Genomic DNA, 57,060 nt, shown 5'->3' with positions numbered 1-57,060 from the left:
ACGTTGGCTACCACTACGGCCTTCCGGTCGATGCGGTCGAATCGGGCGACGTGGTCCGACTCGTCGTCGATTTCCCGCCGCAGGTCGCCCGCCACGATGGCTACGAGACGGCGTTCATGAACTTCGAGCGCCTGTCGTTCGAGGTCTGACGCCCGAGAGACAACAGAAACGTTCAGAACCACCCGACCGATACTTCGACCTAACACGGAATGAGCGACACCAGGAACGACGGCGACGGTCCCGACCGCCACGTCTGTGAGCGGTGCGGCGACGCCTACCCCTCGGCGCGACTGCTCACGCTCCATCGCGGTGCGAGACACCCCGACGACCTCACCGCCGACGAGGTCGAGGCGTACCGCGAGGCGTACTACGCCGAAGAGCGTGAACTGAAATCGTTCCGAATCCGGGCGCTGGGCGTTCTCGTCCTCATGTACTTCGGGTTCCTCATCCTGTTCATCCTCTTTGCCTCATGAACCGCACGACGACACTCCGACGATTCGGTGTCTCGCTTCTCTTCGCGAGTCTCGTGTCTCTCCTCGCGGCTCCGGTCGCCGCCAGCAACGGCGCTGTCGGCCTCGCCGGGGCGTCACAAGACAACCTCGCCGTCCCGCAGTGGCTCTATCTCGCGACGGGCGGGGCGACAGTCGGCGCGTCGGCCCTGCTCGCGAGCTTCGTGACCGATAGACGATTCATCGAACGGGTCCACTCGTGGCGAACGAGCGTCGCCCTCGACGACGTGGTCCGCCGGGGCCTCGGCATCGTCGGAAGCGTCCTCGGCCTCGCCCTGCTCGGGTTCATCGTGTACCTCGGATTCACCGGGCCGCAGGCACCGACGCTCAACTTCGCTATCATCGTCACTTTCGCCGGACTCCGCGCCGGCTACACGATGTTCACGTACCTCGTCGGCGACACGTGGCGAGCGGTCAATCCGTGGCGGACGGTGGCGACACTCCTCCCGAATGGCTTCGTCGAGTATCCACACAAACTCGGTCGATGGCCGGCTGTCGCGGGTATTCTCGCACTCGTGTGGGTCGAGACCGCTGCTGGCGTCACGCGCCAACCGAACCTGCTCGCGATGGCTGTCGCTGGCTATTCGGTCCTGACGCTCCTCGGCGCACTCCTCGTCGGGCCGGACGACTGGTTCGACTGCGCCGACCCGGTTTCGGTGTTCCTTCGATTCTACGGGCGTGTGGCACCGATTCGCTGGAACGACGAAGACGGGCTCTCGGTTCGGCTGCCGGGGATGCGACTCGTCACCGACGACGAGGTGACCGACCTCGCGGACATCGCGGTCGCGGTCGTCCTCGTCTGGGAACTCACCTTCAGTGGCTTCGTGACGACCGAACAGGGTGCGGCCGCTATCACGGCCGTTGTCGAGGCGGGTCTCCCTGCACTCGTCGTCTACGGCGTCCTCTATCTCGGCGGGTTCGCCGCATTCCTCGGGCTCTACGTGCTCGCCAGTCACCTTACCGTCCGGCGTATCGAGACGTTCGAGACGCCCCGGGCACTCGCGGTCCGATTCGCCCCGTCGCTTCTCGCTATCGCCGTCGGCTACCACCTCGCCCACTACTTCGCCTTTTCCGTCTCGCTGTCACCGATGCTGGTCGGAGCGCTCACCGCACCGCTCTCGCCACCTGCGAATCCTGTCGTCCTCACGCTTCCGGCGTGGTTCGGCGCGTTGAACGTCGTGTTCGTCCTCCTCGGACATCTCCTCGCGGTTTGGGTGGCGCACTCGCAAGCGTACGACACCTTCCCGAGTCGGATGCAGGCCATTCGGAGTCAGCTGCCGTTCGTCGTGGTGATGATATTCTACACTATCGTCAGTCTGTGGCTGGTCTCGCTGCCGACTGCGTCGCCGCCGTTCCTCTGAGACTATAATAACTCAGCGAAGACAATTTATTAATATCTCACACTGGTATGCCGTGCACTAACAGGTGAATTATTAACTGGTGGGTGACTACTGCCGACCATGAGCGAAAAAAACGGTCGCGTCCCGGGAGCCGATGCGGACGCGTCCGACGTCCCTCCAGACGATTGCGGATGTGGCGATTCCTGTGACGTCACTGCCGAGACAGAAACAGGGTCGCCGGGAGACACGCCGGCAAACTCGCCGGAAGACACGCCGGAAGACACGCCCGAAGACGCACCGGTAGACGACGCGGACACAGGTGGGACTGGCGCGTTCCAACGCGCCGAATTCGGCGTTCCGGACATGGACTGTCCCTCGTGCGCCGGAAAGGTCGAATCGAGCGTTCGCAGTCTCGATGGCGTCGGCGATATCGACCCTCGAATCACCACGGGGACTCTCGCCGTCGAGTACGACCCCAAACGGACCAGCGTCGATGACATTCGGACCAGTATCGAGCGCGCAGGCTACGAGGTCACCGACGAACCGACGACGCGGACGCTCACGCTCTCGGTTCCTGACATGGACTGTCCCTCGTGTGCTGGAAAGGTCGGAAACGCGCTGGACGACGCTTCAGGCGTGGTCGATTACGACACCCGACCCACCTCGGGGAAAGCCATCGTCACCCTCGCCGCCGACGCTGACCCCGCTTCGGTCGTCGCGGCCGTCGAGCGTGCGGGCTACGAAGTCACCGGCACCGACGCCGAGGAACTCGCTGGTTCGGCCGCTGACGGCGATACCGACACCACCGCCGAGAGTATCTGGCGAAGCACCCGTGCACTCAAGACGTGGGTCAGCGGTGGCTTCCTCGCGGCCGGTATCACCGCGGAGTTCTTCCTCGGGTTGGAACTCGTCGTCGCGTCGCTCTTTGGCGTCTCGTTCACGCTCGCCGAAGTGCTCTACACCGTCGGCGCTGGTACCGGTGGGCAGGCAATCCTCCGAAACGGCTACTACTCGGCGCGAAACCGCAGCCTCGACATCGACTTCCTCATGTCGACGGCGATTCTCAGCGCCGTCACCGCGAGTCTCATCTCGGCACCGACGAGCCTCTATTTCGAGGCCGCGACGCTCGCGTTCCTCTTTAGCGTCTCCGAACTCCTCGAACGCTTCTCGATGGGTCGCACCCGCGACTCGCTCCGCGAACTGATGGACCTCTCGCCCGACGAGGCGACGGTCAGACGCGACGGCGTCGAGACGGTCGTGCCGGTCGAGGACCTCCAACTCGACGACGTCGTCGTCGTCGCCCCCGGCGAGAAGATACCGGTCGATGGCACCGTCGTCACGGGCGAGAGCGCGGTTAACCAAGCGCCCATCACGGGTGAGTCGGTGCCGGTCGACAAGACGCCCGGTGACGAGGTGTACGCCGGGACGGTCAACGAGGCCGGGTCGCTGGACGTTCGCGTCGAGTCCGTCGCGGGCGACGACACACTCTCGCGCATCATCTCGATGGTCGAGGACGCACAGGCGAACAAGACCGAGCGCGAGCAGTTCGTCGAGCGATTTTCGTCCTACTACACGCCGCTTATGGTCGTCATCGCCGTCACCGTCGCGGCGGTCCCGCCCATCGCATTCGGTCTCGACTGGGTAACGTGGTTCGTCTACGGCATCACGTTGCTCGTCCTCGCGTGTCCGTGTGCGTTCGTCATCTCGACGCCCGTCTCGGTCGTCTCGGGTATCACCTCGGCGGCCCGAAATGGCGTCCTCATCAAGGGTGGGACGCACCTCGAAGCGATGGGGTCGGTCGAAGCGATTGCCCTGGACAAGACGGGCACCATGACGAAGGGCGAACTCGCCGTGACCGACGTCGTCCCGCTCAACGGGAACTCCGAAGACGACGTACTCCGGTGTGCTCGCGGCCTCGAACGCCGCAGCGAACACCCAATCGGTGAGGCCATCGTCTCGCACGCAGACGGCGCGAACGTCGCCGACCGCGACGTCACCGACTTCACGAGCATCACCGGAAAAGGGGTTCGTGCCAACCTTGACGGCATTACACACTTCGCCGGGAAGCCCGGCTTCTTCGAAGAACTCGGCTTCGACCTGAGACACGCTCACGTCGCCCACCGAGACGGCGAACTCACCGCTGAGATTCGCCAGCTATGCGACAGACAGGGCTGTCTCAACCTCGTCGAAGACACCATCCCGCGTCTCCAATCCGAGGGGAAGACCGTCGTCCTCGTCGGCACCGAAGACGAACTGGAAGGCATGGTCGCGGTCGCCGACGAGGTTCGTCCGGACGCTCGCGAGACGGTCGAGAAACTCCAGTCGTTCGGGCTCTCGGTCGTCATGCTCACCGGCGACAACGAGGGGACCGCTCGCGCCATCGCCGACGAAATCGGCGTCGACGACTTCCGCGCCGGACTGCTTCCCGAGGACAAAGTCGAGTCCGTCGAAGGGCTGCTCGACGAGTACGGGTCGGTTGCGATGGTCGGTGACGGCATCAACGATGCGCCCGCGCTCGCGACCGCAACTGTCGGCATCGCTATGGGTGCCGCCGGAACCGACACGGCACTGGAGACCGCCGATATCGCACTCATGGCCGACGACATCTCCAAGCTTCCGTACCTCTACGAACTCTCCAATCAGGCGAATTCGGTCATCAAGCAGAACATCTGGGCGTCGCTGGCTATCAAGGCCATCCTCGCCGTCGGCGTCCCGTTCGGGTACGTCAGCGTCGCGCTGGCCGTCCTCGCGGGCGACGCGGGGATGACACTCGGCGTGACCGGAAACGCGATGCGCCTCGCCCGAATTCGCCCCGACGAGGCTGACGACTCGCCGGTGTAACCTCGGGTACACCACTTACTGTCCGCTTTTGTGGGTGCCAGTTCGCAGCCCAAGATACATGCACAATCCATGCTACCTTATGGCATGGGTGAGACAGTCGAGACGAACTCGCTGGAGGTTCGATGGTTCGGAACCGGACCGCCGCCAACAGACCTCAGTACCTGGATTTCAGAACTTGGCCCGGTGGACACCGAGCCGAACGATGCCGCACGGCGTGTCGACCTGTACTTCCCGCCGTTCGACCCGACGTTTAACCTCAAACTGCGCGGTGGCGACGCCGATGCCGTCGAAGTCAAGTATCGACTTGGGTCGGGAACACGACACACTTTCGCCCCCGACGTGACGGGAACCGTCGAGCAATGGTACAAGTGGAGCTTTCCACTGGATTACACCCCGAACCTCTGGTCGACAGACCGAACCGGGCTGTGGCTCCCGGTGGAAAAGACGCGGCTTCTGTATCCCTTCGAGCAGTCGGTCCTTCGGTCGCTCGACTCCCGGCTCTCCGACACTGACGCGACGGCACACGTCGAGGTGACGGAGGTGACGGCGCTTTCGACCACGGGATGGACCTGCGGTGTGGAGGCCGCTGGAGAGCCAGCCGACCTCGAAGACGTTCTCGACGCTGTCGGAGACGTCCTGTTCGACGAGTCGTTCCCGGTCGAACTCGGGGGGGACCAGTCGCTCGGCTACGTCGAATGGTTACGCCGACTCTCGGAGGAAATATCTCCGAACGTGGGAGTCCGACTTCCGTCGAAGCGGTGAGTTGTGGCGGTCGGTGTCGCGACTCGCGGTATCAGTGAATTGTGTATCTACGGTCCGAAACAGTATCAAACGGGGTGCAATTCTTGAGCCACGAGAAACGGCCACCTCCACATAGTGGTCCCACTCCGAATTCGACATATGGTTGACAACCCTCGTACGCGACGCCGATTCGTATGGCTCACCGGCACGGCAGCGATGGCCGGACTCGCAGGCTGTAGCGGAAACGGTGGTGACGATGGGGGTTCAAACGGCGGTGGAGATGCTGGTGACACCGAAACGCAGGCACCTACGGCGACCGACTCCGGCGACGGTCTTCCGGAGGAGTACGTCACGGCAACGTCAATCGGCGGCAACGAGCGAAACCCGGAGCGTCTCTCCTCGAAAGAGGCCGTCTCGTATCAAGAAGAACCGAAGGAGGGCCAGCAGTGTTCGAACTGCCGGTTCTACATCGAAGACAAGAACGGCGATGGGCTCGGTGCGTGTTCGATTGTCAAAGGAACGATTGCACCCGAGGCCTACTGTGTCTCGTACGTCGAGCACGAAGCGTAGTTGAGCGCTAGCAGTGGCTATACGGCCCGAACCGAGCGAGTGGCTCCATCAGTCGTCTCTCGACACCGCACTCTGGATGCGGCAGTTCACTGCCTGTTCTTCACCGTCGCGCTCGACGGGAATCACCCACTGCTCGCCACAGCCGAGGACCGTCACCATCTCGTCTCCCTGCCGGTGTTTCACGGAGACGAACACCTCGTTGCGCTCGGGGTCGTGGTCGACGAGTTCTATCAGCACGTCTTCGCCCGCGATGAGCAGGTTCTTCGCCCCGTCCAACTCCATCGCGTACGATTCCGTGTTCCCATTGGGGTCGGTGACGAACAACTCGACTGCGGGGATGTCCTCGCCGTCTGGGTAGCTCGCGTCGACCGCGAGCGCACCGTCCTCGATTCGAATGTCGTGGATGTCCACCAGCGACGCCGCCACGCCGACCGAGTCTGCGACCTGCTGGCGGAGGTCACCCATCGGGATTCGAACCGACTTCCGAATCGTTCCCATACACCCTCGTATGAGGGGGGGATGTATGAGAGTGTCCGCTAGTTGGGCACAAAATCGGGGGCGTCAGCCACCTCGAATTACTCGGAGGTCGCCTCGAAGTCAGAGAGCGCACTCGCCAGTCGCGACCCGTCCGGGACGGCGGCGGCGAACTCGTCGGACCCGAACCCCACGTCGCCGTTCATCGAGAGAAAGCCGAGGTTGCCGTCGGCGGCCTCGTCGAGCTTCGTGAGAAACGCCACTTTTCGCGTGGCCGTGACGCCTTCGACGACTGCATCGGGGTCTACGGATTCGTAGAGCGCGCGATGCTCGTGGACGTGGCGAACGCACCGACTCGTCGGCGCGAACAGCAGGAGGACGTTGACTCCCGGGCCGTCACGGGCGAGTCGCGGACGAACGTGATGCTCGTCGTCTTTGTAGAAATAGCGCTCCATGCGGCGGTATTGGCGAAGCACCTCGTTCGCGCCAGTCGCGTGACGGACGGCCGCATCGGCTTTGAGTTCGATGAGGTAATCGACCGGCTCGGGCGTCCGAACGCGGACGTACACGTCGGCGACGCCGCGGTTCCCGTAGTGGTCGTACGGCTCTTCGAGGTGGATTTCCACGTCGTCGAAGGCCGCTCGAAAGTGCTCGACGATACGAGTCGCCAACTCGTCTTCACGCATCTGTCGGCCGAACAGACAGCGTCGGCGTGTTTAGGTCCCGCGATTACGGACCGACGACCTCTGAGTTTCGGCGGCGTCTGGGCGACACCTGTGTGCGTACTTCACTTACAGCTTCGTCGAACAGTTCAGCACAGTTCGAACAAAACGACTAATATCGATTGTATGGTAACGAATCGCTCACGTGCTAGATGAAACTCCAACTCACACGCGGAAGTCTCGATTCAGGACCGACCACGACCTGCGACTCTCTTCGGTGACGGGGCGGTTCTGGTGAACAGGCGCGTCGCAGTCGGGCTATTTGCCCTCCTTGGTGGCCTCTGGGGGAGTTCGTTCGTCGCTATCGAAATCGGCCTCGAATTCTTCCCGCCGCTTCACTTCGCGGCGTTTCGGTACTACCTCGCGGGCGTCATCGTCCTCGGGTACGCCCTCGTCTCGACTGACTACTGGCGACCCCGAAACCGGACCGACCTGCTGCTCGTCGCCATCGCTGGCGGGTTGATGATTGGTGGGCACCACGCGTTTCTCTATGTCGGCCAGCAGTACGTTCCGGGTGCCGTCGCTGCAATCGTCATCAGCCTCGGGCCGGTTCTGACTGCCCTCTTCGCGACTGGCATCCTCGGCGACCGACTCTCCCCACTCGGGGCTGCCGGGTTCGCCTTCGGTTTCCTCGGTGTCGGACTCGTCGCCCAGCCCGACCCGAACGCACTCCTCTCCAGCGACGTCGTCGGCGTGGGAATCGTCTTCGTCGCTGCCGTCTGTTTCGCACTCGGTGCTGTCTTGACTCGCCCGTACTCGTCTGACATCCCCGCGCGAACCCTGCAAGCGTGGGCGATGCTCTTCGGCGCGGCGCTTCTCCATGTCGGCGGCGTCGCCACCAACGAATCGGTCGCGGCTATCGAGTGGACGCCGACCGCTATCGGGTCGCTCGCATATCTCGCGACCATCAGCGGCGCTGCGGCGTTCCTCATCTACTTCGAACTCCTCTCGCGGTTCGGACCGACCCAGATAAACCTCATCGGCTATCTCGAACCCGTCTCGGCGACGCTCCTGAGTTGGGCGTTCCTCGGCCACCTCATCGACCCACTGACGGCAGTCGGGTTCGTCTCTATCTTCGTCGGCTTCGCGCTCATCAAGCGCCGGGCGCTCTCCGAATTGGTCGTCTCCGTCCGCCACCAGTCGAGTTCGTAGCTCCGAACCGGGTGGCCTGATGCGCCTTCTCCGATTCCCTGGTCACTCACCGAAGCAACGTACACAAGTACCCAGCCGAGCGAATACTCACCTAGTCAGATGCCCGCCGACGCCGTCCCTCCAGAACAGAAAGCCCAGATTGCTCACGCGGTTCGTCAGGCACTCGCCAAACACGGCTATGCACGGTTGACGACGAAGAAAGTCGCCGCCGAGAGCGACAAGAGCGAGGCTGGATTGTACTACTACTACGACTCGAAAGACGAGATGATTGTCGCGTTCCTCGAAACCTCGGTGGACTACCTCGCCCGCGAACTGGACGAGATTGCCGCCGACGGACCCGAAGAGCGCCTCCGAGCAGTCTGCGACTTGCTCTTGGTCGACGAAGGCGACGAGGCCGCCCGCGGCGTCAACATCGCTGTGATGGAACTCTTGTCGCACGCGCCGCACAACGAGACGCTTCGCGAACCCCTGCTGGAGATGGAGCGCCACACCCTCGACGTGATTGTGGATATCCTTCAGGACGGCATCGAGGAGGGCGTCTTCCGCGACGTCGACCCCGAGGGAACTGCTGCGTTCCTCCTCTCGGCTACCGACGGCTACACCGGATTCGCACTCGCACTCGGGATGGAGGGCGTCGGTGACGGCCTCAGGGACGCCATCTCGGCGTACATCGACTCGCTTCTGGTGGAATAGCTTCCTTCGCTGCGTTCTCCAGCGTTCTCCAGCGTTCTCCAGTGCTCTCCAACCCCGTTCTCGACGACATCGCTTCCTGAGGGGCTGACGAGTCCACGAGACACTGCTCTGGCGAACGACGGACCAATTTGACGAATTGTCGAAACACAAAGTAAGTACTTACTCAGTAGTTTTATGCCGTTGCTCGTACCACTTGGTGCTATGTTGACCACCACGAACCACACCCGACCAGTGTCCACCCCCTGCTGGCGGACGATTGCTTCGGCATCAGTCACTCGTTGCGGTGGTGACCGCCGATGACCCTCGTCGAAGACGCGACACTCGGAATACACATCCTCGCTGGGTTCACGGCGCTCTTCGCTGGACTCGGTGCTATCGCCACGAAGAAAGGCGGCCGTCGGCACCGTCGGGCGGGCCGAATTTACGTCCTCGGCATGGCTGTCGTCGCGGTCACGTCACTCGTGCTCTATGTCATCGAACCGGACCTCGGTCGGACGTTCCTCGCGCTCCTGGCCGTCTTCAGTTACTATTTCGTCTTCTCGGGCGACCGCGTGCTCTCGCGGAAACGACCCGCCGATAGTCCCGAAACCCTCGACTGGATTGCAGTCGGCCTGCTCACGCTCTCGGGTGTCGGTCTCCTCGGGTTGGGGTGGTACTTCCTGACTCACGGTAGTGAATTCGGCACGATAATGCTGGTCTTCGGTGCGCTCGGAGTCGGGGCCGGTGTCCAGGATATTCGGAAGTTCCGAAGCGACGAGTCGACGCCGCGGGAGTGGTTCTACGAACACATCTCTCGGATGGGAACTGCCTACATCGCGACCGTGACCGCCTTCTCGGCGGTCAATTTCGACTTCTTCCCGGTCGTCGCGGCGTGGCTGTGGCCGACGTTCCTCGGGACGCCACTCATCTACTTCACCATCAGGAGATACAAGCGGCAGACTCGGTCGAACGCGTCGCCGACGGCAGACTGACCTCCCTCTGCTACTGCTGTCTGGACGCGTGTTTTCCGACTGCGCCTCGCTCATTGTTTCTCGTTCACGAATTGGTCAGTGTTTCTCGCCAACCATGGCAGTCTCTAACCAATAACAATACACATAATTTGGATAATAGCACTTATTATCTCCAACTGGAATTCTATTAATATGAGACAGCAGACTCGCCGCGGTTTCGTTACGACGTGCGCTGGAACTGTCGCCGCTAGCCTCGCGGGATGTCTCGGCTCCGCGACTGGCGGAGACGAATCGGCAGACGGCACACGCGCAGCGGCTTCGTTCTTCGTTTTCGGCGACATCGCCCGGCACGTGGCAGGCGATGTGGCGACCGCCGAGACGCTCGTCCCGACGGGACAGCACGGACACGGCTGGGAGCCCGGACCGGACGTTCAGGGTCGCGTCCTGCAGTCGGACCTGTTCGTCCACGGCATGCCCGAGTTCCAACCGTGGGCCGACGACATCCGAACGTCGCTCGACGCAGACGGTGCAGACGTGATGAGCGTCGATATCACGGCCGACATCGACCTGCACGAACTCGGCCCAGATGGTGGTCACGCCCACGGAGACCACGAGGAAGACCACGACGAGCATGAATCGACTCACACCGAAGACCACGAGGAAGGTCACGACGACCACGAGAAGAATCACGACGACGACCACACCGAAACGCACGCACACAAGGAGTCTCCCGACGGACACGACGAGCACAACTCGTCGGAGACAGACCATCACGACACCACAGCGGAACACGACCACGGCGAGTCTGACGACCACGACGAGTCCGACAACCACGACTCCGAAGAAGAGCACAACCACGACCACGGCAACGTCGACCCGCACTTCTGGTTAGACCCGACCCGCGTCGCAACCGCGACGCAAACGCTCCGTGACGCGTTCCAATCTATCGACGATGCCAACGCAGACGCGTACGAAGCGAACGCCGCTGCCTACGAGGAGACGCTTTCGGACCTCGACGCGGCGTTCGAATCCGGCCTCGAATCCCGAACGCGAGACGTCGTTTTCGTCGCCGGACACAACGCCTACGGCTACTTGGAAGACCGATACGACCTCACCGTGGTCACGCTCTCGGGCCTGTCTCCCGACGACGACCCAACGCCGCGAGACATCGAACGTGCGCAGGCCACAATCGACGAACACGATATTCAGTACATTCTCGCCGACCCGCTCGAATCCGACCGCGCCGCAACCCAACTCGTCGCGGAAACAGACGCGACGGATACCCTCCCGTTCACGTCGATTCCGGGGATGACCACAGAGTGGACCGAACAGAACTGGGGCTACGTCGATATCATGCGCGAGGTGAACCTGCCGTCGCTCCGGACGGCACTCGGAGCGGAATGACGGTCGTCTCACTCAACGACGTCGCATTCTCCTACGGCGACGTTCCAGTCGTCGACGGCGTCTCGCTCGACATCGAACCCGGCGAATTCCTCGGACTCGTCGGCCCAAACGGCTCGGGAAAGAGCACGCTCCTCCGGTTGCTCCTCGGCCTCGAACGACCGGACCGTGGCGAGGCCCACCTCTTCGGTGAGCCAGCACACGAATTCGGAGACGGAGAGCGCATCGCCTACGTCGCACAGGATGTCACCGATGCAGCCCGTGACATGCCGATTACCGTCCGCGAAGTCGTCAGGATGGGTCGATACCCGCGCAACCTCTTCGGTCGGTTTTCGGACGCCGACCGCGCCGCAGTCGATGGCGCACTCGACAGAGTCGACATCGCCGACCTCGCAGACCGGCGCGTCGGTGCACTCTCTGGTGGGCAGCGCCAGCGCGTCTTCGTCGCCCGCGCGCTCGCCGCAGAATCCGACCTGCTCGCACTCGACGAACCGACTGTCGCGTTGGACGCAGAATCCCGTGATTCGTTTTACGACCTGCTCGCAGACCTCAACGACCGCGGGCTGACTATCGTCTTGGTCGAACACGACATCGGGGTCGTCACGGCGCGAGCCTCCCGTATCGCGTGTCTGAACAGGGAACTCTACTTCCACGGCGACTCGGAAGACTTCGCCGAGAGCGACGCTCTCGCCGCAGCTTACGGGGCCAACCAGCGGGTATTGGACCACTCGCACGACCACCACGATGCCGAAGCGCACGTGAATCCGGATTCGGAGGCAGAGTCGTGACGGCCGCGCTCGACTTCCTCACTCCACTTCTCGTCGTCAACACGCTCACCGGGCTTCTCGATTGGTTCCTCGTCGCTGTCGACGGCGGGTTCTCGTGGGTCGCGGAAACGACCGGTCTCCAGTTCCTCGGCTATCCGTACATGCAGCGAGCGTATCTGGCGGTCCTCTGTATCGGGGTCGTCGGTCCGCTCGTCGGCTCCTTCCTCGTCTACCGGAACCTCTCGATGGTCGGCGACACGCTCGCTCATACGGCGTTCGCCGGTGTCGCAGTCGCGCTCTTCCTCGACGCTACACTTTCGATTGCCGTCCCGCCACTTCTCGGTGCGCTCGTCGTCGCCGTCATCGCGGCGTTGCTGGTGCAGGCGCTCGTCGAGTACACCGACGCCCGGAGCGACGCCGCCCTCGCGATGGTGTTGACCGGTGGGTTCGCCCTCGGGAGTGTCCTCATCTCGCTCACCGGCGGTGGCATCTCGGTGGGTATCAATCAGTACCTCTTCGGGTCGCTGGCAACCGTCTCGCGCGCCGATATCGGTCTTCTCGTCTCGATGGCGCTCGTCGTCGCAGTCGCGGTCACGGTCGCGTACCGCCCGCTCGTGTTCGTGACGTTCGACGAGACGGCTGCTCGCGCGTCTCGCGTCCACGTCCGCGTGGTGAACACGCTGCTGTCGATTCTCACCGCCTTCGTCGTCGTCAGCGCGATGCGAATCATGGGGGTCATCCTCGTCGCGGCCCTCCTCGTCATCCCCGTCGTCACCGCGTCCCGACTCGGACGAAGTTTCAAACAGTCGATTTGGTACGGAATCGTCGCCGGTGAGTTCGCCGGAATTGCGGGTGTGACGCTCGCCTACCAGTTCGGACTGGCCGCAGGCGGCTCTATCGTCCTCGTCGCTATCGGCGGGTTTGTCGCCGTTGCCGTCGGTTTGCGGGTCGCTCAGTAGTAAACCAGGCAACACCCGAACTATTTCTCGGTAGGTGTCGACCAATTCGTCGTTTCGCTGCGACCTGTCCACCGAGTCGAGCCAAGCGATGACGATTCACCATATTTTAACATCCTCTACCACATAAACCACCCAATGCCAGATATTTCAGATTCTCTCCGACTCCTGTTCGAGACATCTATCGAGCGTCAGAATGGCCGGTACGTCGTCCCGATTCCGAAAGAACTCGTCGAGGGTGGGTCGCTCTCGACCGACGAACTCTACCGCATCGCACTGCTTTCCGCGCCGGATGCCGAGCTGACGCCGGAGCAGAACGAATCGTCGACTGAGTCGTCGACCGAGTCGACTCGGCAGACGTCCGAAGACACGACTCGCTCGCAATCGTCGACCGAACAGTACCAGTCGGACCAGTACACCCGCCGGTCGCGCACGCCGCCGGTCGAGGAGGGCGAAGTTCGCTCTGTCACTATCGACACGCTCGGCGACCAAGGCGACGGCATCGCCAAGGTCGAACGTGGCTTCATCATCATCATCCCCGGAACCCAACCGGGCGACGAAGTCGACGTGGAGATTACCGACGTGAAGAAGACGGTTGCGTTCGCAGAGCCGGTCAGCGAACCGACTGTTAGATAATTCAGTTTCGTTCTTTCGGATTTTTCGACGCACGGAGCCGACGAGCGGGTCGTGGATTCGATGTCTCTCTCACCGAACCAGTAGGATTTTAGACACTTGGTGACTCTATTGAGCTATGTCCCTCACTCCCTCGCTTGCGAAGCTCCTCCCGGACGAATTCGTCCCGCTCCGTCGAATCGTCCGATATGCGTGCTATTCCCTCATACTGGTTGCACTGGGGTTTCTCGGTGCAGATATCGTGTTTTTCGTTCTAGATTTGTTCACTGGTCTCGCCGAGGACATTCTTGGACACGTATTTGTTGTCGTATGGGACGACCTGTTGAACCTCGTGCGAGCTGTCGTCAAGGCGTTCGCGCTGCTCGTGGCGCTGGGCGTCTTCCTCTCGCAGTTCGAGACGGGAACAGCGTGATTCCTGTCTCGAAATCGTATTCACACTAGAATCGGTTTTCGCGTCACCGGGCGGTGGGCGAACTGCGTCGGTGTCGGACGGCGCACCCGTCACACACGACTGTCTGCTCAGCTATCGACCGCGCCTCCTCGTGTCGTCGCACTCGAATGTGGAGAGTGCGTCGTCTTCAGCCCAGCAGTCCGAGTTTCTGCACTTCGTCTCTGACCACTTTGATGGCTTCCTCGGCTTGTGCGACCTCCTTCGCGCCGGTGATGACGACCTTTCCGCTGCCGAACATCAGCACGACCACACTCGGCTCTTCGAGGCGGTAGACGAGGCCGGGGAACTGTTCGGGCTCGTACTCGACGTCTTCGAGGCCGAGACCGATTGCGAGCGCGTTCAGATTGAGGTTACTCCGCAGGTCCGCGCTCGACACGATGTTCTGGACCGTAATCTCGGGTTCGTCCGGAAGCGGGATGCCGAGGTCGCTGAGTTCCTCGAAGAGGATATCGAGCGCCGCGTGGACGCCCTCGACGCTGTCAGCACCGGTACAGACGATTTTCCCGGACCGGAAGACCAAACAGGCAGACTTCGGGTCGCTCGTTCGATACACCAATCCCGGGAAGTTGTCCGGGTTGTACTCCGTGCCCGCCATATCGAGTGACAGGCTCTTGAGGTCGAGTTCTTGCTCGATGCCGGTCGAGGCGACGACATTCTGTATCTCTATCGACTCGACGACGTCCGTCCCTGACATTTCGTGAACAAGATTGCACCGCGAGGTGTTTAAAGTGGGGGTCTCTCGACGCACCCACTCGCCGCCGTCGAATCGGGAGCGTGTTGTACGAATCTTTTATGGTCCGAGGTCGGCTGTGTTGGTCCATGTCGAACGGTCGGGAGTCGGACACTCCAGAGCAGGCGGCCGAATCGAGCGGCCGCCGACCGCCGACGCCGTTTGTCGAGCAGGCGAACGCGGCCGACGAGTCCATCTACGAGACGTTCGAAACGACGTGGCCCGACTGCTGGGAGACAGCAGCAGCGCGGCTCGCGTGGGACGAGTCCTACGATACTGTGCTGTCCGGCGATGGACCGCCATTCGAGTGGTTCGCGGGCGGGACGCTCAACGCGTCGTACAACTGCCTCGACCGCCACCTCGAAGCCGGTGGGAAGAACCGCGTCGCCATCAAGTGGGAGAGTCGAACCGGCGACACGCGCGTCTACACGTACCAAGACCTCTCCCGTGAGGTCAACGAGTTCGCGGCCGGACTCCGCGAACTCGGCGTCGACGAAGACGACGTGGTGACGCTCTACATGCCGAACATCCCCGAGTTACCCATCGCGATGTTGGCGTGCGCCCGCATCGGCGCACCTCACAACGTCGTGTTCGCTGGCCTCTCTGCCGACGCGCTCGCGACCCGACTCGAAAGCGCCGAATCCAACTATTTGGTCACGTGCGACGGCTACTATCGCCGAGGGAATCCAGTTCTCCTCAAGCGAAAGGCCGACGACGCGCGACTGAGCGTCGACCACGACATCCGGGAGACAGTGGTCGTCGACCGCCTCGACGGCGACACCCACCTCGGGGAGACCCAACACGACTACCACGAACTCGTCGAAGAGCACGCTGGCGCTGCGGTCGACCCAGTCGAACGCGAGGCCAACGACTGTCTGTTTCTCATCCACACTTCGGGGACGACCGGGGAACCGAAGAAGGTCAAACACACGACCGGCGGCTACCTCGCACACGTCGCGTGGACGACCGAGACAGTACTCGACCTCGGCCCCGCCGACACCTACCTGAGTACGGCCAACATCGGGTGGATTAGCGGCCACTCGTACGTCGTTTACGGCCCGCTCGCAGTGGGTTCCACCGTCGTAATGTACGAAGGCGCGCCAGACTACCCCGAGAAAGACCGCCTCTGGAACCTCGTCGAGTCGAACGCGGTAGACGTGTTCTACACCGCGCCGACGGTGATTCGCTCGTTCATGAAATGGGGGCCCGAGTACCCGGCCGCACACGACCTGTCGAGTCTTCGCCTCCTCGGCACGGTCGGCGAGCCAATTAACCCTCGCGCGTGGGAGTGGTATTACGAACACGTCGGCGGCGGCCGCTGTCCCATCGTGGACACGTGGTGGCAGACCGAGACCGGCGGCATGATGGTCACGACGCTTCCGGGAGTCGACGAAATGAAACCCGGTTCTGTCGGGCGGCCGCTTCCGGGCATCGACGCACAGGTCGTGGATGCGACCGGGTCTGTGTGTGACTCGAACGAACCCGGATATCTCGTCGTCCGGCGGCCGTGGCCGGGGATGCCGCACGCGCTCCTCGATGGGACCCGGTGGGCGGATGACCAGTCTGTGCCCGCCGATATCGACGGGTGGTTTTACTTCACGGGCGATGGCGCACGAAGAGACGACGATGGCTACATCACGGTTCTCGGACGGGTGGACGACGTTATCAACGTCTCCGGGCATCGCCTCGGAACCATGGAAGTCGAGTCGGCAATCGTCGACGTCGACCACGTCGTCGAGGCGGCAGTCGTGAGCATCGACGACCCGCAAGCCGAGGGAATCTACGCCTACGTCACCGTGGAGGCGGACGCCACCGGCGACGACGCTACCCGAAAACGAATCGAGGGCCGCGTCCGCGAGCGTATCGGTCCCATAGCGATACCAGAGGAAATCGTCTTCACCCCGGACCTGCCGAAGACCCGGTCTGGAAAGATAATGCGCCGATTCCTCGAAAACATCACCAACGGTGAGGACTTCGGCGATACGTCGACGCTCCGCAACCCTGAAGTTGTCGGAGAACTGGAATCTATCGTCAGAAACCAGACTGGTGTTTCGGAAGAATAGCGAAACCGAAACTATGCTATTCGACTTCTCAGATGTAATTCTGGAGCTAGACGAGTGTCACTCCAGAAAGACAGCTGTCACCGGAACAATTTAGTTCGAATTCTTCGATTATTACGAAAGATGGGTTGGCCAAGAGACACGTTCGGAACGGCCCAAGAGTGGGCGGTCGCGTACGACCGACTGCGCCGGGCGACCGAGACGTACCGCGAGGACCTCGTCGTCAGATTGGGCGCGGAAGTGGGCTTACAACCGACCGAGATGAGCCGTCTCACGCCTGCACACGTCGCAACCGGGCGGCCTCGTGGCACCGACCTCACCGCACTTTCGGTCCCTGATGACGACCGAACCGCGTATCTCCCGGCCGACGTCGAACACGACCTGCGGAAGTTCGTCGCCGCGAACGACGTGGGCGACTCCGACCGCGTCTTTCCGGTCACGGCGCGGCGACTCCAGATGCTCGTTTCGACGGTTGGCGAACGCGCTGCCGAGCGATTCGACCAGGACGAGTTGGCTGACGTCTCCTCGCGTGACCTTCGGAACTACTACGCGAAGCAACTGCTCGCCGAGGGCGTCCACCCGAGTGTGGTACTCCGAGTCGGGGGCTGGAACCGACTGGAGAGTCTCTCTCCGTTCGTCGACGCCCCCGCAGAGACGGCAGTTATCGAGGCGCTCTCGTCTGATACCGGCGGCTACGATTCGGGCGGTGGCGTCGCTCACACCAGTTCTGGCCGTCGCCCGGACGTCGAACGCTCGACGACTGGTGTCGGAACGGCCACCTCGTCGCGACTGTCGTCTGTCGTCGAACTCGTCCGCGAAACCAGCGCTGCACTCTCGGATGCGACGACCCGTGACGAGCTGGAACAGACGCTCTGTGAACGACTCGGTCGGTCGAACGCGTATCGCTTCGCGTGGATTTCCGCGGCTAATACTGCGTCTGGAGCCTCACAGACCGCAGTCGGCATCGACGAAGCTGGGTTGTCGGACGTCCGTCGCGTCGTTCCCGACAGTGGTGAACCGGCCGATTCGGATGGCAACGAAGCCCTCGTTCGAACGTCGAACGTGTCTGTTTCGAGCGAGAGTGGTGTGGTTGATAGCGACGGTGGACCGGTGGCTATCACCACTGTGTCGCTCGTGCACGGCGAGACGACGTTCGGGCGATTACACCTCGGCACATCGCCGGGAACTGTCTCGACGGGCGAACAGAGCGTGTTGGCGACGCTCGGACAGCAGGCCGGTGCTGCGCTCACAGCGGTCGAGCGGAAGAAACTCTTGCTCGCGGATACGGTTACTCGACTCCGATTCCAGTGTACCGACGACGGTTCGGTCCTCGTCCGAGTCTCCGATGCACTCGGGTGTACGGTTGCACTCCGTGGCGTCGCCCCTATCGCCGACCGGTCCTTGCTCTGTTTCCTCGCCGTGAGCGGTGTGAAAACCGACCGAGCGTTCGACGAACTGGACGCCGCACCCGAAATCTCGAACGTTCGTCTCGTTCGCGACCGCGGCGAGGAGTCGGTGCTCGAAATCGTGCTCTCCGGTGAGTCGCTTCTCTCGGCGGTCACAGCACGCGACGGGACCGTCTCGGAGTTCGTCGCCGAGGACGGCACTGCCAGTTTCGTCGTATCGCTTTCGAACGAAATCCCGCTCCGAACCGTCATCGCAGAGTTGACCGACGCCTACCCGGACACCGAACTCCGGTCGAAACGGGAGGTCGAGCGCGACCCACAGCACGCGACCGATTTCCGCGAGTCTGTCGAGGGGCGACTGACCGACAAGCAGCACTCTGCACTCCGCGCTGCATTCTTAGCTGGGTACTTCGAGTGGCCCCGTGAGAGCACTGCTGAGGACCTCGCAGACTCCCTCGACGTGTCGTCGCCGACGCTCCATCAACACCTTCGGACCGCCCAACAGAAGTTGCTCCACTCGTTCTTCGACGACCTCGACGCGTCGATGGACCACTAAATCGTTAGGTTCGGAAACGTGGTTTGGGTTCTCCCCGATTCTGTATGGTGAATTACTAAATATTCCAGACAGTTGGCTGAAGGACTGTAATCGGTTGAGGGGTCCTGTAACAGAGTATTTGAGAAAATATCTTATTGTTCGTGATAGTTAGATGGCTGACTTATACCCTTGTCTGTTCCTCGCTATCACAGAGCATGTCGGAAGAAGCCCAGGTAGAACTCGAAGCACGACTCGCAGAACAAGCAGAGTTCGAACCGTCGGCGGAGTTTGTCGAGCAGGCGAACGTATCGGACCCGGAGATATACGACGAGTTCGAGGAGAACTGGCCGGAGTGTTGGGAGCGAGCAGCCGACCTCATCGACTGGGACGACGACTACGAGGAGGTGCTGGACGATTCGAACCCACCGTTTTACGAGTGGTTCACAGGTGGGAAACTGAACGCCTCCTACAACTGTCTCGACCGACACGTCGAAAACGGCGACAAGAACCGGGTCGCCATCAAGNTTCACAGGTGGGAAACTGAACGCCTCCTACAACTGTCTCGACCGACACGTCGAAAACGGCGACAAGAACCGGGTCGCCATCAAGTGGGAGGGCGAGCACGGAACGACGCGCACGTACACGTACCAAGACCTCTACCGCGAGGTCAACGAATTCGCGGCTGCCCTTCGCGACCTCGGTGTCGAGGAAGACGACGTGGTGACGCTCTACATGCCGATGATTCCCGAGTTGCCCATCGCGATGCTGGCGTGTGCCCGCATCGGCGCACCCCATTCGGTGGTGTTCGCCGGATTCTCCGCGGAAGCACTCGCCACGCGGATGAACTCGGCGAACTCGGAGTTCCTCGTTACGTGTGACGGCTACTACCGCCGCGGCGACCCGCTGGATCACCTCGACAAAGCGAACGAAGGACTCGACGGCGTCGACCACGGTGTCGAAGCGACCGTCGTCGTGGACCGCCTCGGCGACGATGGCTTCGGCCACGACCTTCGCGGGAATCAGCACGACTGGGACGACCTGCTGGCCGACCACACGGGCGACCGGGTGGACCCAGTCCAGCGCGACGCCGAGGACATGCTCTTCCTGATGTACACCTCGGGAACCACGGGGCAGCCGAAAGGTGTCAAGCACACGACGGGTGGCTACCTCTCGTATGCAGCGTGGACTTCGCACGCGGTGCTGGACATCGAGAAAGAAGACACCTACTGGTGTTCGGCCGACATCGGCTGGATTACCGGTCACTCGTACATCGTCTACGGGCCGTTAGCGCTCGGCACGACCACGGTGATGTACGAAGGAACGCCGGACTTCCCGAGCCGCGACCGACTCTGGGAGATTATCGAGAAGTACTCGGTCGATATCTTCTACACCGCGCCGACGGCGATTCGGGCGTTCATGAAGTGGGGAAGTCGCTTCCCCGAACAGCACGACCTGTCGAGTCTTCGCCTCCTCGGCACGGTCGGCGAGCCAATCAATCCCCGCGCGTGGAAGTGGTACTACAAACACATCGGCAACGAGGACTGCCCCATCGTAGACACGTGGTGGCAGACCGAGACTGGCGGCATGATGGTGACGACGCTTCCTGGCGTCGGGAAGATGAAACCCGGCTCTGCGGGGCCGCCGCTGCCGGGCATCGACGCCCAAATCGTCGATACGGGCGGTGAAGAAGTCGAGGCCGGGCGCGCTGGCTATCTCACGGTCAACAAGCCGTGGCCGGGGATGCTCCGCACGCTCTACAAGAACGATGAGCGGTTCATCAACGAGTACTGGCGCGAGTACTCTGACCTCGACAGCGACGACTCCGACGACTGGGTCTACTTCCCCGAAGACGGTGCGAAGGTCGACGACGACGGCTACATCACCGTTCTGGGTCGCGTCGACGACGTCATCAACGTCTCTGGTCATCGCCTCGGAACGATGGAAATCGAGTCGGCAATCGTCGGCGTCGAAGGCGTCGCGGAAGCGGCCGTCGTCGGCGCGAATCACGACCTGAAAGGCGAGGCGGTCTACGCCTACGTCATCACCGAGGACGGCCACGATGGCGACGACGACCTTCGGGGCCGTATCATCGAGGGCGTCGAGGACGCTATCGGCCCGATTGCTCGCCCCGAGGAGGTCGTGTTCACGCCCGAACTGCCGAAGACGCGCTCGGGCAAAATCATGCGTCGCCTGCTGGAAGACGTCGCGAACGGCGACGAACTCGGGAACACCTCGACGCTTCGGAATCCCGACGTCGTCGAGGACATCCAGCAGAAGGTCCAACAGCAGCAGCGGGCCTGACTGGCCGACGAACACGGCAGCGCGACTGGCTAGCAGGCACACTCCCCGTCGGACGGATTCCTGGCTGGGCTGTCCAACGGGGTGACACGGGATTCGGACGACATTCGATACACAACGATGACATCTGACATGAGTGGGTCCACTGACCCGCACGAATCGCAGACGAAAGCCGCACAGCACGAACAGATAGACTACCTCGACCGGGAGGTGAACCTCCTGAAGCCGAGTACCCCCTTCATGCGCGACCACCTGAAGGTTATCTGGGCTGGCTTCATCGCGTGGGCGCTTCTCACGTTCGGGCCGCCAGTGGCGACGTACCTCGCACCCGGTCTCATGACGACGCAGTTGCCGGGTATCGGGTTCCCGGCACACTACTTCGCCGTCGCGGTCATCTCACCGACGAGTTCGCTCGTCCTCGCGTTCCTCTACTCGCGGAAGCGAGACCAACTCGACCAGCGATACGGCATCGACCACGGGGCGGCAGCGAGTGACGCAGGGGAGACCCACGGTGACGAAGCGGCGGCGGTCGACGGAGGGGTCACCGAATGAACTCGCTTTTCCTCCAGTCGGGCGACCTGCTTCCCGAGGCGCTCAACATCTCGTTCAAACCGATTCCGGCGCTCATGGTTGTCGGGATGTTGAGCCTCTTTCTCGCCATCGGCTACGTGTTCAAAGTCGCCGACACCGAGGGGATGTGGGTCGCCGGACGGTCAATCGGCAACATCGAGAACGGCATGGCAATCGGTGCCAACTGGATGTCCGCGGCGTCGTACCTCGGCTTAGCGGGACTCGTCGCGCTCGCGGGGTTCTACGGCCTCGCGTTCATCATCGGCTGGACCACGGGCTACTTCGTCCTGCTCATCTTCCTCGCCGCGCAGATGCGCCGGTTCGGGAAGTACACCGCGCCGGACTTCGTGGGCGACCGATTCAACTCGGACACTGCCCGCGCCATCGGTGCGTTGACGACCATCCTCATCGGCTTCGTCTACTCGGTCGGACAGGCTCGCGGGATGGGTCTCGTCGGCCTCTACGTCTTCGGCACCGACTACGTGACGATGGTCGTCGTCATGATGGCTATCACGGTCGGCTACCTGACCGTCTCGGGGATGCTCGGCGCGACCAAGAACATGGCCGTGCAGTACGTCATCCTCATCGTCGCGTTCCTCGCGGCCATCTACACCGTCGGCTACGTCGGCGGCTACTCGACGGTCCTCCCGCAAATCGAGTACGGAAAGCTCGTCGGTGAACTGTCGGCAGAGTTCTCCGAACCCTTCGCCAACGCGGGCTTCTACCTCTGGATTGCCACGGCGTTCTCGCTTATCTTCGGCACGTGCGGCCTCCCGCACGTGCTCGTTCGGTTCTACACCGTCGAAAACGAGAAGACGGCACGGCAGTCCACGGTCTGGGGGCTGTTCTTCATCCTCCTCCTCTACTGGAGTGCGCCTGCGCTGGCAGCCTTCGGTGTCGACCTCTACGACGCGTCGCAGTACGGCCCGACCTTCGCGGCGAACGGCGGCATGAGTGGCGGTGAAGGCGACCTCATCGTCGTCCTTGCGGCCCAGCTTTCGAACCTCCCGACGTGGTTCGTCGGTCTTGTCGCTGCGGGTGGTATCGCGGCCGCAATCGCGACGACCGCCGGACTGTTCATCACTGCCTCCTCTGCGGTCTCACACGACATCTACACGAACATCGTCAACCCCGACGCGACGCAACGACAGCAGGTGCTCGTCGGTCGCGCGACCATCGTCGCGCTCGGTGCAATCGTGACGGTTACGGCGTTCGACCCGCCCGCGCTCGTCGGCGAACTCGTCGCACTGGCGTTCTCGCTCGCGGCTATCGTCCTGTTCCCGATGTTCTTCCTCGGTCTCTGGTGGGAGAACACTAACCGTCAGGGCGCGCTCGCGGGGATGTCTGTGGGTCTCGTACTCTGGGTCGCGGCCGTCGTCAACGACCTCATCTTCCACTTCAGCGACACCTTCGCCGAGTTCGTCCCCGCAATCGGGGCCGCACTCGTTGGCACGCCGCTGGTGTTCGCCGTCACCATCGCCGTCTCGATGGCGACGTCCGAGCCTCCCGAGCGAATCAAGAAGATGGTTCGGCAGTGTCACAGTCCCGAACCGATGGGACAGCAGCAATCCGCCGAAGACGTGGTGGCAACCGACGGGGGCCAGACCCCCGCGGACGACTGACCAATGTATGACCACATCCTCGTTCCCACCGACGGGAGCACGGCAGCCGAATCGGCCGTCGACCAAGCAGTGGACCTCGCGTCGAAGTACGACGCGACGCTTCACGCCCTGTACGTCATCGACGTGGACGCCACCAGCTATTCGCTGGGCACCGAACAGGTCGACCGACTGCGGCAGGGGCACCTCGACGAGATGCCCGAAGTGCAGGCGGACGCCGACGAAGCGACAGGATACGTCGCCGACGTTGCCGCCGCGCACGGCCTCGTCGTCAAAGAACACGTCACCGCTGGCGAACCAGCACGAGCCATTCGGAAGTTCGTCGAGGACAACGACATCGACCTCGTGGTGATGGGCTCGCACGGTCGCTCCGGCCTCTCGCGGGTCGTTCTCGGGAGCGTCACCGAGAAGGTGCTCCGCCGGACGCGACTGCCCGTTCTCGTTGTCGACATGCACGGTGAGCAGGATGCGGAGGTGTAGTGCCGACCGATGAGTCTCGTCCAGACGATTCGTGACCACGTCGCGACCCACCGCTCGGAGATGGTGACAGACCTCCTGTTCGCCCTCGCGTGGGTGACGGTGGTGTCGCTTCTGTTCGACGTCGTCGACGGCCCTCAGTGGGCGTTTTACCTCTGTCTCGCTGCGGGTGTCGTCGCCCATTACGGCTTTTTCGCCTCGGTCGAGGCCGCGCGGTGAGGCCGCGTTCGCCTCATTCCCACTGTCATAACATCGCCGGTAGGTTCAACTATGAGATTTTCGTCGGGTACGACATGAGACGCCGTTCGTCCTCACTCCCCGGAGAGGCTGGCTCCGGTGAATGGCTACGATGCGACGGTTCTGGCATTCCCCCTGACCACGAACGAACGCTTCCCTCGCGGATGTTCAAGGAGGCGGTCGACAACGCCGGTCACGGAATCGTCTTCACCCGCCTGGACGGGACTATCGAGTACGTCAATCCCGCCTTCGAGGAGACGACCGGCTACGACGCAAGCGAGGTTATCGGCGAAACGCCAAGTATCCTCAAATCGGGTGTCCACGGTGCCGAGTTCTACAGTGACCTCTGGGGGACTATCACTGACGGCGAGGTGTGGGAAGGGGTGCTTCACAACGTTCGGAAGAACGGCGACCCCTACGTCATCGAACAGACGATTTCGCCGATTCGACACGAGGGGCAGACGGTCGGCTACGTCGCCGTCAACAACGAAATCACGGACATGTGGGAGCGGGAGCGAAAAATCGAGGCGCTCCACGAGGCGACGCGCGAACTGCTGGACTCCGAAAACTTCGACGACGTCGCTTCGGGCGTCGGCATCGCTACCGACGCGATTCTCGATTTCCCGATAAACGTGGTCAGACTCCGCAACGGTGACCGATTAGAACCGGTGCACGTCGACGAAGAGACCCTCGAATTGATTGGTGACCGCCCGGCGTACCACTTCGACGAGAGTCCGGTCGGTGAGGTGTTCAAAACGGGTGAGCCACGAATCTACGAGGACGTAGAGGAACTCGACGACGACTACGACCGCGGGCCGGTTCACTCGTGGTTGTACGTTCCCATTGGCTCCTACGGTGTCATCAGCGTCGGACAGACGCAACCGAACTCGTTCACCGAAACCGACGTCAAACTCGTCGAGATTCTCGCGACCAACGCCGAGACGGTGTTTCGGAGCCTCGAACACGAACAGGAGTTAGCGCGGGAGAACGAACGTCTCGAACAGTTCGCCAAGACGGTCTCACACGACCTTCGGAACCCGCTGAACGTCGCCGAGGGGACGCTCGAACAGATGCGCGAGTTCACGGAGCAACTCGACCGCATGACGCGCGCACACCAGCGCATGGAGGAGGTCATCGAAGGCGTCCTCACACTCGCACGACAAGGCCAGCGCGTCGAAGAGACGGAGATAGTCGATATGTCGAAACTCGCCTCGGACTGCTGGTCACACGTGAGCACGCCGGGTGCTGCACTCGCCGTCGAGTCGAACGACGAGTTCCTCGTCGAGGCCGACGAGACGCGGTGTAAGCACCTTTTCGAGAACCTCTTCAGAAATGCTATCACGCACGGCAATGCGACGATGGTCACGGTCGGGCCGCTCGAAGACGGCTTCTTCGTCGAAGACGACGGCACCGGGATTCCAGCCGACGAGCGCGCCGCCGTGTTCGACACCGGCTACACGACAGCGACGTACGGAACTGGACTCGGACTCTCGATAGTGAGAGAAATCGCTGAGGCCCACGGCTGGGAGGCGTCGCTGACCGAAAGCGACGAGGGTGGTGCTCGGTTCGAATTCCGCCGCTCTCGGGCGTATTGATTCGGGGCGCACACCTCCTGAGTCACCGAACGAAGCCATTCTAGAAATTCACACATATCTATTCGCCTGAAATATTAGATATTTATCCAATGAGAAATACACTCCTGTATGCGCGTCGTTTCGCTCGTCCCCTCTGCCACGGAGTTGCTGACCGCAATCGGGACAGACCCTATCGGAATCTCTCATAGTTGTGACTACCCTCCCCGAGTTACGTCCCAGCCGACACTCACGAGCACTGCTATCGACCACGAGGACCGGTCGAGCCGTGAGATAGACGAACAGATGTCGTCGATAGACGGTGCAGCGTACGACCTCGACGCGAACCGACTCGACGACTTGGACCCGGACCTCGTCGTTACGCAATCGACGTGCGACGTCTGTGCGGTGGACTCGTCGGACGTGTTCGAGGCCGTTCGCGACCGAAATCTCGACGCGGAGATTCTCGCTCTCGACCCGCACTCGCTGGACGACGTTCTGACCGCCCTCCTGCAAATCGGTGAGGCGGTCGGAAAGACGATGGACGCAGCGACGCTCCGCTTCGAGATTCACGAACGAATCAACGCGGTCGAATCACGCGTCGTCGGTCTCGACAGTCCGCGGACGGCCGTGCTCGACTGGACCGACCCACTGTATCGGAGTGGGCACTGGGTCCGCGACCTCGTCGAACTCGCTGGCGGCGACGGTTCGTTCCAACCAAACGGTCGGTCAGAACAGATTCAGTGGGACGCGCTCGTCGAGTACGACCCCGAGCGACTCGTCGTTGCGCCCTGTGGATTCTCGCGAGAGCGCGCGGTCGACGCCGTCTCGACGCTTGCCGAGCGCGACGAGTGGACCGAACTCACTGCAGTCAAAGAGGGTCACGTCTACGCAGTCGACGGAAACGCGCTGTTCAACCGACCTGGCCCACGGCTCGTCGATTCGCTCGAAGTACTCGCGAGTTGTATCCATCCCGAACTCTCGACGGTCGTCGACGACGAGTTAGCAAGTCGAGTCGAGAACGTGGCACAGCAGTCAGGGGACAAGAACGCGGTACAGCAGCCTTAGCGCCTATCATCCGTGTGGGGGGCGTTCCTTGATAGCTCTGTTTCGTCCACCGGTTTGAAGCCAGCAAACGGGCGTCGCATTTCTCCGCGAACCAGATGCTCGTCGGCAACGTGGAGACCGATATCGCTGAGTTCACGCGCAATGCGGGCAAGGTCTTCTCCGTCTTCTCCAACGGTACTCACGAGGACGTTGTGTTCTCCGGTCGCGAGTTCGCGGACGCTGACGACGCCGGGAATCTCTAATGCATGCTCGCCGAGTTTGGATCGGTCTGGGATTTCGGCAGTACACTCCATCTGGACGTGAAGTTGGTAGCCTGCACGCTCGTAGTCGACGTCGGCGTGATAGCCCACGATGATGCCTTCAGATTCGAGGCGTTGGATGCGCTTTCGTACCGTGCTCGGCGAGGCGTCGACGTGTTCGGCGATGTCTCGCGAGGAGATGTGCCGCGAGTCGCGCTGTAACTCGTAGAGAATTGCCCGGTCTAGGTCGTCGAGTCCGTCGAGTGTCATCTCAGTCCCTCTCGGCGGTGGTGGGAGGCCGTTGCACGTGTGACAAAATTCCTGATTTGGTATTTTGAACTCATAATATTCACACATTGGTAACGAACTGTGTATATATGGCCATTCCGGTCAAATCAACCTGCTAATTTATGTATTCGTGGGGGTATACTCCGACATGGACCCAACCAGCAGCAACACACGCGCCTGTGCGACCGACTTCTCGACCCGTCTGACCGGGGGTGGGTGAGATGTCCGACGCGGACGAACTGCCCTTTGATGGCTTGTTGCCTGACCGCCTGCGGTCCGACCGCCTGTGGACGCTTATCCTCGCGCTCACACTCGTGACGATGCCGGCGATAACGCTCATCTTCGCCTACGTGGTGTTGACCGTCACCCAGAGTGCTATCGTCGACCAGTTGACGCCACTCGAACTCGTCGAGTTGTACCTCGTCGAACTCGTCATGTTCGCCACGTTCAGCTACGTCCTCTACCGGTTGGCCCGGTTCGCCGCGTCACGGGACCCGCCGACGGACGAGCAGGATGACGAACACGCCGACGACGCCAGCCAGACGGTCGAATCATCGGATACGGAGGTTCAGGTCAACTGATGGATTCGTCCCGACTCCCGACCGACGACGGTGTCGAACACGGTTCCTCGTTCGATAGAGCGCGGAGTGGCGCTCCCGCCGCGGGAGAGGCCGTCGGCGACCGGTTTTCGACCGACGAGATATTCCAGCGCGTCGTGGCGACCGCCGACGAAGAGGTCTCTTCTGGAATACAGAAACTCTACCTCAGCGGAATCGCCGCGGGGCTTGCCATCACACTCACGTTCTTCGTCTACGCTACCGGTAAGGCTGCGTTCCCGAACGACGTGACGGGGCTTCTCGCGCCGCTTCTGTACCCGCTCGGGTTCGTCTACATCATCATGGGTCGGTACCAACTGTACACCGAAAACACGCTGACGCCGGTAACGTTGGTGCTGACGCGAGTCGCGAGCGTCCCCTCGCTATTCCGCGTCTGGCTGAGCGTCCTCGCCGGAAACCTCACGGGAGCGCTCATTGGGACGTTCGTCCTCGCGAACGCAGGTGTCTTCTCGCCCGAGGCGGCCGCGGCAGCCGTCGACATCGGGACGAAAGGTATCGAGACGCCGTGGTGGAGCCTCGTGTTCAAAGCCATCTTCGCAGGGTGGCTCGTCGCCGGTCTCGTCTGGCTCGAACACGCCGTTCGCGACTCCATCTCGCGGGTCGTCCTCATCTACCTCGTCATCTACACCATCCCGGCGACCGGTCTCTACCACATCGTCGTCAGCTCCGCAGACGTCTTCTACCTCGTCTTCACGGGCAACATCGCGCTCGCGACTGGCCTCTGGGAGTTCGCCGTCCCGGTGTTGCTCGGAAACACCATCGGTGGCGTGTTCCTGGTGACGCTCATCAACTACGGGCAGACCGAGAACCGCTTCCCCGAGGGCGACGCGTCGCGGCCAAAGCTGACGCTCCGCGAGTGGCTGTTCAGCCAGCGAATCAGCACGCCCGAAGAACCGGCTTCACGGCCCGACCCGGCACCGGGTGCCGATTCGTAGTCGACTCCCGGTAGCCGCTCACGCTTCTCTGTCTTTCCTCAGTCTGACTGGACCGCGGCTCGGTCGGCTGCCGAATCGTCCAGTCGGCGAACCTTCTGTGTGAGGCCGCCGAGGTCGAATTCGGTGGTCGAAACTCGCGCTGCGCCGACGGCAACGACCGCAGAGACGATGAACGCGCCAGCGAACGACGTGAGATACAGTGGGTCTGCAGTCGGGAGGAGGTCGCCAAGCACCGGAATTCCGGTCGTGACCGAACGGAAGTCCGGGAAGTACGCGATGCCGACGCCGAGGCCGGTGAGGCTGCTCACGAGCGCGCCGGTCCCGGTGAGTCGCGTCGAGTAGAGTCCATAGACGAGCGGGAATGCGACAGCCGCGCCGAGCAGGTCGGCGAGGAAGAACAGCCGGAGCACACTCTGTGCTCGCAGGCTGACGTAGACGGCCGCGAGCGCGACGAGGATAGTAAAGGCCCGTGCGCCGAGTGTGAGTTGCTTGTCGCTGGAGTCGGGGAGCATCCGCGCGAGGTCGACCGTCACGAGACACGAAAGCGCGTTGAACAGCGTGTCGACCGAACTCATCACGAGCAACAGCGCCACGAGGACGACGGCGAGGACGACCCACGACGGGACCGCCGATTCGAGGAGCACGAAGAAGGCGACATCGGCGTTGTACCCCGCACTCGTCACGTCGGCGACGATGTCAGCGTGCCCGACTGCGACGACGCCGACCAGCGCGGCGAGGAAGACGACCGCACCGTTGACTACGGTCGCGTTTCGGAACCCGCGAGAGACTGTTTCGCTCGACTTCCCGGCGTAGATTCGTTGCCACCACGTCTGGTTCACCAACTCCGCGCCGAGGATGGCGAAGGCGAGCGCGATACCGAACTGGAGTCCCGGTACGAACCCGGGGTCGAGGAGTGCAGGGTTCGTCGCGGCGACGCCCTCGTAGACGGGGCCAACCCCACCGAGCGAGACGAGGACGCCCACGAGCGCGACGATGAGAAGCGGGAAGACGACGAGAGCCTGCACCGTATCGGTGAACATGCTCGCTTCGAGGCCGCCGTAGGTCGTGTACGCGAGCACAGCCCCGCCGACGAGAATCGCGGTCTGCCAGTGCGGGACGCCCGCGACGAACGCGAGTGCACCAGCGATACCGGTCAACTCGGCCGCCACGAAGATGAACATGTAGAGCGCGCTGACGACGAGGACGAACGCGTACATCGCGTCGCCGTAGCGGGCGTGGGCGTATTCGGTCAGCGAGTGGCCGTCGGGCATCAACTCTCGAATTCGCGGGCCGAGTTTCGCGTAGACGGCCATCGGGACCGCTTCACCGATTGCGTAGCCGATGACCGCGGCGATACCGAATCCGGCCCCGGCCTCCGGCGCGGCGAAGAGAATCCAGACGCCCATCACGGAGGCGACGAGTGTCGCTGTCGTCCGTCGCTCGCCCGCCGAGTCGCGGGCGGAGACGAGGTCTTCGACCGAGGTAACTCGCCCTCGAGAGTACCAGATGCCGAGTCCGGCGAACACGACGAGGGTCACGACGGTGAGGCCGAGTACGAGGTCGGTGCCGACCATCAGCGGCAGCCTCCGTTTAGTGTCTCACCTGTCGCACTCACAGCGGCCACTCCTGTTGGTTCCACGCAGCGTCCCAGAACAGATACTCGTAGCGAGCCGAGGTGCGGAACAGGTCGCGATAGCGCTCTTTCGTCGCGTCGCTGGCGTCTTCGGCGACGTCGTCCATGAGCAGTTTACACCACTCCGTGAGTTCGGTGAACTCGTCGCCAGAGTACATGTCGACCCACGCGGCGTACTGTTCGTGGTCCGGTTTTCCAGCCGCGGCCAGTCGGTTCCCCGTCTCGTTGAAGCCCCACATGCACGGCAGGAGTGCGGCGACGATGTCACCGAACGTCCCGTGCGAGGCGGTTCGGACGAGGAAGTCCGTGTACGCCTGCGTCGTCGGCGACGGGATGGTCGCTTCGAGTTCGCTTTCACTGATTCCGAACTCGGCCGCGTACGACCGGTGGAGGTCCATCTCCTCGTTCACAGTCGCGTCGAGTAGTTCGGCGAACGTCCCCATCGACGTGAGGTTTGGGGACTTCGCGGCCCCGAGTGCGAACAGCCGACTGTACTCGATGAGATAGACGTAATCCTGCCGAACCCAGTATCTGAACGGCTCCTCGTCGAGTGTCCCAGCACCGAGGCTTTGCACCATCGGGTGGTCCACGATAGCCGACCAAAACTCGTCGGCCTCGTCGTGAAGCTCGTCGGTAAATGCCATAACTGGCACTCCGTGAGAATTGAGAAAAGGATTATGATTAAGTGGTATTAGGTGGTAGTTATATGTGGTATTAGATGGTCGTCTCGGGTGGTATTTGGAGGAGATTCCGATTGTTACGGGGCGTTTCTCGATCGCTCGGCTTCATTCTCAGTCGGTTCGAATTTGACCCTACTAATGTCGTCCTGCTCACAATAAGTCGAACGAACGTACGGAAAAATGTGTATGTGTGAGACAATTTGGTCCACAGTGTCTGAATAATTCCCCTCATCAAGATATCTTCCCTGATAATTTGGCCGAATGATTAACAACTGGTGTCGTATATCAATGTGTATGACGAGTGAGCGGGAATTCAGCGGACGCGACGCGAACCCTCCCAAGTTCGACGGCGGAGTCGCTGCAGGAGACGTTCTCGACGGTGAAGCGGCCGACGCTGACGATGTTCTGGACGATGTAGACGACGCAGACGACGCGACCGACGAGATAGACGTAGCTATCGCCGAACTCGGCGATGCGTCAGAAGACATCGCCGTCAGCGCACAGGATATTAGCGACCTCGCGAACGACCAGGCCGCAAACATGGACGAGGTTGCAGGCGAGATATCGAACCTGAGCGCGAGCGTCGAGGAGATTGCCTCCAGCGCCGAGCAGACGAAGTCGATGAGCGACCAAGCGCGCGAACTCGCCTCCGAGGGGCGGACGTCGGCCGACAACGCCGCCGACGCCATGGAGTCGGTCGACGACGCCACGTCCGAGGTCTACGAGGAAATCGTCGACCTCCGCCAGAAGGTCGACCAAATCGACGCGGTCGTCGAGGTCATCAACGAAATCGCCGACCAGACCAACCTCCTCGCGCTCAACGCGTCTATCGAGGCCGCACGCGCTGGCGACGCAGGGTCCGGTTTCGCCGTCGTCGCAGACGAAGTGAAGAACCTCGCCGAGCAGTCCCGCGACAGCGTCTCCGAAATCGAGGAGATGGTCGAGGACATCCAGGACTCGACATCGACGACCGTCACCAACATCGCCGAGGCGAACGACGAGGTCAACGAGGGGATGTCTGAAGTCGCCGACGCCGTGACGGCGCTCCGAAGTATCGACAACGCGGTCGAAGAGGCCGCCGCCGGTGCCGAAGAAGTCGCGCGGGCGACAGACCAGCAGGCGGCGAGTACCGAAGAAGTCGCGAGCATCGTCGACGAGACGGCCCGCGGCGCGAAGCGCGTCGCCAACGAGATTACGGATGTCGCCGCCGCGACGGAAGAACAGACGTCGAAGGTCTCCGAAATCGCGCTTCTCACGGACCACATCGAAGACGAAGTCGAGGACGATGGCAATCACGGCGCCGCCGCTGAACACGGTGGTGGTGCCTAATGGCCGCCAATGACGCCACCGAGACGACCCTCGACGAACCGACGCAGGTGCTCGAATTCGACATCGGAGACGAGCGCTACTGCGTCGAACTCGATGCCGTCGCAGAAATCATCGACCGGCAGTCCGTTCGTGCACTCCCTGACACGCCGCCACACGTCGTCGGCGCGATGGACTACCGCGGCGTGACGACGACTGTCATCGACACCGCCAGTCTGCTTGACGTCGGCTCGAACCCGGACGCACCGCGCGTCATCGTCTTCGACGACGGTGACGAGGATTCGAAAGTGTACGGCTGGCTCGTCGACGAAGTCGAGCGCGTGGCCGACATCGACCCTGAAAACGTCGACGACGCGCCGTTCGGCGGCGACCACACGAAAGGCATCGTCAGACGCGACGAGGGGCTCGTCGTTTGGGTGACGCCACCGACTGACGGCTCCGAATAGGCGAGACTGCACGCTTTTCAGTTCGCTTTCACCTCGACTCCACAGCTTCGGCTTCCGATTCCCCTACTTTCATTCTCCGATAGGTCGTGTGCAACACCGATGGCAACACGCCGAGACTCGGTCGATGTCTTCGATTCCTTCAGGCAGTTTATCGGGCTCGAACGCGACGTGCTCGTCCTCTCCCTGGCGATGCTCGCGTTCAGCCTCTCGTTTCAGATGACCGGTCGGTACATCCCCGAATATCTGCGTGTTCTCGGCGCGGGAGCCACCGTCGTCGGCCTGTACGGGAGCGTCGGCAACCTCATCGGCGCGCTCTATCCGTATCCTGGTGGGGCGCTTTCGGACCGACTCGGCTCGCGACTCTCATTGACGCTGTTCGGCACCATCACTTCTGCTGGCTTTCTGTTCTGGTTCGTCGCACCTTCGGTTCCGCCGGTGACGCTCGCGGGCGTCTCACTCGAACCGTGGATATGGATTTTCGTCGGCCTCTTTCTCACGCAAGCGTGGAAGTCGTTCGGACTCGGCGCGACGTTCGCAATCGTCAAACAGAGCGTCTCGCCGGACCGACTCGCGATGGGCTTCGCCAGCACCGAAATCTTCCGCCGAATCGGGTTCTTACTCGGTCCACTCATCGCTGCGGCCCTGCTCGCGGCGACAGCCTCGTTCGTCGTCGGCTTCCAGTACGTGCTCATCGTCGCCGCGGCGTTCGGTATCGTCGCCACCGTCGCCCAGCACTTCCTCTATGACGCTGGCGAGGACTCCATCGGAAAGTCCTTCGAGGGACTCGCGCAACTCCGGTCTGATATTCGGTCGCTTCCATCGACGCTTCGACCGCTTCTCGTCGCCGACACGCTCATCCGGTTCGCCAACGGGATGGTGTACGTCTTCTTTGTTATCGTCGTCACCGACTTCCTCGCGGTCGGATTCACCGGATTCGGTGTGTCGCTCCGGCCGGACGCGTTCTTCGGTATCCTCCTCGGCGTCGAGATGGTCGTCGCGCTCCTGACGAAACTCCCCGTCTCGAAACTCGCCGAGCGAACCGGACTCAAGCCCGTCGTCGGACTCGGTTTCACCGTCTACGCCGTCTTCCCGATTCTCCTCATCCTCGCGCCGTCGAACCAGTGGGTTCTCGTCGCCCTCTTCGCGTTTTCGGGACTCCGGTTCGCCGGGCTTCCGGCACACAAGGCGCTCATCGTCGGCCCCGCAAAGCGAGATTCGGGCGGTCGCGTGACGGGCACCTACTACCTCGTTCGAAACACAGTCGTCATTCCGAGCGCAGCGCTCGGTGGATGGCTCTATGCGACAGACCCGACACTCGCGTTCGGCGTCGCGTCGGTCGTCGGACTCGTCGGTGTCGCGTACTTCGCTATTCGCGGAGAAGAGTTCGAGGCGTATGCTGGCGGCGCCTAACCACGCTTACGCGGGGTTGTCCAGCGATATCTCGAAGTAGTGCATCTTGCTCACGTCACCGTCGAACGTGAGGTGGATGAGGGCCTTTTCGTCAGAGGGGATGTTGCTGCTCACGTCCGTACTTTTGCTCACGACGTCGTCATCGGCATCGTACACCGTTCCGACGACGCTCAGACGGCCAATAGCCGCGCTAGCGGTGACCGAAAGACCGACTTTGTACGTTCCGTTTTCTTCGTCGAGTGTGGCGTAATTCTGCCACGCGTCCGCACTCTGGTAATCGGTCGAGACGATAACACCCGGAATCGGTCCCTTCATCAGGAGCGTGCCGACGACTGCTGGGTCGTCGTCATCGCGCGTGAACGTGATACGGTCTTCGAGTGATTCGACCGCTTCAGGCGTCTGTTCGTCCGGTTCTTCCGAGGTCTCTTCTGGCGTCGATTCCGGCGTCTGCTCGGGGGTTGACTCGTCTGGAGTCGCCGTCTGTTCGTTATTGGACCCGCCGGAGCTGCCGCCGCTCTGGCTCGCTTCGCCGTCGTCTGAATCGTCTGGCCCTTCGAGGAGTCCCGTTCCGAGACACCCCGATATTGCTATCATGCCAACTCCAATTCCACCAAGGAACCTGCGTCTGTTGTGCATGAACTATCTATCGTGATACAATTAGTAAATTATGAATGTTGTAATTTCAAGAATGTCCATTCCCTGTGGGTATCGAACAAGTTAATCAATCCATTACCATCTATGTTTGGCACGGAACAGTATTCATGTTCGGTGACGTATCTTCCCGTGAGTCTTCCGTGAGTCCCGGTGGATTGAGGTGGAGGTGCTAAGATGGCGGTCTCCACGGACCGTCGAACGAGAACCGTCTCGGAGCTCTCGCTCCCGACGCTTCTCGCCCCCCCCGTTCAACGGGCGCTTCTCGTCGTCGCCGCCCTCGCAGTGCTCGCACAGAGCGCGCTTCTCATCCTCGTCCCGCCGCCTGCTGGCTACGAACCGTCTCCAGTGACCGCGTTCCCAGTCTCCTACTGGGCCATGTTCGGGTTGGGTATCGCCACCGCAGTCCTCGTCTCGGTCGGGAGCGCGGTGACTCGAAACAGGAACTGGACGCGCGCGGTCACGCTTCTGCTCGCGCAGTACGCCCTGTTTTTCGCTATTCCGGGCGTCCGCGGCTATCGTCTCTACGGGCGTGGAACGTCCGACTCGCTGTACCACCTTGGCGCGGTCCGCGACCTCGTCGCTTTCGGGTCGCTTCCGGGAGACGTCTTCTACCCGTTCGAGCACATGCTCTTCGCCGAACTCGTCTTCTTCGGCGTTCCCGTCGCGACGCTCATCCAACTCTCACCGTTCGTCTTCACCGTCGTCTACGTTCTCGGCGTCGGTGTGTACCTCCGGGCCTTGACTGGTGACGACCGGGCGCTCCCGCTCGGTATCGCCGCCGCGACGCCGCTGTACTTCGCGAAATTCTACACGCAACTACAGCCCGCGGTGCTGTCGTTCATGCTGTTTCCCGTGTTCCTCGCGTTCGTCGAGCGCGCCCGTCGGACGAACGACCGGCGGTACCTCGGCCTCGTCGCCGTGTCGAGCATCGCGCTCATCTTCTTCCACCCGATATCGGCGCTGTTCTTCGTCGTCATTGTCGTCGGAACCGTCGGCTACAGCAACGTCTACCGTCGCGTGACGGGGAACCCTGTTCGCTCGATTCGGCCGACGATTGCCCTCGCAATCGTCCCGGCGGCGTTCATGTGGTACATCGGCTTCCGTCGAACGCAGTTGAGTATCATCGAAATCTTCGCGCTCGCCGGCGAGACGAACCCGGCCAGCCAACGGGCGGAACTCGCGAGCAACGCGGGACTGACCGCTCTCGAACTCGTCCAGCGGTTCGTGCAACTGTATGGGGCTGTCTTCCTGTACTTCGCTGTGGCCGGGGTGTTCTCACTTTGGCTCGTCAGCCGGCTCCTCAAAACCGACGTGAAGTACCACGACGGGTTCCTCGTGACTCAGTTCGGAATCGGTTCCGCCGTCGGCATCGTCTTCCTCGGAACCTATCTCATCGCTACCGGGCCGATACGCATCGCTCGCTACGCGCTCGTGTTTGCGACGCTCCTCGTCGGGCTCAGTTTCCTGAAGCTCTTGGTCGCCCGCGGGAACTTCCGCCTTCGCGTCGTCGGGACGACAGTCCTCGTCGTCGTCGTCGTCGCCGCGGCGCTCCTCGGGACGTTCACGGTCTACGGACCCAACAAGCACATGACCTACTCGGAGTACGAAGGCGCGGACTTCATGCTCCAGTACCACAACCCAGACCTGCCCGTCCGGTCGTTCAGTCTAACCGTCAAGACAGAACGGTACCTCACCGGCGGGCAGGACATCACGCTCCCACGCCGGACGTTCTCGGAGGAGAGCGAACGATACGCATTGACGCCCGGTCTCGGCTACGACGAGTACGAACGGGCGTCGATTTCGTACACGCACTCCTACGCCGCGACACACGAGTACGACCGCCGGTTCCTCGACGCGGCGTACTTCACCGACAACCAGCGAGAGCAGTTGTTCCTCTATGACCAGTCGGATATCGCCGAGATGGACGCCGACCACACGGTCAATCGGGTCTATTCCAACGGTGGGTTCCAGGGATGGTACATCCGGTGGGGCGAGGACAAACCCAACGCCGCCACCGAAACGTTCCCTGCTGGCTGAGTTGCAGCGGGGCTCTCGGGGGAGTGGAGTCGGCAGAATACGTACGACCGAAGCGTCAGCAGGGACGTGACCCCCGGGCGACAGTCGTCGACCCGGACGTCAGGTTTCGGCCGCGGATGCGGCCGGATGAGCGCGATGGACAGTGGTTAGCGTGCGATTCGAGTCGGTCGTCGGTGGAGGGCGACCGGCGTGCCCCGTCGTGCAAGGGCTGGTGTGGTGGAGGGTCGGTGGAGGGCTGGTGGTTGGAGGGTTGCCCGGATTGTGGTGGAGGGTCGGTGGAGGGCTGGTGGTTGGAGGGTTGCCCGGATTGTGGTGGAGGGTCGGTGGAGGGCTGTTTTTCAGTGGGTGCCTCTGACAGCGTGTGAGCGGGGATGCCCGGTTTGTGGTAGTTACCCGGTGTTGGATGCCCGGTTTGTGCCCGGTCGTGGTGGGTGCCCGATTCCTGCGTGCCCAGTGTGTGCCCGGTGTGGTGGAGGGTGGTTGGTGGTCGATGCGTGGAGGTCTGTGCCCGATGCCCAGAGCGTGTCGCTTAGACTTCCCGGAGGTAGTCGAAGCTGACCTTCGGGTTGTTACACCCGAACCCGTACGTCCCTGAGGTGTAGGTCGTGTCGTTCGCCGAGACGCTGGCGACTTCGGAGCCGCTTGCGTCGTACAGGCGCGCGACGATGCTGCCGTCCGATTTCGGAGTGAATTCGACGTCCATCCACTCTTCGAGTTTCGGCGAGACAGACACCTCGTCGAGAACCGTGAGGCTCCCGTTGTCGAGACGGAGGAGCTTGAACTGCGGCGACACCGTCTTGTTGGTGTCGTACTCGATGGCGTACCCGCTCACGTCGCTCCAGCTGGAGCCGTTGGCGAAGAAGTACACCTTGCCGTAGTTCCCACCCGAGTGCGCGTAGATGTTGGCGCGGTAGGTGGTGTCCTGAACGACCGTCGTGGAGGGCGAGTCGCGCAGGATGAGTTTGTCGCTCCCGGTCTTGTCGTACAGCAGTCCCGCGTTGCCGCGGACCGAGGGTGCCGAGACGATGGAGAACGAACTGACGTCGCCGACGTAGTTCCCGAGACCGTTGGTGAAGTCTTCGAGGATGGTCGTCGACCCGCCGGAGGTCGACCCGTCGGAGGTCGAATCATCAGTCGTCGACCCATCGGAGGTCGAGCCGTCGGTGCTGGAACCGTCGTAGGGAACCTTCCCGAACGCCTCGACGAACCCGCCGTCCATCATGACCTTGAGAGACGTGGCGACCCACTGGCTGCCGTCGTAGTACCGGACGCCGACAGGCGACACGTGCTGCGTGCCGTCGTTGAACTTCAGGGCCGCGGTCGGACTCGTTGGCTCGGGTTCGGAGGTGTTGATGGAGTCCTCCGAGCGAATCGCACCGAGGTCCGGCGCGTCACCCGCGTAATCCAGACCGACGTCGGTCCCAGCGTCGACGAGCGGGCTGGAATCTTTCGGCCGGAGGAAGTTGTCCGAACTCGGGTCGGTGGTCTCGAACTCGGGGTTCGAGATGCCGAGGTCCCAGGAGTTGTACGCCGAGTCGGCGTTCCAAAGGGACTCTACGTCGGACTTGTCGTTGTCGAACGACGCGCAGTTTCGGACGACGTTGTCGGCGCTTCCGCTGAAGTGGTAGCCGTAGCTGCCGTTGTCCCACGAGGTACAGTTGTAGAACTCGTTGGGGACGCGTGCGCCGTTGGTGTTGAAGCCACGCTCGTCGTTCTTGTAGGCGACACACCGCTTCAGGACGTTGTTCCCGGTTTCGAAGTCCGGGCCGCCGACCTTGAAGCCGTTCCCGTCGCCAGTGGTCCCCATGCCGTCGTGCCCGTTGTGGTGGGCGACACAGTTGACCATCACGTTCGGGTGCTTCGGGTCGGCGTCGTAGAAGTCGAAGCCGTCGTCTGCGTTCAGGTAGGCCACACAGTTCTCGTAGCGGTGACCGCCGCCGCGACCAGCGCCCGAGGAGCCGCCGACGTAGAAGCCGTCGGAGCCGCCACCGGTGCTGCCGTGGTGGGCGACGACGTTTCGGACGACGTGGTCGAACGACTTGCCGTAGAAGATGATGCCGTTGCCGGCCCACTGGCTGTTCTGGCCGTAGTGGTGGATGTGCAGGTCCTCGAACAGGCACTCGCGAGCGTCCTGTCCGTCGGTCCCGTTACAGCGGACGGCGTTCTTCCCGGCGTTGCGGATTTCGAGGCCGCGGAAGACCATGTGCTGGGTCCCGAGGAGGTCGAGACCGTGGGTTCCGTCGTACTTCGAGCAGTCGATGATGGGCGATTCGTTCTCGTATGCCTCGATGACGATGGGGTTGTCGGCGGTACCCGAGGTCTGCCACCATGTGGGCTTCGACGGTGGGTACATGACTGCCGTGTCGCGTACCTTCACGACGTCGCCCGCTTGGAGGTTGACTTTGCCGTCAACCTCGACAGGCATGAGGTCCTCGAAGGCGTCGTTGAGGGACGTCCCCGAGTTACTGTTGTTCCCGTTTGCCGGGTCCACGTAGTAGGTCGTCATTGGCTTAGTTGGTGGAGCTCGTCTCGATCCAGATGTCGCCGACACTCGCGCTCGACGGTTCCGAATCGCTCACGACGACGTCGCCGGGGAGCTTGGCGATGTCACCGATGTAGTTCCACTGGGAACCGTCGCCGAGGTAGACTTTGTTCGTGTCGTTCGCAAAGAACTTCGCGCCGACTGCGGGGTCGTAGTTCGATTTGTTCGCGTCGTCGTCGCGAATCTCGACGTCGGTGCCGAGGCTCTTGAAGTTCTCGTTCAGCGGGACGTGCCAGTTCAGGGTTCCTGCGTCGGGGGTGTTGTAGCGTTCGCTCATTGTTCTGTGTTGGAGGGTTGATTACTGCGTGATGCCACCGTAGCCGTATTCACCGTACGCCTGAGACCCGTATTCGGTCTCGCTGGAGGTTGTCGTGGTGGTGGTCGTCGGCGTGGCCGTGGTGGTAGTCGTCGTGCTGGTCGTTGTGGTGGTGGTGTCCGTCGGCGTCGACGTGGTGGTCGTGGTGGTCGTCGTGTTGTTGGTGTCCGACCCACCGGAACCACTGCTCGCGCCGTCGGCGATTGTGAGTTCGTAGTCGCCCGAGCCTTGCTGGACGTCCACGACCTGTGCATAGTAGGTGCCGGAGACAGCTGCTTCGTCGATATCGACGGTCGCAGGCGTATCGGTGCCGACGTACACGAGATCGACGTATTCGCCGCCCGGCCCGTACAGGATGAGGGACGTGATACCACTGGTTGGAACGCGGTCGAGCGTCACGTTCACTGCCTGACCGGCGGTGACGTCGAACGCGAACCAATCGACTTCTGCGGAGTCGAGCGTTCCAGTGACCGCTGTCCCCATGGAGACGGGGTCTGCGGTCGCACGGGTATCGTTCGATTCGGACTCGGAGGCGACTGACAACGAGTTCGGTTGGGTTCCCGAGAGGGAACTCGACTCGGTCATCGTCATCGTTTCGCCACCGTAACCAAACACGGCCTGGACGGGCCGCATCTCCTGTGGGAGGGATGCACTGTCGTCGGAGCCGAGACAGCCGGCTGCTGCAGCGGAGGCGACGGCCGAACCTGCCATGAGCAGATACGACCGCCGACTGAAGCTGAGCCGGTCCCCGTCTCCGTCGTCAGAGTCTGTCTGGGGCTGTCGTTCGGATGCCATTCACTCGGTTAACAGGGGGTTAATTACATAAATCTATTGTTCGTAAAATATTCAGATATTACCGAATTTCACGAATTCCGACGGATTTGTCGGTTTTACACCACTGCCTCAAACCATTGAATTCTGGCGTTTGAGGCGTATTAACGCGCAATTAACGATTGACAGTCAGGAATTAGTGAAAATGGATTTGGTATTTGGTAGCATTCGTAGTGGGGGTGCAGCTGGCGTGCCGACTCCGCCCGAACCGCGACCGCTAACACTCACGAATAAGATGCTGTTTTTCCTGAACGCTCGACAGAAAAGTTCGGATTAATCGGACCACTACGTCGGAACTGGGCAGTTGAAACGTAAGAGAACGAGACAGTCTGGTTCAGTCGTTCGATTGGGCGCTCGCAGCGTCGGGTGCGCCCATCGACGACCGCACGAGTGGCTCGTACCAGTCGCGGTTCGCGTCGTACCAGTCGACGAACGCGCTGACTCCCTCTCGGATGCTCGTCCGGGGTTCGTAGCCGATGAGGTCGGCAGCTTTCGAGACGGCGGCGTGGGTGTGTTCGGCGTCTCCCGGCGCACGCTCGTCGTACTCGATTTGCATCGACGGCGCGACTCGGTCCCGGACCGCCTCTGCGAGGTCGAGCACGGAGATGTTGTCGGTGCTGCCGATGTTCATCACTTCCCCGTCGGCCGCGTCGGTGTCGAGCAGCCTGAGATTCGCGGTGATGATGTCGTCGACGTAGGTGAAGTCACGCGTCTGGCGTCCGTCGCCGTAGATGACCGGTGGCTCGCCGTTCGCACACCGCGAGACGAAGTTCGAGATGGCCATGTTCGGGCGCATCCGTGGCCCGTAGACGGTGAAGTACCGGAGTGAGACAGTCGGCAGGTCGTACACCTCGTTGTACGTGCTGACGTACGATTCTGCGGCGAGCTTGGAGGCTCCGTACGGACTGACTGGGTAGGTCGGATGCGACTCGTCGTACGGGAGGTACTCGGGCGTGCCGTAGACCGACGAGGAACTCGCGAAGACGACACGCTCCAGGTCGGCGTTTCTGGCCGCTTCGAGGACGTTCAGCGTCCCTCGGACGTTGATTTCGTTCACCCGAAGCGGTTCGTCGACGCTCGACCTGACGCCTGCCTGCGCCGCCTGATGGTAGACGATGTCGCTGTCGCGGACGAGTTTCTCCATCAACTCGGCGTTTCGAACGTCGCCGACGACGAGTTCGTACGACCCGCCTGATTCGCTCGCCGCCTGTCGGGCGACGTCGACGTTGTGATGTTTGATTCCGAGGTCGTAGTACGGCGTGAAGTTATCCACGACGACGATGTCGTGGCCCTCTCGTGTGAAGGCCTCTGCGAGGTGGCCGCCGATGAATCCGGCACCGCCGGTGACGAGAATTCGCATGAGGAGAGATGGGACGGTATCTGCCTTTGTTTGGGTCCGGTTACCAGGCGTGACAGTCCGATAAAGCCGTCCCTATCGGCCTGCTAGACACCCGCTCTGCCCATCGATCCGGCCACCGATTCGGCCAGCGTTTTCTCAGTCGTCACGAAGCGATTCGTAGAGCGCTTCGAACTCCTTTACCATCCGATTCAATCCGAATCGGTCGACAGCGTCGCCCTGTGCGGCACGCCCGTAGCTCTCGGCTTGTGAGGGGTGCGCCAGCACTCCCGAGATTGCACCACAGAGCGCGGCTGGGTCGTGAGCCGGGACCAACACACCGGTTTCGCCGTCGGTGACGAGTTCGTCGTTCCCCGGGATGTCGGTCGCGACGATTGGGACACCCGCAGCCATGGCTTCGAGCAGCGCGCCGGGAAGCCCCTCCCAGTGCGAGGGGAACGCAAAGAGGTCGAGGTCGGCGAGGACGTTCGGCACGTCGTCGCGCGTCCCGAGGAAGTGAATCGAGTTGGAGACGCCGCGGTCGACCGCGAGGCCAGCGAACTCGTCACGGAGGACACCGTCACCGACGAGGACGAGGTGCGCGTCGGGATGTGCGCGCCGGATACCGGGCCACGCGTCGATGAGGTCACGCTGGCCTTTTCGCTCGACGAGGCGACTGACGACCCCGACGAGCCGAGTGTCCTCGTCGAGTCCGAGTTCGGCGCGGAGGCCCGCCGGTTCGGCGTCGATAAAGGTCGAGAGGTCGCGGCCGTTGTGGACGACACCGACGCGCTCGGAATCCGCGCCGCGAGCCACGTAGGCGTCCGCACCGGCGTTCGAGTTCGAGATGATGCGGTCGGAGAGCGGAATGAGCGCCGTGTCGATGGCTCGAATCACCGGGTTTGAGATGTTCTGGAGTCCTCGTGCGCCCGTCACGATGGTCGTCTTCGGAGCGACGAGACCGACCAGGCGGGCGATGGTGTTGTCGTAGAAGAGAAACGACTGGACGATATCGGGCTGCTCGCGACCGACGGCGCGGACGAATCGAAGCGGTGCGCGAACGTAGTCGAGGGGGTTGCTGCCGCCCTCGACGAACGCGGCGTCGTCTGCTCGGGTCTGTGCGCCGAGTCCAAGCGTTCGAATCGGAACTGCCGGGTCGACCGTGTCGGCGAGTCTGTTTTCGTCGAACAGCGTCCAGATGGTTGGGTCGTACCGCTCTCTGTCGAGTCCGTTGACGAGGTCCACGAGCGTCCGCTCTGCACCCCCGACGGTCAGCGCACCGATGAAGTACCAGATTTCGAGTCGGTCGTCGGGCCGCGCTCGCGTGGTCGCTTCGGCCGGTGTCGTCGCCGGTCGTCGCTCTGCCTCGTACTCTGGGGGTGTGTCGGTGCTCATGATTGTCTGACGGGCGACTTCTGCTCTACTCTTGCCCGTCGTTCGGGATAGTTACGCGATTCGTACCAGGGCCGAAGTGCGACTCGTACCGGCGCTGCAGAGCCCGTTCCGGCGGTAGCCGACGGCTTACTAACGCCCCACTCGACCAATCGACGCCTGTCAATGCACGTCGTTCAAGTCAACCACCTCCACCGCCCCTCACTCGGCGGGTTGGAGAACTACAGCCACCGCCTCGCCGAGTCACTCCGGGCAGGTGGGAACGCTGTCGACGTCGTCACGACCGACATGAGCCTCGCCAACGACCGGAGTCCGCTCGGTCCGGAATCCGGGGTGACGTACTGTAAGACGACGGCGACGGTGATGCGCAATCCGCTTTCTCTCGAACTGTTTCGCGTCGTTCGCCAGTACGACGCGGACGTCTATCACCTCCACAGTCCGTGGTACCTCTCGTCGCTCGCCGCCACGCTCGCGCTTCCGAAAGACGCGCCGACGGTGATGACGATTCACGGGTTCCAACCGATGGGGGGACTCGTCGCCAAGGCAGTCGAGTTCGCGTATCACCCCTTCGCACAGTTCATCTTCGACCGAATGGACCGGATTATCGTCCTCGGTGCGGCCGAAAAGCGGCGACTCCTCCGCGAGTATCGCGTTCCCGAGGAGAAGGTCGTCGTCATCCCCAACGGTATCCACCCCGACGAACACGACGTCCCGGAATCGACTGTCGAGGCGTTTCGCGAAACTCACGGCATCGACCCGTCACGGCCGACGATTCTCTTCGTCGGGCGACTGGTCGAACTCAAGAATCCCGATGTGCTCGTCGACACCGTTGTCGACGAACTCGCGGACCTCGACGTGAACGTCGTCGTCGTCGGCCACGGTGAGGAGTCCTTCGTCGCCGACTTGCAGGCGCGGGCGGACGACCGATTCCACTTCCTCTCGAACCTCCCGTTCGAGGAGTTGCAGGCCGCCTACCACGCCGCCGACGTGTTCGTCTCGCTCTCTCGCTCCGAAGGACTTCCGACGGTCGTCCTCGAAGCCATGAACGCCCGACTTCCGGTCGTCACGACTCCCGCTGGGGCGCTCGAAGACGTCATCCAAGACGGAATCCACGGAGCGGTTCTCGACATTCCACCGTCGCGGGTGCAACTCGCCACGGCGCTCAGGCAATACGTTGAGGACGAAGCCCTCCGCACTGCCGTGGGCGAGCGAAACCGGGCCTACGTCCGCGACCAGTTCGATTGGGATGTCGTCGCCGCCGACATCGTCTCTCTGTACGCCGCCGTGTTGGACGATGGCCACCGACCCCCGGTCGAGGACCGCCAGCCCGCGCTCGACCACGTCGAGGACGCGGCGCACGGAGACGCTCCACTCTCGGACGGCGGTGTCGACGTGTTTTCGAATCGGTCTGAGTAGGCTCTCTCCTTCTTTTACTTCGTCGCACCCACGGTATCGAGACGCATCTATCCAGGGCGTCGAGACGCATCATTACGGTATTGCGACCGTCCTGTGTTCGCCCCCTACGAGGGGACTCTCGACTCTCAAAATAAGTGATAGGTGAACAGTGTATATTTCGACTTTCAAGATTGTACTGTATTCCTGAATTTCAGAAAAATACGACAGACATATTTTCAATTCATTCGGCAAATTCTGAAGGTAGGGACCTAATTACGCCGGAATTAATGTGTATTGGAGTTGTCCTCTTGGGGGGAGTTGCCGCTTAACAAAGGTGGCTCTCACGAAAGATTCTGTCGAGAATATCTATGATGGCCGACAAACGACCTCCGAAGAGACGGGGACAGGGGCGGAACGCCCGACACTTGGGAGGTGACTCACGTGTACCTCGGTAAGACGGTCGCCGTCGTCGTTCCGGGCCACGACGAAGCGAACTTCGTAGGCGATGTCATCGACACTCTCCCGTCGGTCGCGGACAGAGCGTACATCGTCGACGACTGCTCTAACGACGACACGTGGGAGGTCATCCGCGCCCACGCAGCCCGCGCGAACGCGGCACGCTCGGCGACCCCGAGTGTCGGCGAGACCGAACGCGAGCCGGTGCTCCGCAGTGAGTTCGACGACGACTCGCGCACGCCCGCGGAGGCACTCTCTGACGGTGGTGCGCTCACCGGCGACTTCGTCGTCCCAATCCGTCACAAGACGAATCTCGGCCGTGGGGCGGCTGTCAAGACCGGCTACCGTGCAGCCCTCGAAGACGGCATCGACATCATCGCCGTCATGGATGCGGACGGGCAGATGGACCCCGACATCTTCGAAGACATCATCGACCCTGTCGCCCGCGGCGAGGCCGATTACGCCGTCGGCAACCGACTCACTGGTCCCGCCTCGTGGGCGGATATGCCCGGTCATCGGCTGTTTGGGAACACCATCCTCACGCTCCTGACTCGCATCGCGAGTGGCTACTGGCACATCCGCGACCCGCAAAACGGCTACACCGCAATCTCTGCGGAGGCACTGCGTGCGGTCGACCTCGGGGCAATCTACGACGACTACGGGTTTCTCAACGACCTCCTCGTCAGACTCAACGTCGCCGAGATGCCCGTGGTGAACGTTCCGATGCGGGCCCGCTACGGCGACGAGGAAAGCGGCATCGACTACCGGACGTTCGTCCCGAAACTCTCGATGCTCCTGCTCAAGGACTTCCTCTGGCGGCTCTGGCGGAAGTACGTCCCTTCCGGGAATCCCGTTGCCATCTCGTACGTCGCTGGCGCGATAGTGACGCTTCTCGGCTTCCTCGGCGTCCTTCGCTCGCTCGCGTCGTTCGAGACTCCATCGGGTCGCTCGGTCAAACGCGCGGTTGGTGGTGCCCTCGGCTTGGTACTCGCCATGGTTCTCGATTCTCAGGAGTCGAAGCGTCGCGGACTTCGCGGGTCGCAGAAACGACGAAAGTAGGCCTCACTGCAACTGTCTCGGTCTTTGTTCGCTGCACTGGTCTTTGTCCGCTGCACTCTCCTCCCCACGCCGCACTGTTTTTCGACACGCGACTCAGCTTGGTTGACGTTTCAGTATGGACGTTTCAGACGACGATTCAGCCACGGTGGTTCAGTGATGACGATTCAGCCACGGTGGTTCAGTGACGACGATTCTCTCGTGACGCCTCCCGAACGAGGCGGCCAATCGTTTGCAGGCCCGGTCGGCCGTCGAGGATCCACAGCAACACGACGCTGAGTCCCAACAGTATCTCACCGAACGCAGCACTCGACAGTGTGACTCTCGTGAGGAGTGCCACCAGCGACGTATCTTCGATTGTCGCCAGTGGGACGGGAAGCAGCGGCCACGCGAGGAACGTGAGGTTCGCCCAGTCGCCGGCGAGGAGTGGTCTCAGTGCGTCTCCTACGAGGTGCGACGCGTGTCCGACGGCGAACGCCGCACCCGCCGGGGATTCGTATCGCCGACCGAGGCGAATCACGACCAGCGACACCACGACGAGCGCGAACACGGAGTGCATGAGCGACCGACCGTGGGGGAGCACGTCGAGATACCACGCCAGCGGCTTGTCGACGAGGTCCGGGAACTGCGTCCCGAGCGCGAGCGCGATAGCGGCCACCCCCTCAGGCGCGCGGCCAGTCTTGACTCGCACCGCTGGTGAGTAGAGAAGGTAGCCAAATGCGAGGTGTCCCCACGGCCACATGACTGGTATCTGTCGCCCGAAGGGTATCCCCCTTGTGGTCGATTCGTTCAGGAAAATCGACGGGTATGGCGTCTGATGGTGTGAAATTCCGAGGAAGGTACAAGTACCTACGTGACGACATATGTGATATGATACCGGGACGTCTCCGATTCGTCTACGCACTGTTGACGTGGACACTGGCCAGCGTCGCGGTTCTCTCAGTCCTCGAACTCGTCGCGCTCGACTTACTGTTCGTCTTCGTCTTCGTCGGCTTCCTGTTCATCACGGAGCTTACCGAGCCGGTGAACCACGTCCAGCGCTGGCGAGACCACCTGCGCTGGATAATCCTCGCGGGCTTCCTCGTGTTCGGCTACGTCGTCGTCACTCGGGTGTCCACGATACTGCAGGAAGGTGGCGTGCTATGACGTCTCGCCGCCGGATTCCGAAACTCGCGTTCGTCCTCTACGTCGTCGTCGTCGCGGCGTCACTCGGCGTCGCGGCCGGAACGTCCTCGATAGCGTTCGACGCCTACAACACCGAGTGGGACGGTTCCTCGTCGCTTCGGGCGGTGGCATCCGACTCCGACATCCGGGCACTCACTATCACAGAACCCGCACAGTACGACCGGGTCGAACCAGTCGGTGCTGTCGCGTTCGTCGGTGCTCCATCCGACCCGTCACCCGAACAACTCGCTGCCCTTCAGTTATTCGTCCGCGCTGGCGGCACGCTCGTCGTGGCCGACGACTACGGAACTGGCGGCAACGCCGTCCTCGAAGGAGTCGGCGCGGACGCGCGCTTCGATGGGCGTGTTCTCAGAGATGAACGCCTGTACTACCGCGACCCTGCGCTTCCAATCGCACGGAACGTCACACAGCACAACTTCACGACCGGCGTCGAGGCGCTGACGCTCAACTACGGCACGGCTATCTACGCGGACAGCGCGACGGCACTGGACGAGAACGGAACGCCCGTCGCCGCCGCCAATGGCACGGTCGAACTCCCTGGAAGTCTCACGCCACTCGTCCGCGCGTCGACGTTCTCCTATCTCGACACAAACGGTGACGGCGAACCGGACCCGCGAGAGCCGATGGCAGCGCACCCGGTCGTGACTGTCGAACCCGTGGGTAACGGTCGTGTCGTCGCCGTTTCGGACCCCAGTATGTTCATCAACGCGATGCTCGACCGACCGGGGAACCGCGCGTTCGCGTCGGCCCTCATCGAACAGCACGACCGAGTCATTATCGACCAGACCGGAAGCACGGGAACACCGGCTCTCGCGGTCGTCGAGCAGGTCGTTCGAACTGACCAGCGGGTTCAGGTCATCGTTGGAGTCGGAGTCGCGCTCGCGGTTGGGTTCCTCGCCGCACCGCGCCGGGAGCGACGTCACCCCGACTCCGACAGTTCGTGAGTCATTGTCTCTCCCCGGTTTGGCTCCTCCTGTGACCACTCGATTCTCCCGTTATTGGACAAACAGTTTTGCCCTTTGCCGTTGTTACTACTGTCATGACTGACGTTTCCGAAATTTACCAAGCGCTGGCCGAAGAAATGGAAACAGTTCTCGTCGGAAACGCAGCTGTGGTCGAGGGACTGACCATCGCACTCCTGACCGGAGGTCACGTCCTCATCGAGGGCGTTCCGGGCGTCGCGAAGACGACTATTGCTGCGTCGTTCGCTCGGTCGACTGGCCTCGACACCCGCCGTATCCAACTCACGCCAGACGTGCTCCCCGCCGACCTCACAGGGACGAAAGTGTACCGCGAGCAGACGGGCACGTTCGAGATTCAGAAGGGGCCAGTGTTTACGAACGTCGTCGTCGCCGACGAAATCAACCGGGCGACACCGAAGACGCAGTCGGCGCTGCTCGAAGCGATGCAGGAGGGAACGGTCACTATCGAGGGGGACACGCTGTCGCTCCCGGACCCGTTCCTCGTGGTCGCCACGCAGAACCCCATCGAGATGGAGGGGACCTTCGAACTCCCGAAGGCGCAACGCGACCGCTTCCAACTCAAGTACATTGTCGACCTCCCCTCGGACGACGAAGAGCACGTCATTCTCGACCGGTTCGACACCAACCCGGACCTCAGCCCGCTCAATATCCAGCAGGTCATCACGATGAACGAACTCGAATCGGCCCGCGACGCGGTCGACGAGGTGTTCGTCGACGACGACGTGAAACAGTACATCGTCGACCTCGTGACCGAAACGCGCGAACACCCAGCGGTAGCCTACGGTGCGTCGCCGCGCGCCTCGATTGGGCTCCTCACTGCGTCCAAGGCCCGTGCTGCCCTCCACGGACGCGATTACGTCACCCCGGACGACGTGAAGGTGCTTGCCAAGCCGACTGTCGCCCACCGCATCGTTCTCCGGCCAGATGCGGTCTTCGGTGACGTTGACGAACGCGGCGTCGTCGACGAGGTTGTCGAATCGGTCTCTCCCCCCGGTGTGGCCGATACGGCAGACGAAGCTTCCAGCGTCGCAGACGGCGGCACCGACGAGTAAGGCCGCTTGCGTCCCGGACACTCGTTTTCACCCAAGATTCAATGCACTTAACATGAATCTTTATTCATGAAAATTGGCATACTCGGTGCCGGAAAGGTAGGTGCAACAGCAGCGCAACTGTTCGTCGAGGTGGGCCACGAGGTGGCGATTGCGAACCGAAGCGGTCCAGACTCGTTGGCCGACCTCGCCGAGAACCTGCCGCGAATCACGCCCGTCGAACCAGCACGTGCGGTCGAGTTCGGCGAACTCGTTCTCCTCGCCATTCCGTTTCGAGAGCGCGAGACGCTCCCGGACGCTGAGCTGTTCGACAACCGTATCGTCGTCGATGCGATGAATCCGTACACTGAAGACTATCACGTGATGGACCTCGGTGACGCCACGTCGTCGGAACTCATCGCCAAGCAACTTCCTGGTGCACGTGTCGTCAAAGCGTTCAACACGATGTACTGGGAGACGCTTCGGGACAAAGGACACCCCGAAATCTCCGAGTCAGAACGGTTCGCTATCTTCCTCGCGGGCGACGACCCCGAAGCAAAAGCAGTCGTCGCCGACCTCGTCAGAGACATTGGCTTCGGGCCGGTCGATACGGGGAGTCTCGAGGATGGCGGCGCACTCCAAGAGCCAGGTTCTGTGTTCTATCATCGGGAGATTTCGACGGCAGAAGCGCGAGAGAAAGTACGGCAGTTGTCGGTTTCGCGGTAGTCTACGCGGCCAACCCGCTGGTCTCTGTCCCGGGCCGACTCTCGTCTTGCGTCGCTTTCGGGTCCCATCGGCAGACGAACACTGGTTCTTCGTCGTCCGTCTCCACGGTGAGTGTCACCTCGGTGCCGAGTGCCCGTGCGAGCGCGCTCGCAACGAGCGACCCAACGGGATGGTCGAGCAACTCCGCGTCTTCGAGCGCGCTTCCTGAGGCCGAGACGGAAACTCTCCCGGCGTCGATGTCTGCGTCGATTTCGACGTCGTTTGCAAGTTCGAACCCTTCGACAATCGCATCCGAGAGCCGTTCGACTACCTCGTCGGCGTCGAGCAGGGGAACGTCTTCGTCTCGGTCGAGGGCGACGAGAAGCGCCCCACCACTCGGCGGCAGCGAGACGCCGCGGTTTCGCTCGTCTTCGGTGACGACGAACACGTCGTGAAGCGCTGGCGGCGACGGAACCTCGTACTCTCTGTGTTGTGGGATGTAGAGCCGAACGTCGGCAATCTCCGGCCGCTCGCTCGGTGTCGGGACGTACACTGTCGTTCGGTGCAGTCCGAGGTCGGAGACGATTCCTTCGACGGTGGCGGCGTGGGCCGCCCGGAGGTGGCTGGCTGTCGGTGCCGCGACGATGTCGGTCGGCACCAGCGAGACCATCAAAAGCGACGCGAAGAGGCCGACTCCACCGAGACCAAAGAGGACGGTCTGCGAGTCGGGAAGGTACCAGCCCGCCACGAACGACAAGACGCCGACCACGGCGAACCCGAGCGCGACGCGGCGGTATCTGACTTGTCTCAGCTCTCTGGTCTCCGCCCTGAGACGTTTGTTTTCGGCCTCCAGTTCGTCGATGCGTGCGGCGAGCGATGCAACGTCTGATTCGGTGACGGATGTCTCAGAGTCGAATGTGTGCATAGTTAGGTCCCTCCGACGACGGTGTACTGCGAGAGCACACCAAGTGCGAGCCCGCCGGCGGTCACGACCGCGACCGCTGCTGCCATGGTTCCGTACGGAACGGCGACGAACACGACGCTGAGTCCCACGAGCGCAAACCCGAGGGCGATGGGTACGGTCCGCCGAGCTTCCCCGGCGTCTTCGAGGTCACCGACGACCAGTCCGAGCAGCGCGACTTCCGCGCCCAGAAATCCCGTGGCGGTCGTCGGGACGAGTGCCACGAGCAGCACTTGACCGACGACGAACGCGTAGGGTGCCGAAAAGAGGAACGATGCCAGTCCGACAGCCAGCGCCATGACGACACCGAGCGGGCCAATCGAGACCCACGCGGCGACAGCGAACCCTCCGATGGCCGCCGCCTCGACGGTCGAGATACGCATCATTGCACCTCCGCGACGTTCGTCTCTGTGTTGGCATCGCCGCGCCCGGCGGCCGAGTGCTGGCCAACTGCCGACTGTGGTTCCGTGTCGCCCTCGGGTGTCCCGATGCTGTGTCCGGGTGCGACCTCGTAGGCCCAGACGTTCGGCATTCCGGCGAGTTGCGCGCGAACGCGCTCGAACTCGTCGAGGCGGTCCTGCGTGAGTCGTCCGTCGAACCGCGCCGTGGGCGTCAGGAACACGAGGACGCGACTTCCGAAGCGCCGGGCGGCAGTCACCGCTTCGACGAGCGCCGTCCGGCCGGCGTCGTCGGTGCAGATGACAGTCAGCGAGTCCCCGCCAGCGACGCTCCCGTGGCGGACGATTGCTCGATACAGCGGGTCGTTCGAGACTGCGCTCGCGTACGGCGCGCGTGCCTGGAAGAACGGTTCGAGGTGGCGGGCGAACGCCGACTGCTCAGTTTCCAGCGCTAACGCGGCGGCGCGCGCACTTCCGGGCGACCGACGAGACTGATTCGTCTGGGACCCGCCCTCGCTGCCGGCTTCGAACAACTGCTCGCGGACTTGTTTGTAGTGGCTGGCGGCGCTCCCGGGTTCGAGCATCGTCGGTCGGCCGTCGTCGCTGACGACGGTCAGACCGAGTGGCTCGGAGACGTTTCGCGACCGCTGGAGGAACGACAGTGCGACCTCACGGAGGTACGCGAGTTTGGTGCCGCCGGTCTCACCGGCAGACAGCCTCGCGCGCGCGTCGAAGACAACCATCACCGATGGATTCGTCTCGGCTTCGAACTCACGGATGTGGAGCGACCCCCGCCGTGCGGTGGCTTTCCACTCGATGTGGTTCGTGGGGTCTCCGGGTTTGTACTCCCGAATGTCGGCGACTTCGGTCCCCTGTCCGGCGAGCCACGGTTTCGAGACGCCGAGCGGGACGAACCTGTCGGACCGCCCACCCCGAACGAGCACGTCTGTCGCCCGCGCGGGGTCCACGTCGACGACGACGCTGTCGCCCATGGTCGTCTCGACTGAGAACAACCCGGCCGCATCCTCGACGACGACACGCGCGGGCGGCAGTTCGTAGCGTCCGGCGACGCGCCACGTGACGTCGAACGAGAGCGACCCGTCGGTCTCCGGTGATTCGAGTAGCACGGTCGATTCGGTATCTGCCGCCGCACCGACGGGCACGTCCGGTTCGATACGAACGACTGCCGACACCGGCCGCGGGAGCTTCGCAGCGACGGTCACTGACAGCGGTTTGCCAGCAGGCGTCGTCCGACGCTCCGGGGTAAACTCGACGTCGAGACCCGACACGGCGATGCCGGCGGCGCGGACGAACGCGTACTGCCGACTGACGAGCCACGCCAGCGGTCCCACGGCTGCGACGAGCAGCGCGGGTCGTTCGAACGCCACCGCTCCCGCCCCCGAGAGAACGGCAAGCGCGACCACACCCCAGAAACGTCTCGTGAGATTCACTCGAATGTACAACGTTAGCAAACGAGTTTAAGTTGTTGGTGAGATAGATGGTCCGCCGACCAATCTAGTCGCGTTTCGGACGTGTCGCACCGACTGATTTTTGCTGTAAGCGAACGTATTGTGAACAATGTCCACGGACGCGAGCCTACAGTTTCGACCGCCCGCGTTCTTACGGGAGTTCCCCGCCGACCTGACCATCCTCGTCGTCGTCGTCGTCGCTACTTGGGTCGCAATGGTCCTCCCAGATGAACCCGTAGCGGTAGCGATTCGCGGCCTCCTGGCCGTTGCATTTGTCCTCCTCGCGCCGGGGTACGCCCTCGTCTCTGCGCTGTACCCCGAAGCGCCCGACACAGCCCAACCGGCGGATTCGCGAGAGACTCCTGACGATGTCGAGCGACTGACGTTCGCCATCGGGACGAGCATCGTCGTGGCTCCGCTCGTCGCGCTCGGCGTCCACTTCTCGCCGTTTTCACTCACCCTGGGTTCGGTGCTCGTCTCGCTGTCCGTGGTGACGCTCTCTGCGACGGTCGTCGCAGCAGCACGCCGTGCCTCGCTGCCCGGTGACGAACGGTACGAGTCCCCGGAGATTCTCACGAACCCCTTCCAGAGCCGGGCCATTCGCCCGGTCGACGTGATTGTCGCAGTCGCAGTCGTCGGTGCCGGTGCGAGCCTTGCGTACGCGGCCGCGGAACCGCGCGTCGGAGAATCGTTCAGTGAATTCTACCTCCTCGCGGAGGCCGAAGACGGGACGCTCATCGCCGATAACTACCCATCGCAGTTCGAACTCGGCGAGTCGAAGCCGATGGTCGTCGGTATCGAAAACCGCGAAGGGTCCCAGCAGGCCTACACCGTCGTCGTGCTGTTGCAAGACGTAGACGACGAGGGAGTGGTGACGGAACAGCGCGAACTCGACCGCTTCCGGGCGAACCTCGAAGACGACGAGACGTGGCGACTCGAACACGATGTCACGCCGTCGTTCACTGGCCGCGACCTTCGTTTGACGTATCTGTTGTACTACAACGAACCGCCCGCCGACCCGACGTTCGGGAACGCCGACGACCACGTCCACGTCTGGGTTACCGTCAGCGAGCCCACAATGGAGGCCTAACACGTGCGACCACTGGTCCTCGCAGTTGCCTTCCTCCTCCTCGCTTCGGCGGTCTCGCCAGCAGTCGCGTTCGCTGACTTCGACGGCGAAGACGCGGTCGATGGAGCACCGATAGCTGAACAGATAGACGGCGAGACGGTGGGGGTTGGACAGATGGATGGTGAGACGGACGAGACGGGAATGCAAAACGAGACGAACGAGACGAACGCGTCGTCGCCACCGCGACATCTCGACCCCGACGAGACGGTCGGCCAGGGCAACGTGTCGTCCATCGAAGCGTATCTCGTAACCGCGCTGGGTGAGCGCCTAAAAGCGAGTGCAGAAGCCCTCTCGGACGACGACTACCAACGCGCGCGCGAGATTCTCGGCCCCGAGTACGACACACTTCTCGACCGGTACGAACTCATCGCCAGCGACCGTGACCTCGACACCACCGGGACGAACCTCGTCGACACTCGTGAGGGGCAACTCGAATACATCCAAACCGTCCAGGAGTACGACCGAACGTACCAGCGCTATCTCGAAGCGAAGGCCGCGGGCAACGAGAATCGTGCGCGAACCCTCGCGCGCGAACTCGACGAACTCGCAGTCGAAGCGGGAGAGTCGCGCACTCGCCTCGAAGCGAACTACACCGAGGTGGAGTCGTCAGGTGGCGTCGAACTCGGCGTCGGACGAGAGCGTCTCGACACTGTCAGTACGTCGGTCGAACAGGGCCAAGAGCAAGTCCGAGATGCGGAGTTCAGACGGACGCAAATCGAGGCAGAAAGCGGGGCTGTCGCGGGGTCGTTCGCCGACCCGTTCCCGATTGCCGGTCGCGTCACCGAGACGGACGGTGAACCGCTTGGAGACGCCTCACTCAACATCACTGTCGGGGCCCAGTCCACGCGCGTCGTGACCGACGCCGACGGGTCGTTCAGTCTCGACTACCGACCGACGATGGTCGGAACCGGCCCGCAGAACGTCTCGGTCTCGTACGTCCCCGACCCGAACTCCTCGTTCCTCGGGTCGACGACGGTGCTCTCGCTGCGAATCGAGCAGTCGACACCCGCGTTCACTGTCGACGCCGCGCCGACACAGACGGCCTACGGTGAGACCGTCCGCGTCGAAGGACGGATGTTCGTCAATGAGACTCCCGCACCGAATGCGACGGTTGCGCTCTCCCTCGACGGGCGAACCCGTGCCCAGAACGTCACAGACGAGGACGGTCGGTTCGTCTTCGAACTCGACTTACCGGCTGACGTCGCACCGGGTGACAGACAGCTTCGCGTCGAAATCCCGGCCGAAGAACGGGCGCTCGCCCCGGTCAACGTCACCCGCCCCGTCGTAGTCGAGACGACTGCCACGTCCGTCCGACTGGCGAACGTCGCCCCCACCGACGAGGGAGTCCGAGTGTCGGGAACCTTCCGAACTGTCGACCAAACACCAATTTCGAACGTCACGCTCGACGTGCGGGTCGACGGAACGAGTGTCGAACGGATTCGGACTGACGAGCAGGGTCGGTTCGCTACCACGCTCGAACTGGACGATGAGCAACGTGAAAACGGGTCTGTCGCCGTCTCTGTCGCGTACCCCGGCCGCGGGTCGAACCTGCTGGCAGCAGAGAGTGAATCGGTCGCTGTCGAACTCGGAGTGGTGTCACCTGCTCGTCCCGCTATCCCGGCACCGGCCCTTCCGTCGGTTCCACTCCCGGGTGGCCAGTCGGTTACGGTGCAAGAACAGTTGCTGGTCGGTGACGTGATTGTGCCGACCGGCGCAGTCGCGCTCGGTACTGTCGTGGTCATCGTCCTCGGCGGCCTCGTCGCGCTCCGGCGTATCGGAACTGTCGCAGACGGCGTCGGCGTGGCACCCTCGCCCATCGCCGGGCGTGCTCGCGTCGGCGGCGGTCGCGGTGCCGCATCCTCGACGGGCCGGTCGGCGCTCTCACCGCGGGAACTCCTTCGCCTCGCGCGCGAACGACTCAGTGACGACCCGGCAGGTGCAACAGAGCGTGCATACATCGCGACCCGCCGTCGACTCCGCGATGCTGCTCCCGGGTCAGATTCGGAGACTCACACCGAGTTCTACGAGAGTGTTCGGGACGGTATCGCAGACTCCGACATGCTTCGTTCGTTGACCGAGTGGTACGAACGAGCCGCGTTCAGTCCACGCGCGCCGTCACATGAGGAAGCGAGCACTGCTGTCGGAACTGCGGAAGCACTCATCAACGCGGAGGAAGACCCGTCGTCAGAAGACGAGCCGGGTGACGGAAGCGATACAAAATAGTCGTCCCAGTCTGCGTGACCGGAACCGTCGCCACTTTCGATTCCGGTTTTTGCTCTCGGTTCCGCTCTCGTTCTCAATCTTGTTCCAGTTCTCCGCTCCCCCAGTCTATCTCGGGGATTTCGGCAGGCGAACTGCCATCGTAGGGAAGTGTCGTGACGAGTCGTTCTGCGACGTCTCCGCTGACGATTCCCGCCATCTCCATCGCCTCTGCTTCGTACTCGTCGAGGTCGAGAACGCTCCGAAAAAACCACGAGAGCGTCACATACGTCTCGTGGAGTTCTTCTGCGGCCTCCGTTCCTGCTTCGGTTAGCTCCACTCCTTTGTACGGTTCGTACGAGACCAATCCCTCCTCGTCGAATTGATGGAAGGCCTCTATGACTGTCGCCGACGAGCGACCGACTTGCTCGGCGACGACACTCGGCGAAACTGGTGGCTCTTCTCTGTGTTCGACGATGTACAGTGCCAGCAGATACAGCGATGCACTTGTCATTGGTGTTCGAGCTGAGTGGTGGTTGCGTTCGTCGCATATATGTCGTCCAATTGCAACTTATACCCTCCGAACCAGATGGTCTCGAACCCCTCGCTGACACGCTGCCAGCACGCTATCGAGGGAAACTAT

54 protein-coding genes and 1 pseudogene (2 of these 55 running past the window's edge) are annotated in these 57,060 nt (G+C 62.4%); 37 read left to right on the top strand and 18 right to left on the bottom strand.

What is annotated here, in order from left to right; translation table 11 throughout:
- From C453_RS12230 to C453_RS12205, 6 genes are all read left to right on the top strand, one after another.
- On the top strand, window positions 1-149 hold the end of the coding sequence (locus C453_RS12230) for a DUF7350 domain-containing protein (protein ID WP_049907666.1). 913 nt of this gene lie to the left of the window's left edge; only the last 149 of its 1,062 coding nucleotides appear in the window; its start codon lies off the left edge, out of view; its stop codon occupies window positions 147-149.
- Between the two features lie 60 nt (window positions 150-209).
- Window positions 210-473 carry a hypothetical protein gene (locus C453_RS12225; protein ID WP_008324869.1) on the top strand — a complete coding sequence of 88 codons (264 nt, stop codon included), beginning with the start codon at window positions 210-212 and terminating at the stop codon, window positions 471-473.
- A complete protein-coding gene (locus C453_RS12220; RefSeq protein WP_008324868.1) occupies window positions 470-1,870 on the top strand; it encodes a hypothetical protein in 1,401 nt (466 codons plus the stop codon). Before C453_RS12225 ends, C453_RS12220 begins: the two co-directional genes overlap by 4 nt.
- A 99-nt stretch (window positions 1,871-1,969) precedes the next feature.
- Window positions 1,970-4,690: a heavy metal translocating P-type ATPase gene (locus C453_RS12215; RefSeq protein ID WP_008324867.1), complete on the top strand. Its 2,721-nt coding sequence runs from the start codon at window positions 1,970-1,972 to the stop codon at window positions 4,688-4,690.
- Between the two features lie 84 nt (window positions 4,691-4,774).
- A complete protein-coding gene (locus C453_RS12210; protein WP_008324866.1) occupies window positions 4,775-5,452 on the top strand; it encodes a hypothetical protein in 678 nt (225 codons plus the stop codon).
- A gap of 138 nt (window positions 5,453-5,590) precedes the next feature.
- On the top strand, window positions 5,591-6,001 hold the full coding sequence (locus C453_RS12205) for a high-potential iron-sulfur protein (RefSeq protein ID WP_049907665.1): 411 nt from the start codon (window positions 5,591-5,593) through the stop codon (window positions 5,999-6,001).
- Between the two features lie 48 nt (window positions 6,002-6,049).
- Here C453_RS12205 and C453_RS12200 read toward each other — a convergent pair whose 3' ends face one another.
- The gene (locus tag C453_RS12200; protein WP_008324864.1) at window positions 6,050-6,499 is read right to left on the bottom strand and encodes a hypothetical protein; all 450 of its coding nucleotides are present in this window, start codon (window positions 6,497-6,499) and stop codon (window positions 6,050-6,052) included.
- A 77-nt stretch (window positions 6,500-6,576) separates the two neighbouring features.
- Window positions 6,577-7,161: a hypothetical protein gene (locus C453_RS12195; RefSeq protein WP_008324863.1), complete on the bottom strand. Its 585-nt coding sequence runs from the start codon at window positions 7,159-7,161 to the stop codon at window positions 6,577-6,579.
- 270 nt (window positions 7,162-7,431) lie between these two features.
- On the opposite strand from C453_RS12195, the gene C453_RS12190 reads away from it, so the two are divergent.
- The 8 genes from C453_RS12190 (at window position 7,432) to C453_RS12155 (ending at window position 14,161) form a co-directional block, all read left to right on the top strand.
- On the top strand, window positions 7,432-8,349 hold the full coding sequence (locus C453_RS12190; protein WP_008324862.1) for a DMT family transporter: 918 nt from the start codon (window positions 7,432-7,434) through the stop codon (window positions 8,347-8,349).
- 99 nt (window positions 8,350-8,448) lie between these two features.
- On the top strand, window positions 8,449-9,042 hold the full coding sequence (locus tag C453_RS12185) for a TetR/AcrR family transcriptional regulator (RefSeq protein WP_008324861.1): 594 nt from the start codon (window positions 8,449-8,451) through the stop codon (window positions 9,040-9,042).
- 296 nt (window positions 9,043-9,338) lie between these two features.
- The gene (locus tag C453_RS12180) at window positions 9,339-10,013 is read left to right on the top strand and encodes a DUF2306 domain-containing protein (protein WP_008324859.1); all 675 of its coding nucleotides are present in this window, start codon (window positions 9,339-9,341) and stop codon (window positions 10,011-10,013) included.
- Between the two features lie 171 nt (window positions 10,014-10,184).
- A complete protein-coding gene (locus C453_RS12175) occupies window positions 10,185-11,396 on the top strand; it encodes a metal ABC transporter substrate-binding protein (RefSeq protein WP_008324858.1) in 1,212 nt (403 codons plus the stop codon).
- Window positions 11,393-12,181: a metal ABC transporter ATP-binding protein gene (locus C453_RS12170; protein WP_008324857.1), complete on the top strand. Its 789-nt coding sequence runs from the start codon at window positions 11,393-11,395 to the stop codon at window positions 12,179-12,181. The genes C453_RS12175 and C453_RS12170 overlap by 4 nt, the downstream gene beginning before the upstream one ends.
- Window positions 12,178-13,119 (top strand): metal ABC transporter permease, encoded by a 942-nt coding sequence (locus tag C453_RS12165; RefSeq protein WP_008324856.1) that lies wholly within the window; start codon window positions 12,178-12,180, stop codon window positions 13,117-13,119. The genes C453_RS12170 and C453_RS12165 overlap by 4 nt, the downstream gene beginning before the upstream one ends.
- Before the next feature lie 135 nt (window positions 13,120-13,254).
- The gene (locus tag C453_RS12160; RefSeq protein WP_008324855.1) at window positions 13,255-13,752 is read left to right on the top strand and encodes a TRAM domain-containing protein; all 498 of its coding nucleotides are present in this window, start codon (window positions 13,255-13,257) and stop codon (window positions 13,750-13,752) included.
- Between the two features lie 115 nt (window positions 13,753-13,867).
- Entirely contained in the window at window positions 13,868-14,161 is a 294-nt protein-coding gene (locus C453_RS12155; RefSeq protein ID WP_008324854.1) for a hypothetical protein, read from the top strand.
- Window positions 14,162-14,327: 166 nt separating this feature from the next.
- On the opposite strand, the gene C453_RS12150 is transcribed toward C453_RS12155, so the two are convergent.
- Window positions 14,328-14,894 (bottom strand): TATA-box-binding protein, encoded by a 567-nt coding sequence (locus tag C453_RS12150; RefSeq protein WP_008324853.1) that lies wholly within the window; start codon window positions 14,892-14,894, stop codon window positions 14,328-14,330.
- 125 nt (window positions 14,895-15,019) lie between these two features.
- On the opposite strand from C453_RS12150, the gene acs (C453_RS12145) reads away from it, so the two are divergent.
- The 9 genes and pseudogenes from acs (C453_RS12145) to C453_RS12105 all read left to right on the top strand — a co-directional run bounded on the left by acs (C453_RS12145) (window position 15,020) and on the right by C453_RS12105 (window position 26,771).
- Entirely contained in the window at window positions 15,020-16,993 is a 1,974-nt protein-coding gene (gene acs, locus C453_RS12145; RefSeq protein WP_008324852.1) for an acetate--CoA ligase, read from the top strand.
- 120 nt (window positions 16,994-17,113) lie between these two features.
- Window positions 17,114-18,952 carry a bacterio-opsin activator domain-containing protein gene (locus C453_RS12140; RefSeq protein ID WP_008324837.1) on the top strand — a complete coding sequence of 613 codons (1,839 nt, stop codon included), beginning with the start codon at window positions 17,114-17,116 and terminating at the stop codon, window positions 18,950-18,952.
- A 194-nt stretch (window positions 18,953-19,146) separates the two neighbouring features.
- A pseudogene (gene acs / locus C453_RS12135) lies at window positions 19,147-21,232 on the top strand (acetate--CoA ligase).
- Between the two features lie 117 nt (window positions 21,233-21,349).
- The gene (locus tag C453_RS12130) at window positions 21,350-21,781 is read left to right on the top strand and encodes a DUF4212 domain-containing protein (RefSeq protein WP_008324832.1); all 432 of its coding nucleotides are present in this window, start codon (window positions 21,350-21,352) and stop codon (window positions 21,779-21,781) included.
- A complete protein-coding gene (locus C453_RS12125; RefSeq protein WP_008324831.1) occupies window positions 21,778-23,421 on the top strand; it encodes a VC_2705 family sodium/solute symporter in 1,644 nt (547 codons plus the stop codon). The genes C453_RS12130 and C453_RS12125 overlap by 4 nt, the downstream gene beginning before the upstream one ends.
- Window positions 23,422-23,424: 3 nt before the next feature.
- Window positions 23,425-23,898, top strand: coding sequence for a universal stress protein (locus C453_RS12120; RefSeq protein ID WP_008324830.1), 474 nt, complete (start codon window positions 23,425-23,427; stop codon window positions 23,896-23,898).
- A gap of 9 nt (window positions 23,899-23,907) precedes the next feature.
- Window positions 23,908-24,114 (top strand): hypothetical protein, encoded by a 207-nt coding sequence (locus tag C453_RS12115; RefSeq protein WP_007541208.1) that lies wholly within the window; start codon window positions 23,908-23,910, stop codon window positions 24,112-24,114.
- Between the two features lie 74 nt (window positions 24,115-24,188).
- Entirely contained in the window at window positions 24,189-25,727 is a 1,539-nt protein-coding gene (locus tag C453_RS12110; RefSeq protein WP_241430744.1) for a sensor histidine kinase, read from the top strand.
- Between the two features lie 108 nt (window positions 25,728-25,835).
- Window positions 25,836-26,771, top strand: coding sequence for an ABC transporter substrate-binding protein (locus C453_RS12105; protein ID WP_008324826.1), 936 nt, complete (start codon window positions 25,836-25,838; stop codon window positions 26,769-26,771).
- Here the strand turns inward: C453_RS12105 and C453_RS12100 are convergent.
- Window positions 26,768-27,280 (bottom strand): Lrp/AsnC family transcriptional regulator, encoded by a 513-nt coding sequence (locus C453_RS12100; protein ID WP_008324818.1) that lies wholly within the window; start codon window positions 27,278-27,280, stop codon window positions 26,768-26,770. The two genes, C453_RS12105 and C453_RS12100, sit on opposite strands and share 4 nt — an antisense overlap.
- Window positions 27,281-27,519: 239 nt before the next feature.
- Between C453_RS12100 and C453_RS12095 the strand changes: the two genes are divergently transcribed.
- Together C453_RS12095 and C453_RS12090 are read left to right on the top strand one after the other, a co-directional pair.
- Window positions 27,520-27,879, top strand: a complete 360-nt coding sequence (locus tag C453_RS12095) for a hypothetical protein (protein WP_008324816.1) — start codon at window positions 27,520-27,522, stop codon at window positions 27,877-27,879.
- Window positions 27,879-28,850, top strand: coding sequence for a formate/nitrite transporter family protein (locus tag C453_RS12090; RefSeq protein ID WP_008324815.1), 972 nt, complete (start codon window positions 27,879-27,881; stop codon window positions 28,848-28,850). The genes C453_RS12095 and C453_RS12090 overlap by 1 nt, the downstream gene beginning before the upstream one ends.
- Before the next feature lie 38 nt (window positions 28,851-28,888).
- On the opposite strand, the gene C453_RS12085 is transcribed toward C453_RS12090, so the two are convergent.
- Together C453_RS12085 and tenA are read right to left on the bottom strand one after the other, a co-directional pair.
- A complete protein-coding gene (locus C453_RS12085; protein ID WP_008324814.1) occupies window positions 28,889-30,424 on the bottom strand; it encodes a sodium:solute symporter family transporter in 1,536 nt (511 codons plus the stop codon).
- 37 nt (window positions 30,425-30,461) lie between these two features.
- On the bottom strand, window positions 30,462-31,127 hold the full coding sequence (gene tenA, locus C453_RS12080) for a thiaminase II (RefSeq protein WP_008324813.1): 666 nt from the start codon (window positions 31,125-31,127) through the stop codon (window positions 30,462-30,464).
- Between the two features lie 330 nt (window positions 31,128-31,457).
- Between tenA and C453_RS12075 the strand changes: the two genes are divergently transcribed.
- From C453_RS12075 to C453_RS12065, 3 genes are all read left to right on the top strand, one after another.
- A complete protein-coding gene (locus tag C453_RS12075) occupies window positions 31,458-32,492 on the top strand; it encodes a methyl-accepting chemotaxis protein (RefSeq protein WP_008324812.1) in 1,035 nt (344 codons plus the stop codon).
- Complete coding sequence (locus C453_RS12070) at window positions 32,492-32,935, top strand: chemotaxis protein CheW (RefSeq protein WP_008324811.1); 444 nt, start codon at window positions 32,492-32,494, stop codon at window positions 32,933-32,935. The genes C453_RS12075 and C453_RS12070 overlap by 1 nt, the downstream gene beginning before the upstream one ends.
- Window positions 32,936-33,034: 99 nt before the next feature.
- On the top strand, window positions 33,035-34,345 hold the full coding sequence (locus C453_RS12065) for an MFS transporter (RefSeq protein WP_008324810.1): 1,311 nt from the start codon (window positions 33,035-33,037) through the stop codon (window positions 34,343-34,345).
- A gap of 6 nt (window positions 34,346-34,351) precedes the next feature.
- On the opposite strand, the gene C453_RS12060 is transcribed toward C453_RS12065, so the two are convergent.
- Window positions 34,352-34,939, bottom strand: coding sequence for a hypothetical protein (locus C453_RS12060; RefSeq protein ID WP_008324809.1), 588 nt, complete (start codon window positions 34,937-34,939; stop codon window positions 34,352-34,354).
- Between the two features lie 234 nt (window positions 34,940-35,173).
- Between C453_RS12060 and C453_RS12055 the strand changes: the two genes are divergently transcribed.
- Complete coding sequence (locus C453_RS12055) at window positions 35,174-37,036, top strand: hypothetical protein (RefSeq protein WP_008324808.1); 1,863 nt, start codon at window positions 35,174-35,176, stop codon at window positions 37,034-37,036.
- A 529-nt stretch (window positions 37,037-37,565) separates the two neighbouring features.
- Here the strand turns inward: C453_RS12055 and C453_RS12050 are convergent.
- The 5 genes from C453_RS12050 to C453_RS12030 form a co-directional block, all read right to left on the bottom strand.
- Complete coding sequence (locus C453_RS12050) at window positions 37,566-39,542, bottom strand: right-handed parallel beta-helix repeat-containing protein (protein ID WP_008324804.1); 1,977 nt, start codon at window positions 39,540-39,542, stop codon at window positions 37,566-37,568.
- A gap of 4 nt (window positions 39,543-39,546) precedes the next feature.
- The gene (locus C453_RS12045; RefSeq protein ID WP_008324803.1) at window positions 39,547-39,855 is read right to left on the bottom strand and encodes a hypothetical protein; all 309 of its coding nucleotides are present in this window, start codon (window positions 39,853-39,855) and stop codon (window positions 39,547-39,549) included.
- Between the two features lie 21 nt (window positions 39,856-39,876).
- A complete protein-coding gene (locus C453_RS20195) occupies window positions 39,877-40,689 on the bottom strand; it encodes a PPC domain-containing protein (protein WP_008324802.1) in 813 nt (270 codons plus the stop codon).
- Between the two features lie 370 nt (window positions 40,690-41,059).
- Window positions 41,060-42,085 (bottom strand): SDR family oxidoreductase, encoded by a 1,026-nt coding sequence (locus C453_RS12035; RefSeq protein ID WP_008324801.1) that lies wholly within the window; start codon window positions 42,083-42,085, stop codon window positions 41,060-41,062.
- Window positions 42,086-42,220: 135 nt separating this feature from the next.
- Window positions 42,221-43,456 carry a glycosyltransferase gene (locus C453_RS12030; RefSeq protein WP_008324800.1) on the bottom strand — a complete coding sequence of 412 codons (1,236 nt, stop codon included), beginning with the start codon at window positions 43,454-43,456 and terminating at the stop codon, window positions 42,221-42,223.
- Window positions 43,457-43,618: 162 nt separating this feature from the next.
- Between C453_RS12030 and C453_RS12025 the strand changes: the two genes are divergently transcribed.
- Together C453_RS12025 and C453_RS12020 are read left to right on the top strand one after the other, a co-directional pair.
- Window positions 43,619-44,869, top strand: coding sequence for a glycosyltransferase family 4 protein (locus C453_RS12025; RefSeq protein WP_008324799.1), 1,251 nt, complete (start codon window positions 43,619-43,621; stop codon window positions 44,867-44,869).
- Window positions 44,870-45,289: 420 nt separating this feature from the next.
- Complete coding sequence (locus C453_RS12020; protein WP_008324798.1) at window positions 45,290-46,363, top strand: glycosyltransferase family 2 protein; 1,074 nt, start codon at window positions 45,290-45,292, stop codon at window positions 46,361-46,363.
- 178 nt (window positions 46,364-46,541) lie between these two features.
- Here the strand turns inward: C453_RS12020 and C453_RS12015 are convergent, their stop codons facing one another.
- Window positions 46,542-47,102: a metal-dependent hydrolase gene (locus tag C453_RS12015; RefSeq protein ID WP_008324797.1), complete on the bottom strand. Its 561-nt coding sequence runs from the start codon at window positions 47,100-47,102 to the stop codon at window positions 46,542-46,544.
- A gap of 128 nt (window positions 47,103-47,230) precedes the next feature.
- Here C453_RS12015 and C453_RS12010 point away from each other — a divergent pair, with 128 nt between their 5' ends.
- From C453_RS12010 to C453_RS11995, 4 genes are all read left to right on the top strand, one after another.
- On the top strand, window positions 47,231-47,506 hold the full coding sequence (locus tag C453_RS12010) for a hypothetical protein (protein ID WP_008324796.1): 276 nt from the start codon (window positions 47,231-47,233) through the stop codon (window positions 47,504-47,506).
- Window positions 47,503-48,489, top strand: coding sequence for a DUF4350 domain-containing protein (locus tag C453_RS12005; protein WP_008324795.1), 987 nt, complete (start codon window positions 47,503-47,505; stop codon window positions 48,487-48,489). Before C453_RS12010 ends, C453_RS12005 begins: the two co-directional genes overlap by 4 nt.
- A 95-nt stretch (window positions 48,490-48,584) precedes the next feature.
- A complete protein-coding gene (locus C453_RS12000; RefSeq protein WP_008324794.1) occupies window positions 48,585-49,580 on the top strand; it encodes an AAA family ATPase in 996 nt (331 codons plus the stop codon).
- Between the two features lie 66 nt (window positions 49,581-49,646).
- Window positions 49,647-50,282 (top strand): NADPH-dependent F420 reductase, encoded by a 636-nt coding sequence (locus C453_RS11995; RefSeq protein ID WP_008324793.1) that lies wholly within the window; start codon window positions 49,647-49,649, stop codon window positions 50,280-50,282.
- 1 nt (window position 50,283) lies between these two features.
- Here C453_RS11995 and C453_RS11990 read toward each other — a convergent pair whose 3' ends face one another.
- The 3 genes from C453_RS11990 to C453_RS11980 are packed head-to-tail and all read right to left on the bottom strand — an operon-like array spanning window position 50,284 to window position 53,044.
- On the bottom strand, window positions 50,284-51,186 hold the full coding sequence (locus C453_RS11990; RefSeq protein WP_008324792.1) for a hypothetical protein: 903 nt from the start codon (window positions 51,184-51,186) through the stop codon (window positions 50,284-50,286).
- 2 nt (window positions 51,187-51,188) lie between these two features.
- Window positions 51,189-51,605, bottom strand: a complete 417-nt coding sequence (locus tag C453_RS11985; RefSeq protein ID WP_008324791.1) for a hypothetical protein — start codon at window positions 51,603-51,605, stop codon at window positions 51,189-51,191.
- Window positions 51,605-53,044 carry a DUF58 domain-containing protein gene (locus C453_RS11980; RefSeq protein ID WP_008324790.1) on the bottom strand — a complete coding sequence of 480 codons (1,440 nt, stop codon included), beginning with the start codon at window positions 53,042-53,044 and terminating at the stop codon, window positions 51,605-51,607. The genes C453_RS11985 and C453_RS11980 overlap by 1 nt, the downstream gene beginning before the upstream one ends.
- A 154-nt stretch (window positions 53,045-53,198) precedes the next feature.
- On the opposite strand from C453_RS11980, the gene C453_RS11975 reads away from it, so the two are divergent.
- Together C453_RS11975 and C453_RS11970 are read left to right on the top strand one after the other, a co-directional pair.
- Window positions 53,199-54,179 (top strand): DUF1616 domain-containing protein, encoded by a 981-nt coding sequence (locus C453_RS11975; RefSeq protein ID WP_008324789.1) that lies wholly within the window; start codon window positions 53,199-53,201, stop codon window positions 54,177-54,179.
- 3 nt (window positions 54,180-54,182) lie between these two features.
- Entirely contained in the window at window positions 54,183-56,441 is a 2,259-nt protein-coding gene (locus C453_RS11970) for a DUF4129 domain-containing protein (protein ID WP_008324788.1), read from the top strand.
- Between the two features lie 73 nt (window positions 56,442-56,514).
- Here the strand turns inward: C453_RS11970 and C453_RS11965 are convergent, their stop codons facing one another.
- Together C453_RS11965 and C453_RS11960 are read right to left on the bottom strand one after the other, a co-directional pair.
- A complete protein-coding gene (locus C453_RS11965) occupies window positions 56,515-56,931 on the bottom strand; it encodes a metal-dependent transcriptional regulator (protein WP_008324787.1) in 417 nt (138 codons plus the stop codon).
- 57 nt (window positions 56,932-56,988) lie between these two features.
- Window positions 56,989-57,060 carry the 3' end of a DUF7260 family protein gene (locus C453_RS11960; RefSeq protein ID WP_008324786.1) on the bottom strand. The gene runs 741 nt beyond the window's last position, so the window shows 72 of its 813 coding nt (coding positions 742-813); its start codon lies beyond the right edge, outside the window; the stop codon is at window positions 56,989-56,991.

Source organism: Haloferax elongans ATCC BAA-1513, from assembly GCF_000336755.1.
GTDB classification, from domain to species: domain Archaea; phylum Halobacteriota; class Halobacteria; order Halobacteriales; family Haloferacaceae; genus Haloferax; species Haloferax elongans.
This window is presented reverse-complemented; position numbering and strand designations above follow the sequence as displayed.

Excerpts from the sequence above, each read along its gene's own strand:
- C453_RS12175 (WP_008324858.1), top strand. The coding sequence starts at position 10,185 with ATGAGACAGCAGACTCGCCGCGGTTTCGTTACGACGTGCGCTGGAACT.
- C453_RS12155 (WP_008324854.1), top strand. The coding sequence starts at position 13,868 with ATGTCCCTCACTCCCTCGCTTGCGAAGCTCCTCCCGGACGAATTCGTC.
- C453_RS12125 (WP_008324831.1), top strand. The coding sequence starts at position 21,778 with ATGAACTCGCTTTTCCTCCAGTCGGGCGACCTGCTTCCCGAGGCGCTC.
- C453_RS12105 (WP_008324826.1), top strand. The coding sequence starts at position 25,836 with ATGCGCGTCGTTTCGCTCGTCCCCTCTGCCACGGAGTTGCTGACCGCA.
- C453_RS11975 (WP_008324789.1), top strand. The coding sequence starts at position 53,199 with ATGTCCACGGACGCGAGCCTACAGTTTCGACCGCCCGCGTTCTTACGG.
- C453_RS12215 (WP_008324867.1), top strand. The coding sequence starts at position 1,970 with ATGAGCGAAAAAAACGGTCGCGTCCCGGGAGCCGATGCGGACGCGTCC.
- C453_RS12115 (WP_007541208.1), top strand. The coding sequence starts at position 23,908 with ATGAGTCTCGTCCAGACGATTCGTGACCACGTCGCGACCCACCGCTCG.
- C453_RS12150 (WP_008324853.1), bottom strand. The coding sequence starts at position 14,894 with ATGTCAGGGACGGACGTCGTCGAGTCGATAGAGATACAGAATGTCGTC.
- C453_RS12200 (WP_008324864.1), bottom strand. The coding sequence starts at position 6,499 with ATGGGAACGATTCGGAAGTCGGTTCGAATCCCGATGGGTGACCTCCGC.
- C453_RS12140 (WP_008324837.1), top strand. The coding sequence starts at position 17,114 with ATGGGTTGGCCAAGAGACACGTTCGGAACGGCCCAAGAGTGGGCGGTC.
- C453_RS12185 (WP_008324861.1), top strand. The coding sequence starts at position 8,449 with ATGCCCGCCGACGCCGTCCCTCCAGAACAGAAAGCCCAGATTGCTCAC.
- C453_RS12130 (WP_008324832.1), top strand. The coding sequence starts at position 21,350 with ATGACATCTGACATGAGTGGGTCCACTGACCCGCACGAATCGCAGACG.
- C453_RS12090 (WP_008324815.1), top strand. The coding sequence starts at position 27,879 with ATGGATTCGTCCCGACTCCCGACCGACGACGGTGTCGAACACGGTTCC.
- C453_RS12195 (WP_008324863.1), bottom strand. The coding sequence starts at position 7,161 with ATGCGTGAAGACGAGTTGGCGACTCGTATCGTCGAGCACTTTCGAGCG.
- C453_RS12055 (WP_008324808.1), top strand. The coding sequence starts at position 35,174 with ATGGCGGTCTCCACGGACCGTCGAACGAGAACCGTCTCGGAGCTCTCG.
- C453_RS12060 (WP_008324809.1), bottom strand. The coding sequence starts at position 34,939 with ATGATAGCAATATCGGGGTGTCTCGGAACGGGACTCCTCGAAGGGCCA.
- C453_RS12110 (WP_241430744.1), top strand. The coding sequence starts at position 24,189 with ATGAGACGCCGTTCGTCCTCACTCCCCGGAGAGGCTGGCTCCGGTGAA.
- C453_RS11990 (WP_008324792.1), bottom strand. The coding sequence starts at position 51,186 with ATGCACACATTCGACTCTGAGACATCCGTCACCGAATCAGACGTTGCA.
- C453_RS12065 (WP_008324810.1), top strand. The coding sequence starts at position 33,035 with ATGGCAACACGCCGAGACTCGGTCGATGTCTTCGATTCCTTCAGGCAG.
- C453_RS12210 (WP_008324866.1), top strand. The coding sequence starts at position 4,775 with ATGGGTGAGACAGTCGAGACGAACTCGCTGGAGGTTCGATGGTTCGGA.
- C453_RS12205 (WP_049907665.1), top strand. The coding sequence starts at position 5,591 with ATGGTTGACAACCCTCGTACGCGACGCCGATTCGTATGGCTCACCGGC.
- C453_RS12045 (WP_008324803.1), bottom strand. The coding sequence starts at position 39,855 with ATGAGCGAACGCTACAACACCCCCGACGCAGGAACCCTGAACTGGCAC.
- C453_RS12025 (WP_008324799.1), top strand. The coding sequence starts at position 43,619 with ATGCACGTCGTTCAAGTCAACCACCTCCACCGCCCCTCACTCGGCGGG.
- C453_RS12100 (WP_008324818.1), bottom strand. The coding sequence starts at position 27,280 with ATGACACTCGACGGACTCGACGACCTAGACCGGGCAATTCTCTACGAG.
- C453_RS12075 (WP_008324812.1), top strand. The coding sequence starts at position 31,458 with ATGACGAGTGAGCGGGAATTCAGCGGACGCGACGCGAACCCTCCCAAG.
- tenA (WP_008324813.1), bottom strand. The coding sequence starts at position 31,127 with ATGGCATTTACCGACGAGCTTCACGACGAGGCCGACGAGTTTTGGTCG.
- C453_RS11985 (WP_008324791.1), bottom strand. The coding sequence starts at position 51,605 with ATGCGTATCTCGACCGTCGAGGCGGCGGCCATCGGAGGGTTCGCTGTC.
- C453_RS20195 (WP_008324802.1), bottom strand. The coding sequence starts at position 40,689 with ATGGCATCCGAACGACAGCCCCAGACAGACTCTGACGACGGAGACGGG.
- C453_RS11965 (WP_008324787.1), bottom strand. The coding sequence starts at position 56,931 with ATGACAAGTGCATCGCTGTATCTGCTGGCACTGTACATCGTCGAACAC.
- C453_RS12180 (WP_008324859.1), top strand. The coding sequence starts at position 9,339 with ATGACCCTCGTCGAAGACGCGACACTCGGAATACACATCCTCGCTGGG.
- C453_RS12010 (WP_008324796.1), top strand. The coding sequence starts at position 47,231 with ATGATACCGGGACGTCTCCGATTCGTCTACGCACTGTTGACGTGGACA.
- C453_RS12005 (WP_008324795.1), top strand. The coding sequence starts at position 47,503 with ATGACGTCTCGCCGCCGGATTCCGAAACTCGCGTTCGTCCTCTACGTC.
- C453_RS12160 (WP_008324855.1), top strand. The coding sequence starts at position 13,255 with ATGCCAGATATTTCAGATTCTCTCCGACTCCTGTTCGAGACATCTATC.
- C453_RS12120 (WP_008324830.1), top strand. The coding sequence starts at position 23,425 with ATGTATGACCACATCCTCGTTCCCACCGACGGGAGCACGGCAGCCGAA.
- C453_RS12095 (WP_008324816.1), top strand. The coding sequence starts at position 27,520 with ATGTCCGACGCGGACGAACTGCCCTTTGATGGCTTGTTGCCTGACCGC.
- C453_RS11995 (WP_008324793.1), top strand. The coding sequence starts at position 49,647 with ATGAAAATTGGCATACTCGGTGCCGGAAAGGTAGGTGCAACAGCAGCG.
- C453_RS12030 (WP_008324800.1), bottom strand. The coding sequence starts at position 43,456 with ATGAGCACCGACACACCCCCAGAGTACGAGGCAGAGCGACGACCGGCG.
- acs (WP_008324852.1), top strand. The coding sequence starts at position 15,020 with ATGTCGAACGGTCGGGAGTCGGACACTCCAGAGCAGGCGGCCGAATCG.
- C453_RS12220 (WP_008324868.1), top strand. The coding sequence starts at position 470 with ATGAACCGCACGACGACACTCCGACGATTCGGTGTCTCGCTTCTCTTC.
- C453_RS12085 (WP_008324814.1), bottom strand. The coding sequence starts at position 30,424 with ATGGTCGGCACCGACCTCGTACTCGGCCTCACCGTCGTGACCCTCGTC.
- C453_RS12225 (WP_008324869.1), top strand. The coding sequence starts at position 210 with ATGAGCGACACCAGGAACGACGGCGACGGTCCCGACCGCCACGTCTGT.
- C453_RS12070 (WP_008324811.1), top strand. The coding sequence starts at position 32,492 with ATGGCCGCCAATGACGCCACCGAGACGACCCTCGACGAACCGACGCAG.
- C453_RS12035 (WP_008324801.1), bottom strand. The coding sequence starts at position 42,085 with ATGCGAATTCTCGTCACCGGCGGTGCCGGATTCATCGGCGGCCACCTC.
- C453_RS12050 (WP_008324804.1), bottom strand. The coding sequence starts at position 39,542 with ATGACGACCTACTACGTGGACCCGGCAAACGGGAACAACAGTAACTCG.
- C453_RS12170 (WP_008324857.1), top strand. The coding sequence starts at position 11,393 with ATGACGGTCGTCTCACTCAACGACGTCGCATTCTCCTACGGCGACGTT.
- C453_RS12015 (WP_008324797.1), bottom strand. The coding sequence starts at position 47,102 with ATGTGGCCGTGGGGACACCTCGCATTTGGCTACCTTCTCTACTCACCA.
- C453_RS12000 (WP_008324794.1), top strand. The coding sequence starts at position 48,585 with ATGACTGACGTTTCCGAAATTTACCAAGCGCTGGCCGAAGAAATGGAA.